This is a genomic window from Mycobacterium sp., from assembly GCF_035499775.1.
Lineage (GTDB): Bacteria > Actinomycetota > Actinomycetes > Mycobacteriales > Mycobacteriaceae > Mycobacterium.
On sequence record NZ_DATJYB010000063.1, the window covers coordinates 1 to 57,309 of the forward strand.

Sequence of the window (57,309 nt, forward strand, 5' to 3'; positions counted from 1 at the left end):
TGGCGGCCCGCGCCGTCCCCGCCGCACAGATGTCCGACCACAACGCCAACTACGTCGGCGGGGACATCAGCGTGGGCGGCAACTCGACCTGGCGCGCGATTGCCGGCCCTACCCCGCGCGTGAACCCTTGGAGCACACCGATTCCCAGGGTGTACCTGTGCTCGGCAGCCACCCCGCCGGGCGCGGGTGTACACGGCATGGCCGGTTACTACGCCGCTCGAGCTTTGTTGCGCCGTGAATTCGGCATCTCCGATATGCCTAAGCTCAGCCCGTGACGAAACTTGCGATCATCTACTACTCCGCCACCGGCCACGGCACCTCGATGGCGAAACGCGTCGCTGCGGCGGCCGAGGCGGCCGGCGCAGAGGTCCGGGTGCGGCACGTCGCCGAGACGCTCGACCCGGAATCGTTCGCTAAGAATCCCGCATGGACGGCGAACTACGAAGCCACCAAGGACCTGCCCACCGCCACCGGCGACGACATCATCTGGGCCGACGCGGTGATCTTCGGATCGCCCACCCGATTCGGCTCTCCCGCAGCGCAATTGCGCGCCTTCCTGGACTCGCTGGGCGGGCTGTGGGCCGAAGGCAAGCTTGCGGACAAGGTGTATGCGGGGTACACATCCTCCAACACCTTGCATGGCGGTCAGGAGACGACGCTGGTCGCGCTCTACCTCACGCTGATGCACTTCGGCGGCATCATCGTGCCGCCGGGATACACCGATCCGTGCAAGTTCGTCGACGGCAACCCGTACGGGGTGAGCCTGGTGTCCACCCACGACAACATCACCGAGTTCGACGACGTGACCGGCACGGCGCTGGACCACCTGGCCCGCCGCGTGGTCGAGGTGGCCGGCCGGCTGGCGTCTTAGCTGCTCCGCCGAACGTGCTCTGAGGGCGAAAAAATCGCGAAAATCCCGCCCTCAGAGCACGTTCGGCGCACGCCGACGAGGCTAGGCCGTCTCGGTGATCGGGCGGTCCACCCAGCTCATCAGGTCGCGCAGCTTCTTGCCGGTGACCTCGATGGGATGCTCGGCGTTCTCCTTGCGCAGATCCTCGAGCTGCTTGTTGCCGCCCTCGATGTTGGCGACCAGCTTCTGGACGAAGGTGCCGTCCTGGATCTCCCGAAGGATGTCGCGCATCCGCTGCTTGGTGTCGGCGTCGATGACCCGCGGACCCGACAGGTACCCGCCGAATTCCGCGGTGTCGGAGACCGAGTAGTTCATCCGCGCGATGCCGCCCTCGTACATCAGGTCGACGATCAGCTTGAGCTCGTGCAGCACCTCGAAGTAAGCCATCTCCGGCGGGTAGCCCGCCTCGACCATCACGTCGAAACCGGTCTTGACCAATTCCTCTGTGCCACCACACAACACGGCCTGCTCACCGAACAGGTCGGTCTCGGTCTCGTCCTTGAACGTGGTCTTGATGACGCCGGCGCGGGTGCCGCCGATGGCCTTGGCGTAGGACAGCGCAAGCGCCTCACCGCTGCCGGTCGGGTCCTGGTCGACCGCGATGAGACACGGCACGCCCTTGCCGTCGACGAATTGCCGGCGCACCAGGTGACCGGGGCCCTTCGGGGCCACCATCGCGACGGTGACATCGGAGGGGGGCTTGATCAAGTCGAAGTGGATGTTCAGGCCGTGGCCGAAAAACAGTGCGTCACCGGCGTTCAGATTGGGCTCGATGTCGTTCTTGAAGATGTCGGCCTGCGCGGTATCGGGGGCCAGCAGCATGATCACGTCGGCCCACTTGGCGACCTCGGCGGGGGTGTCGACATCCAGGCCCTGCTCCTCGACCTTGGGCCGGGACTTCGAACCGTCTTTGAGGCCGACCTTCACCTGCACGCCAGAGTCGCGCAGGCTCAACGAGTGTGCGTGCCCTTGGCTGCCGTATCCGATCACCCCGACCTTGCGCCCCTGGATGATCGACAGGTCTGCATCGTCGTCGTAGAACATCTCTAGTGCCACTGCTGCATTTCTCCTTGTATCTGTTACTTTGCTGTGCCGATACCGCGGGGACCGCGGGACAACGACACCATTCCGGATTGGGCGATTTCGCGGATACCGAACGGTTCCAGCAGTCGCAGCAGCGCTTCGATCTTGCCGCGGTTGCCAGTTGCCTCGACGGTCAGCGATTCGGGCGATACATCAATGATGTTGGCGCGGAACAAATTAGCCGCCTCTACCACCTGACTGCGGGTACCGGCGTCGGCACGCACCTTGATCAGGGCCAACTCTCGGGACACCGAGCTCTCATCGTCCTGCTCGATGATCTTGATGACATTGATCAGCTTGTTGAGCTGTTTGGTGATCTGCTCGAGCGGAGTCTCCTCCGCGGAGACCACGATGGTCATCCGCGACATGTCCTTCTGCTCGGTGGCCCCCACCGCCAACGACTCGATGTTGAAACCGCGCCGCGAGAACAGCGCCGCGACCCGCGCGAGAACACCGGGCTTGTCTTCGACCAGCACCGACAGTGTGTGCGTTTTAGGCGCGTGATCGTGGCTCATCAGGCGTGGCCTTCGCTTTCGTCGTCGAACAGCGGGCGGATACCCCGGGCGGCCTGGATTTCGTCGTTGCTGGTTCCGGCGGCCACCATCGGCCACACTTGCGCGTCGGCGCCGACGATGAAGTCGATCACCACCGGCCGGTCGTTGATCGCGCGTGCCTGGTTGATGACGTCGACGACGTCTTCCTCACGCTCGCAACGCAATCCGACGCAACCCAGCGCCTCGGCCAGCTTCACGAAGTCCGGGATGCGGTGGGAGTGCGTGGCAAGGTCGGTCTGCGAGTAGCGCTCCTGATAGAACAGACTCTGCCACTGGCGCACCATGCCCAGGTTGCCGTTGTTGATCAGTGCCACCTTGATCGGCGCGCCCTCGATGGCGCAGGTGGCCAGCTCCTGGTTGGTCATCTGGAAGCAGCCGTCGCCGTCGATCGCCCAGACCTCGGCGTCCGGGCGGGCGATCTTGGCGCCCATGGCCGCCGGGATGGCGAACCCCATGGTGCCCAGCCCGCCGGAATTCAGCCAGGTGCGCGGCTTTTCGTACTTGATGAACTGCGCCGCCCACATCTGGTGCTGGCCGACGCCGGCGACATAGACGGCGTCCGGCCCGGCGATCTCACCCAGCTTCTCGATCACGTACTCCGGGCTCAGGCTGCCGTCGCTCTGCGGGCCGTAGCTCAGCGGATAGGTGGATCGAGTGTTATTCAGATACGCCCACCAATCGGTCATCTCGATCTTGCCCGGTGTCTCGTAGTGCTGCAGCATCGCAATGAGTTCGGTGATGACGGCCTTGACGTCGCCGACGATCGGCACGTCGGCATGCCGGTTCTTGCCGATCTCGGCCGGGTCGATATCGGCGTGGATGATCTTGGCCTCCGGCGCGAACGAGTCGAGCTTTCCGGTGACCCGGTCGTCGAAGCGGGTGCCCAGCGCGATCAGCAGGTCGCTGCGCTGCAGCGCCGCCACCGCGGCCACGGTGCCGTGCATGCCGGGCATGCCCAGGTTCTGCTGGTGGCTGTCCGGAAACGCACCGCGCGCCATCAGCGTGGTGACCACCGGGATGCCGGTCAGCTCGGCCAGTTCGCGCAGCTCCTCGGTCGCCTCGCCGCGGATCACGCCGCCGCCGACGTAGAGCACCGGTTTGCGGGCGGCCGCGATCAGCTTGGCGGCCTCCCGGACCTGCCGGCTGTGCGGTTTGGTGTTCGGCTTGTAGCCGGGCAGATCCATCCGCGGCGGCCAACTGAACGTGCACTGGCCCTGCAGCACGTCCTTGGGGATGTCGACGAGCACCGCGCCCGGGCGTCCGGAGGCCGCGATGTGGAAGGCCTCCGCCATGACCCGGGGAATCTCGTCGCCGGAGCGGACCAGGAAGTTGTGCTTGGTGATCGGCATGGTGATGCCCGAGATGTCGGCCTCCTGGAACGCATCCGTCCCGATCAGCCCACGCCCGACCTGGCCGGTGATCGCGACCACCGGTACCGAGTCCATCTGCGCGTCGGCCAGCGGGGTTACCAGATTGGTGGCGCCGGGCCCGGAGGTCGCCATGCAGACCCCGACCCTGCCGGTGGCGTGTGCGTAGCCGCTGGCGGCGTGGCCGGCGCCCTGCTCGTGGCGGACCAGCACGTGGCGGAGCTTCTGCGAGTCGAACAGCGGGTCGTATACGGGCAGTACCGCTCCGCCCGGAATGCCGAAGATGATGTCGACGTCCAGTTCCTCCAGCGACCGGATCACCGACTGCGCGCCGGTAACCTGCTCGGGCGCAACGTGTTTCGGCTTGGCGGCGGGCCGCGTGGCACCGTTGGCCGGGTTCTGGCGCTCAATGTGGGGCCTGGTGGGTGCGCTCACTGTTTCCTCTTAAGTCCGTTCATGCTGGGCAACAAAAAACCCCCGACAGCTCAGCTGCTGCACGAGGGTCGCGTTGGTGCTCGATTGGGCTAGTCAGGCACCAACGCGCCGACTAATTACTACGAGCATTCCGGGCTTTCCGGCGGTTTCCATAGCGTCCGACGGTAGTCTTCGCACTGCTCAGCAGTCAAATCCGCTGCCTGCAGCCGGCACCGGGGCGCCCGGAAATCCCCGCGATGGAATGATGCGAACGTGGTCACTGAATCGCGGGTGGTGCTGCGGGTGTCGCCGATGGCGCACATCGCCGTCGGATTCTTCACCCTCGGGCTGCTGATCCCGATGCTGGCCTGGCCGCCGAGCGCGCCTCTGCTCGTCATCCCGGTGCTGTTGTCGGCGTTGATCATCCGGCTGCGCACCGTCGCCGACGAGCGGGGCGTGACCGTGCGAAACCTGCTGGGGAGCCAGACGGTGAGCTGGGATGACATCGAAGGGCTGCGCTTCAGCCGGGGTTCCTGGGCGCGCGCCCGGCTCAAGAGCGGTGCGGACCTGCGATTGCCCGCGGTCACCTTCTCGACCCTGCCGCAGCTGACCGAAATCAGCGCGGGCAGGGTTCCCAACCCGTACGGCTGACGGTGCTCGTTACGTGATCCGTTTGAAGCACTCGTCGATGTTGCCGAGCACGCCGCCGCGGAAAGCGGTAACCCGCGTGAAGCCGGCGGGCATGTTCGCGCCGTTGACGTCACTGGCGGCCACGCCGTTCATCAGCAGTCCGATGACGGCCTTGTCGAGGTCACCGGCAGTCAGCACCAGCGTCTTGCCGGAGGGGATGCTGACCGGCTCGGCCATGTTGCGCTGAGAGGCGCCCGTCAGACACGCCGTCCGCACCGCGGTGTCCGCTGTGTCCAGCGGTAATCCCTTCTCATGCTGAACCGCCAAGGCATATCTGGACGAGATGATCGACATCGCGGTGTTGTCGCCCTGAAGCATCTGCGGGTCGGTCATCCCTCCTTTGCCACCGGGCTTGCCGATCTGCTGCAAGGTCGGCAAATCGGCGGTGAGGGTATTGGTCGCCGGGCAATACGAAGCGCCCTTGGTGGGCTTGGCGTCCGGACAAGCCTTGGAGGCGTCGAAGGACAACGTAGGAGGCGATTTGGGAGAAAAGACCTTGTTGAGAATGTCGACCCAGGTCCTCACGTTGTCTTCGTCGACGGTCACTTCGCCCGTGTCTGTTTCGCCGGAGGAGTCCTGTTGCAACGCCAACGGTTCATTACCGCGCCGGTTTTTGATTTCGTTCATGTCGATTTTGGCGCATGTTCCAGACCCGCTGTCGAAGCCCATCTGGAACGCGCTTATTCGGTCGAGCCCGGTGCCGTGGGCCTGGCTCGACCCTTCCTCGAATTCTTCCTCCGACATGATCGGATCCGAAATCTTGAGCATCCCGGCCATCACATGGCTGAGCGCGTCGCCGGTGGTCAGGTTGAAGCGTGACGAGTGTCCTTCGGCGACCCACCGCAGATAGACCCCGGCGAAACAATCCGCCTGCTGCTCCTTGACCAGGGTCGGCGTTGTGCGGGCGTCGACCAATCCCCCATTGAACTGCAACGCGTGCCCGAACTCGTGGGCAAGGATTCCGACAACCGACATATCGCCGAAAAACTTCTTTGCGTTGGCGAACAACTGTCCCCGATCCCACAAGACGAGGTTGCAATTGAACACAAACGCGGCATTGACAAGTTTATAGGTCTGAATACGACACACTATTGGGCTTTTCGGATCGTGCGAATCGTAAGACACAAAGGTGCTGACGGCCTTGAAGGGTTTCTTGGCCGCATCCGGCCAATTCTGTTTCCAGAAATCTTCGATGTCGTTCATCGCCAGCATGGACAGGTGGTCGATTTCGCCGTTATCGGTGTTCTTTACCGTGCCCGTCGGCTGCGGCGCATTGGGTTTGGGCCCGCTGGGGCCCTCGCTCACCGGCAACCCGCCCACTTCACCCGGGTCGTACAGCCCTGTCACGGCCCGTCCGTTCACCATGCTGGTCGTGCCGCCGCACCCGGCCAATGTCAGTGCCACACACGCGGCCAGAACGGTCACCTTGACCGAGTTCGTCCACCCGCTCCGACGGCGATTCATTTGCCACCGCTCAGTTGGGGCAGACCGACCGAGTAGGTCCCGTTGTCGTCCTGAAACGTCACCGTCAACTTGTGCTGTTTGCCCCGGACGGTGACGTCGCAGGAAAAGGTGCCGCCTTTCTTCACCGTCGGGTCTTGGCCGTTGTTGCACTTGACGTCCTTGATGTCGTCGGAGGTGTAGCCGGTGATCCGGTCCACCAGGACTTGTTGGACTTCGGTTTGCACGCCCGCGACGGCGATTTTCTTGGTGTCTTGGTTCAAGACCCCGGTCACCAGCAGGACGGCGACTACTCCGATGATCAGAACCGCGGCTATCAGCGACCCGATCAGAAAGCGTTTGCCCCCGGAGCCGCTGGCCTTCGACGGCTCGGCCGCAGGCGTCGGACTTGGCTGGCTCCACTGTGCCGGCGGCTGCCCGTATTGCGGCTGCTGGTACTGACCAGCACCTGGGTAAGCACCTGGATAGGGTCGCGGCGGCGGCTGCGGACTTTGCGGTGGCGGCGGACGGTCTTCCCGGCGCGGCTGCGCATACCAGGGAATCCCGCCCTGCTGGGTCTGTTGCTCCCAAGAACGCTGGTTGGAGTCGCCCGGTGTGCTCAAAGGACCCCCCTTGGAGATCGGCAAGGAACGCGTATGGACGACTCTCAGGCTAAGTCATTTGAGCCTGGTCGTTGCGGAAAGTTCGGCAACACCTATCAGTGAATCAGCCGACCGGGTTCACGCCGTTGAGCAGCATCCACACGGCGACGCCGGCTCCGATACCGCTCAGCAGCGCGACAGAGGACCCGATGAAGGGTCGATACGCCCAGCCCCGGCCGGCGTCGAGGCCGTATCTGCCGGGACCGCACAGGATCACGGCGACGGCGACGACGATCAGGGTGATCTGATATTCATGCCCGTCGGGCAGGAAGTACGAGAAGTTGTGCGAATGCGGCTTGGCGGAGATCGAGGCGAGCAGACCGTTGATCAGGAACGCCAGCGCGCCCGCTGCGGCCACCGGAGTAAACAGGCCCAGCACCAGCAGCGCGGCCGAGACGATCTCGCCGCCGGCGCTCACATAGGCCAGGATGTCGGCGTGATGGTAGCCGGCGTCGGACAGTGAACTCTTGAATCCGGACATGCCCTGGCCGCCCCACCAGCCGAAGAGCTTCTGCAGCCCGTGGGCGCCCAGCACCACGCCCAAGCCGAGGCGCAGGATCAGCAAGCCAAGGTGCTGGGTGCCGCGGCGGCCGACGGCGGATTGGCGGTCGTCGTCCGCGTCCGAATCGATCGTGGCGGGTTCGGCCGTCTGCTTGGCCGCCGGTTGCGGGGGGTTGAACGCGTACGGCAGCGGCTCCTGCGAGTCCATCAGGTTGTGCAGGGAACCGCCCGAAGTGCCGGGGTTGTACGGCGGGATGCCGGTGGTGGTTCCAAAATCGCCTGGGTATCCGACTGGCGTCAGGTCGTCTTCGGGATCGACCAGGCTTGCCGAGGCGGGGCGCCCCGGGATCGGCTCCAGGGAATCACTCGGCCGCCGCCAACCCGAGTCGTGCGTTTGACTGGTCACCCGTGTCAGGGTAAGGGCATTTAGCCCTGAATTGGGGATTTGAAGCGGCGCTTTGACCAGACAAATCCGCAGTTCGCCCGCCGGGCGGGTGCAGATCGGCCGCAAGGCGATCGCGCCACGCGTCAAGACACAGAATCGCCGGGCCGACGGCTTCGAATGTGGGCATGTGGCGGCACCGCCCGCAATGTCCGTAGCCTGTCGAGCATGCGGATACGGCGGTCGGTTCGGTGCGCACTCGCCGCGCTGTGTGCAGCAGTGCTGCTACTGAGCGGGTGCGCGCGGTTCAACGACGCCCAGTCGCAGCCGTTCACGACCAATCCGGAGCTCAAGCCGCAGCCCCCCACCTCGCCTCCCCCGCCACCGCCGCTGCCCGCGACACCTTTCCCGAAGGTGTGTCCGGCGCCAGGGGTGATGCAGGGCTGCTTGGAAAGCACCAGCGGCTTGATCATGGGCGTCGACAGCAAGACCGCGTTGGTCGCCGAGCGCACCACCGGTGCGATCAAGGCGATCTCTGTCAACGCCGAGCCGAAGGTGAAGATGGTCATCCCGGTCGACCCGTCCGGGGATGGCGGATTGATGGACATCGTGCTGTCGCCCACCTACAAGCAGGACCGGCTGATGTACGCCTACATCAGTACGCCCACCGATAACCGGGTCATCCGCATAGCTGACGGCGACATCCCCAAGGACATCCTGACCGGGATCCCCAAAGGCGCCATCGGGAACATGGGGGCGTTGCTCTTCACCAGCCCCACCACGCTGGTCGTGATGACCGGCGATGCGGGCAACCCGGCGATGGCCGCGGACCCCAAATCGCTGGCGGGCAAGGTGCTGCGCATCGAGCAGCCGACCACCGTCGGCCAGGCCCCGCCGACGACGGCGCTATCCGGAGTCGGCTCGGCCGGCGGCCTGTGCACCGACCCGGTCGACGGCTCGCTGTATGTCGTCGACCGCACGCCGACCGCGGACCGGTTGCAGCGCATCACCAAGAAATCCGAGGTTTCCACGGTGTGGACCTGGCCGGATAAGCCGGGCGTGGCCGGGTGCGCGGCCATGGACGGGGTGGTGCTGGTGAACCTGGTCAACACCAAGCAGACCGTGGCGGTCCGCCTCGCCAAGGGGACGGGCGCGGTCACCGGTGAGCCCGAGGCGGTCCGCAAGGACACGCACGGACACGCGTGGGCGTTGCGCATGTCGCCTGACGGGAACGTCTGGGGCGCGACCGTCAACAAGACCGCCGGTGATGCCGAAAAGCTCGACGACGTGGTGTTCCCGCTGTTCCCGTCGGGCGGCGGCTTCCCGCGCAGCAGCGACGACAAGACGTAATCAGAACCTGTCCAGGGTGAATCTCGGCACGCCGTAGCGGCGCGGTTGTTCGACCGGTTCACGGTCGAGGAAGCGCTGTGGCTCTTCGTCGCCTCTGGAGTCTTCGTCGTCGAGGTCGGAGAGGTAGAGGAAGTCTTCGGGGTTTTCGGGGGCCCAGACGCCGGCGGGTTCCAATAGGTAGCCCATGTGGTCCCCGAAGTCAGCCCGATCCAGCGTCCTACCGACGAACCAGGCGGCGGCGTCGTCGAGAACCGGCATGCCCTGCGGTCCGCCCCGCCACGAGCAGCGCGCGAATTTGGTGGTCTCATCACCCGTTTGGTCGTCGAAAAGTTCGGCCAGGCCATGTTGACCTTGCGACAGCATGTGCACCGCCAGGTGAGTGGCGCGGTTCGCCACGGCGCAGGCGCGGCTGGTCTTGGCGATGGCGATTATGAACCTCGAGGGTCGCACGCCGACTTGAGTCGCGAAGTTGACCAGACAACCCGATGGCTGGCCGTCGACCTGGGTCGTGACCACGAACACCGGGGAGTCCAGCATCGACATCAGCTCGTCGAACGGTTCACCCATCACCACATCATGATGGATCGGGACGACATCTTGCGGCGGTCGTTCCGTCGGATTGGTCAGTTTTGACCGCAGGCGGCCAGGACCAGTTCGCGTACCCGCGCCGCGTCGGCCTGCCCGCGGGTGGCTTTCATCACCGCGCCGACGATCGCGCCCGCCGCGGCCACCTTCCCGCCGCGAATCTTTTCTGCCACATCGGGATTGGCGGCCAGGGCCTCGTCGACCGCGGCCTGCGTCACCGAATCGTCGCGCACCAGCTCCAACCCGCGGGCAGTCATCACCTGCGCCGGTTCACCCTCCCCGGCCAGCACACCCTCCACCACTTGGCGGGCCAGTTTGTTGGACAGCTTGCCCTGGTCGACCAGCGCGACCACCTTTGCGACCTGCGCCGGGGTGATGGGCAGCTCGTCCAGTCCGGTGCCGGCCTCGTTGGCCTTCTGCACCAGGAAGTTCCCCCACCAGGCGCGCGCGGATTCGCTGGACGCGCCGTGCTTGACGGTTTCGGTGACCAATTCGATCGCACCCGCGTTGACGAGATCTCGCATCACCTCGTCGGAAATGCCCCACTCGTCCTGAATCCGCTTGCGGCTCAACCACGGTAGCTCGGGAATGGTCTGGCGTAGCTGCTCGACCAGCTCGCGGCTGGGCGCGACGGGTTCCAGGTCCGGCTCGGGGAAATACCGGTAGTCCTGGGCGGTCTCCTTGGCCCGGCCGGGGCTGGTGTAGCCGGACTCGTGGAAGTGTCTGGTCTCCTGGGTGATCTGGCCGCCGGACAACAGGACGGCGGCTTGCCGCTGCATTTCGTAACGCACCGCGACCTCAACACTTTTCAGCGAGTTGACGTTCTTGGTCTCGGTGCGGGTGCCGAATTCGGCTGTCCCTTTGGGCATGAGCGATACGTTGGCGTCACAGCGCATCGAGCCCTGATCCATCCGTACATCGGATACGTCCAACGCGCGCAACAGGTCTCGCAACGCCGTCACATACGCGCGGGCAATCTGTGGCGCCCGTTCTCCGGCCCCGACGATGGGCTTGGTGACGATCTCGATCAGCGGGACCCCGGCGCGGTTGTAGTCGATCAGCGAATTGGTCGCGCCATGGATGCGGCCGGTCTCGCTGCCGATGTGGGTCAGCTTGCCGGTGTCTTCCTCCATGTGCGCGCGCTCGATCTCGACTCGCCAGGTGGTGCCGTCCTCCAGCGGCGCTTCGAGGTAGCCGTTGACGGCGATCGGCTCGTCGTACTGCGAGATCTGGTAGTTCTTCGGCATGTCCGGATAGAAGTAGTTCTTCCGGGCGAAGCGGCACCAGGGCACGATCTCGCAGTTCAGCGCCAGTCCGATGCGGATCGCCGACTCGACGGCGGCCCGGTTGAGCACCGGCAGCGAACCGGGCAGGCCCAGGCACACCGGGCACACCTGGGTGTTGGGTTCGGCGCCGAATGCAGTGGCGCAGCCGCAGAACATTTTGGTCAGGGTGGACAGCTCGACGTGCACCTCGAGCCCGAGCACCGGGTCGAAACGCGCGACGACCTCGTCGTAATCCAGCAGTTCCGCGCTAGTAGCTGTCATGCGGTCGATCCTAGTGCCGGGCGCGGCGGCATCGAGACTGCGCTGGTGGCATCGAGACTGCGGTGAGAGCCGGCAAAGTCGCCTGCGGGTAGCCTTGGATGCGGCCTCGACGCTCCGCGCGGGGTGCTCAGCGGGCTCGCGCGTACCCGTCCCGGCCGGGGAACATATCGGCCAGCACGGCCGCCATCTTCAAGTAGCTCCGCCTGCTGCGCTTGCTCATTCGATCGAGCCCGATCTCTCTACCTTCGCGCACATGCCGATCGAACGGCAGCACCACCGTAGCGGCGACGTGAGCGGACAACAGCTCAAGTTCCCTGGTGGCCAGGGCATCCAGATTGCCCGGCTCGATGTGGTTTACGGCAAGCACCGTCGACTGCATCAGTCGCTGATATCCGTTGTTGCACAACCACTCCAGTGTTGTCCTGGTTTGCCGTATCGCGTCGATGGCCGGGCTGGTGACCACCACGAGCGCGCGTGACTCCGGCAGAACCGCCTGCATCACACTGGAATTGAGCTCCTTGACGCAGTCCACCAGAACCACCGAATAGTGAGTTCGCAGAATCGAGAACGCCTTGACGACGTCATGTCGCTCCGGTCGCCAGTCGGTGCGCGCATAGTCCGGCAGACCCAGGACTTCCAGTCCGAAACTGTTCATATAGGTGTGTGCTCGCACATCGCTGTACCGCGTCGGGGGGGCATCCAAGAGCAGGTCGGCCATGGTCCGCGGGCTGCGGCGACCGTGCCGCGCGGCCAGGTCGCCGGCATCGATGTCGACGGCGATTACCCGGTCGTCGCGCACGTGGGCGAAGGTCGAGCCGAGCGCCTCAACCACCGCCGTCTTGCCGACACCACCTTTGAGGCCCAGAACAGCGATCGGAATCGCGGTTCCCACACCTGTGCGGATGCGATCCCGCAGGCCACGCTCGTACACGGCGCCCTTGCCCGGACCGAGATCGATTCGGGTGATGCGGTAGATCAGGTCGCGCCAGCTCGAGCCGTCGGCGTCCTCGTCGCCCGGGAGTTCCAGGCCGTCCAGTGCCGTCGGGGCGGACATCAGTTCCGGGCCAGGCCGTCCCGGGCCGATCCGAATCCGGCCGGGCGGGGTCCGTGCCGGAGCGCGCTGAGTACCCGCAGGCCGCCTAATCTTTGGCATCTTTGGCGGCTGCCCCCGCAGCGGTTGCCGCGGTACCCACGGCTGAGGCACCGTGGCGACTTCCGAGTAGGCATCGGTCCGCCACCTGGGCGACGATGATGTGTTTTTGGGCGGGCTGGGAACACCCGCCTTTGGAGCCGGTCGTTGAACGACTCCACGAGAATCGCTCATGCTCGAAGGAATAACCAATTCAGGCAAGCAAAAAACGCCTATTTTCCCCGGATACGGGCAAATTGTTAGCGACGAAGCGGTAAACACCCCAGCGATCGCCGAATCATAGTTAACCGAAGAAAGCAGCGGCGTCGTCGTAGCGGCTTTGGGGCACCAATTTGAGCTGTCGCACCGCATCGGCCAGCGGCACCCGGCCGATGTCCTGTCCGCGGAGCGAGACCATCTGGCCGTACTCGCCGGCATGGGCGGCATCGGCCGCGTTCACCCCGAACCGGGTGGCCAGCACCCGGTCGTAGGCGGTCGGCGTACCACCGCGCTGCACGTGGCCCAGCACGGTCACCCGAACCTCCTTGTTGATCCGCCTCTCCACCTCGAAGCCCAGCTGCGCCGCGACACCGGTGAACTTTTCGTGGCCGAATTCGTCGATTCCGCCTTCGCGCAATTGGATCGAGCCGGCAATGGGCTTGGCCCCCTCAGCTACCACGCAGATAAAGTGCGAGTCGCCGCGCTGAAAACGCCGTTTGACAAGCCGGCACACCTCCTCGATGTCGAAGGGCTGCTCGGGAATCAGCGTCATATGTGCGCCGGAGGCCAGCCCCGAGTTCAGCGCGATCCACCCGGCGTGCCTGCCCATCACCTCCACCAGCATCACCCGCTGGTGGGATTCGGCGGTGCTGTGCAGCCTGTCGATCGCGTCGGTGGCCACCGTCAGTGCGGTGTCATGCCCGAAAGTCACGTCGGTGCAGTCGATGTCGTTGTCGATCGTCTTCGGCACGCCGACGACCGGGACATTCTCTTCGGATAGCCAGTGCGCGGCCGTCAGCGTGCCTTCGCCGCCGATCGGGATCAGCACGTCGATGCCGTTGTCGTCCAGAGTCTGCATGATCTGGGTCAGCCCGGCCCGCAGCTTGTCGGGATGCACGCGGGCGGTGCCCAGCATGGTCCCGCCCTTGGCCAGCAGCCGGTCGTTGCGGTCGTCGTTTGCCAGCTGCGTGCGACGGTTTTCCAGCAAACCCCGCCAGCCATCCTGGAAGCCAACCACCGACGAGCCGTACCGGGAACCGCAGGTGCGCACCACCGCTCGGATGACGGCGTTGAGCCCAGGGCAGTCGCCGCCTCCGGTGAGAATTCCGATCCGCATGTGCTCATCTTGCCCTGCGGCCTGGTAGATGGCGCGAGCAGACGCAAAATCACCCGACACCGGGCATGCGGGTGCTGGTGCGTCTGCTCGCGGTACTAAATCGCGGTCGGCAGCGCGCCGCGGGCGGCTTCGTAGGCCGCCCCCACCTGGTAGAGCCGGTCGTCGGCCAACGCGGGGGCCATGATCTGCAATCCCACCGGCAGCCGGTCGTCCGGCGACAACCCCGAGGGCACCGACATGCCGCAATGGCCGGCCAGGTTCAGCGGCAGCGTGCACAGGTCGAACAGGTACATCGCCAGCGGATCGTCGACCTTCTCGCCCAGCGGAAAAGCCGTGGTAGGCGTCGCCGGCGACACCAGCACGTCGACGGACCGGTAGGCCTCGTCGAGGTCGCGCGCGATCAGGGTACGCACCTTCTGCGCCTGGTTGTAGTAGGCGTCGTAATACCCCGCCGACAACGCGTATGCGCCAATCATGATGCGGCGCTTGACCTCCGGCCCGAATCCGGCCGCCCGGGTCAGCGCCATCACTTCCTCGGCGCTGTGGGTGCCGTCATCGCCGACGCGCAGCCCGTAACGCATCGCGTCGAAGCGGGCCAGGTTGCTCGACACCTCCGACGGCAGGATCAGGTAGTAGGCCGCCAGCGCGTGATCGAAATGCGGGCAGTCGACTTCGCTGACCTCGGCCCCCAACGCGGTCAACTGCTCGACGGCGGCGGAGAACGACGCCAGCACCCCCGGCTGGTAGCCCTCGCCGGTGTGGAGCTGGCGCACGACTCCCACGCGCACGCCGCGCAGATCACCTGCCGCGCCGGTCTTTGCCGCGGCGACGACGTCGGGCACCGCGGTATCGATGGACGTGGAGTCGCGGGGGTCGTGCCCGGCGATCACCTGGTGCAGCAGCGCGGTGTCCAGCACGGTGCGGGCACACGGGCCACCCTGGTCCAGCGACGACGCGCAGGCCACCAGCCCGTAGCGCGACACCGTGCCGTAGGTGGGTTTGACGCCAACGGTCGCGGTCAGCGCGGCCGGCTGGCGGATCGATCCCCCGGTGTCGGACCCGATGGCCAGCGGCGCCTGGAAGGCGGCCAGCGCCGCCGCGCTGCCGCCGCCGGAGCCGCCGGGCACCCGGTCGACGTCCCACGGGTTGCGGGTCGGGCCGTAGGCGGAGTTCTCCGTCGACGAGCCCATCGCGAACTCGTCCATGTTGGTCTTGCCCAGGATCGGGATGCCGGCCGCCCGCAGCCGCGCCGTCAAAGTGGCGTCGTAGGGCGACCGCCACCCCTCGAGGATCTTGGAACCGCAGGTCGTGGGCATGTCGAGGGTGGTGAACACGTCTTTGAGCGCCAGCGGCACCCCGGCCAGCGACGACGGTAGCGGCTCCCCGGCGGCCACCATCTTGTCGACGGCCGCCGCCGCGCTCAACGCCTCGTCGGCCGCCACGTGCAGGAAGGCGTGGTAGCGGTCGTCGGTTGCCGCGATCTGGTCCAGGCAGGCCCGGGTGACCTCGACCGACGACAGCTCCTTGGCGGTGATCTTGGCGGCCAGCGTCGACGCGTCCAACCTGGTGATGTCCGTCACTGGCTCTCCCCGAGGATCTGGGGGACGACGAAGCGGCCGTCGGCGGCTTCGGGCGCCTGCGACAGCGCTTCGGCCTGCGTCAGGCACGGCGCTGTCTCGTCCGGGCGGGTGACGTTGACGTCCTTCAACGGGTTGTCGGTGGCTTCGACGCCGGTGACGTCGACGGCCTGGATCTGGCTGACGTGGGTCAGGATGGCGTCGAGTTGGCCGGCGAAGCTGTCCAGCTCGGCATCGGTCAACGCCAGCCGGGCCAGCCGGGCCAGGTGCGCCACCTCATCACGGGAGATCTGGGACACGAGCGAAAAGCCTAGCCGGGCGACGATTCGTGCCGCGGCCCCGGGCGAGCGTCACGCAGCGCGGTGCGGCCCGGGTCGCCGTGCAGGCAGGCTCGCCCAGCGTGCGGCGCCGGGCACGCAGGCTCGCCCAGCGTGCGGCTGGCTGCACATTCGGCGCCGAGCGTGCAGCTGGCCGCACACTCAGCGCTACCCAGGGCGCCGCCCAGGACAGCGGGAAAGGCCGAAATGCCGTCGCAACGTCGCTGTGCAACAGTGTTGGCCGTGCCCTCCTATCTGCTGCGCATCGAGTTAGTCGACCGCCCAGGCAGCCTGGGCTCGCTGGCTGTGGCGCTCGGCTCGGTGGGCGGTGACATCCTGTCGCTCGACGTGGTGGAGCGGACATCCGGTTATGCGATCGATGATCTGGTGATCGAACTTCCTCCCGGGGCAATGCCGGACACGCTGATCACCGCGGCCGAGTCACTGCCCGGCGTCCGGGTGGACAGCGTCCGCCCGCACACCGGACTGCTCGAAGCCCACCGCGAGCTGGAACTTCTCGACCACGTCGCCGCTGCGGCCGACAACGCGTCCAAGCTGCAGGTGCTGGCCGACGAGGCCCCGCGGGTGCTGCGAGTGGCGTGGTGCACGGTATTGGCCGCCGCCGGCGCGGGGGTAGAGCGTCTTGCCGGCAGCCCGGGTGCGCCCGAGACCCGGGCCGTTTCGGCGCCGTGGCTGCCGATCGAGCAGGCCGTGGCGCTCGACGGCGGCGCCGACTGGGTGCCGCAGGCCTGGCGCGACATGGACACCACGATGGTGGCGGCGCCGTTGGGCGACCCGCGCACGGCGGTAATGCTGGGCCGTCCGGGCCCGGAGTTCCGGCCCTCCGAGGTGGCCCGGCTGGGGTATCTGGCCGGCATCGTCGCGACGATGCTGCGCTGACAACGACGGTTTTGGCGAAGCCGCCGGTTAAGCTGCCGTCAAACGCGTGACCTGTGAGAAATTCGGGGTGCTACCCGGTGGCAGTCTTTATCAGCGATCCGCGCCGCGACGACCTCGCGGCGCGACTCAGCACGGTCGTCGTCCTTCTCGCGGTGATGTTCATCGGCATCACCGGATGCTGGCGAATACAGACACAGACCTGCAAACCCAAGTCCGGGTCCTCGTTGCCGAATGGACCCCGGCAGAGCGTGCTGCCGCTGTCCGTCCACGAGGTCGGCGGTGTCACGGTGGATACCGCGGGCAACGTCTACGTCCTCGACTGGGGCTGCGACGCCCCCGGGAGACCCGGCTTCTTGGAAGGCGTCCAGGTGGTGGAGTTGGCGTCGGGTTCGGGCACCCAGGCCGTGCTGCCGTTCACCGGCCTCAATGGGTACGGCGACGTGGCGGTAAGTACCGCCGGCGACGTATACGTGACCAATGCTGCCGACAACCAGGTCCGCAAGTTGGCAGCCGGGTCGCGCAGTCAGACCGTAATGCCCTTCACCGGCCTGCACCACCCTGGCGGGGTGGCGGCGGACGGCGCCGGCAATGTGTACGTGAGCGACGAAATCAACAACCGGGTCGTGGCATTGGCACCAGGGCCGGGCACTCAGCGCGTACTGCCGTTCACCGGCCTGGACGGACCCACCGCGCTGGCAGTGGATGGCGCCGGCAACGTCTACGTCGTCGAAAATAATCGCGTCCTTGAATTGGCGCCGGGCTCAAGCACCCAGACCGTGCTGCCGTTCACCGGCCTGGACCATCCCCGGGGGGTGGCGGTGGATGGCGCCGGCGACGTCTACGTCGCCGACTCGCGGAACAATCGGGTGCTGAAGTTGCCGACCGGGTCGAGCACCCAAACCCTGCTGCCGTTCACCGGACTCAACGAACCGTGGAGTGTGGCGGTGGACACCGCCGGCAACGTCTACACCGAAACCCGCGACATGGACTTCGACAGCTATCACGTCCTGAAACTGGCGGCCGGGTAATGCGCGGCCACGTCACCATCGCCGCCGTCGTCCTGGTTGCCGGCCTGACCGCTGGCGGGAGCCCGGCGCAGGCGGATCCGACGTCGCCGTCCCCGGCGCCCTCTTCGCAGCCCGCGGTGCCGTGGTCTGGCCTCAGCGAATCTAACGGCGTGGCGGTGGACAGTGCGGGCAACGTGTACGTCACCGACTTTGGCCACCCTGATTGGGGCCCCCGCCGGCCCCCGATCGTCGGGATCCGAGTGGTGAAGTACGCGCCGAGGTCGAGCCCCTCGACCACGCTGTCGTTCCCCCACCTTTTCACCCCAGTCGGGGTGGCGGTGGATGGCGCCGGCAACGTGTACGTCACCGACCTGGACAGCAACCGCGTCCGGAAATTGGCGGCCGGATCGAGCGCGCCGACGTCGCTGCCGTTCGCCGGCGTCAGCAAGCCCCTCGGGGTGGCGGCGGATAGCGCCGGCAACGTATACGTCACCGACGAAATCAATACCCAGGTGGTGAAGTTGCCGGCCGGATCGGACACTTCGACGGTCCTGCCGTTCACCGGCCTGCACGACCCCTGCGGTATCGCGGTGGATACTGGCGGCAACGTCTACGTCGCCGACCACACCGCCAAACAAGTGGTGAAGCTGGCGGTCGGGTCGAACACCCAGACCGTGCTGCCGTTCACCGGCCTCGAGACCCCCGGTGGGGTGGCGGTGGACAACGCGGGCGACGTGTACGTCTCCGACAACGATCGCGTCCTCAAATTAGCGGCCGGGACGAGCACCCAGACGGTGCTGCCCGGCTCCGGCAGACCCAGGTGGCTGGCGGTGGATAAGGACCGCAACGTCTACATAAGCGGCGGGGGCGGCGGGTTTCAGAAATTTCCGTAGGGGCGAATCAGCCTGTGCGCGAGGGCTTTTCGGAAGCAACCACCGGGTCGCCGTCTTCCCACAGCAGCAGCTGACGAACCGCCGGACGGGGCCCGTATGGCCGCAGCATGGTGCTGGCCGGCCGCGGCCGCACCCGCAGCGGCCACCAGAACCAGCGCCCGAGCAGCGTCGCGATGGACGGCGTCATGAAGGAACGCACGATCAGCGTGTCGAACATCAGGCCGAGGCCGATGGTGGTCCCGATCTGACCGAGCACCTGGAAACCGCTGAACACGAACGCGCACATGGTGACCGCGAAAACCAGTCCGGCGGAGGTGACCACCGATCCGGAGCCCGCCATCGCACGGATGATGCCGGTCTTGAGTCCGGCGTCGATCTCCTCCTTGAAGCGGGATATCAACAGCAGGTTGTAGTCGGATCCGACCGCCAACAGCAGCATCACGGCCAGCGCGAGCACGACCCAGTACAGCTTGATGCCGAGCAGGTACTGCCAGACCAGCAGCGACAGGCCGAACGAGGCGCCCAGCGAGAGAGCGACCGTGCCGACGATGACAAGGGCGGCAACCAGGCTGCGGGTGATGATCATCATGATCAGCAAAATCAGGCTGATTGCGGCGATCCCGGCGATCATCAGGTCCCACTTGGCGCCGTCTTGGATGTCCTTGTACGTGGCCGCGGTGCCGCCGAGATAGACCTTCGCGTCGGCCATCGGGGTGCCCTTCACGGCTTCGTGCGCGGCGTTGCGGATCGGGTCGATGTGTGAGATGCCCTGCGGGGTCGCGGGATCGCCCTCATGCGTGACGATCATCCGGGCGGCCTTGCCGTCGGGCGAGAGGAACAGCTTCAGGCCGCGGTTGAAATCGGGGTTGTGGAAAACCTCGGGCGGCAGGTAGAACGTGTCGTCGTTTTTCGAGACGTCATAGGCTCGCCCCAGCTCCGTCGCGTTCTCGATCGCGGCCGCCGTCTGGGAGTAGATGCCCGACAGAGTGGCGTAGTTCGACATCACCAGGTCGCGGTTGGTCTGCTGGCTGTTGATCTGCGGCGGTATCAGCCCCACCAGTTTCGGCTGCAGCGCGTCGAGTTGATCCAAAGTGGCAGTGAGATCTTCGAATTTCGCACTGAGCTGGTCGATCCCGTCGAGCGCGTCGAGGACCGACCTGATCGCCCAGCAGGCGGGGATGTCGAAGCAATGCTTTTCCCAGTAGAAATAGTTACGAATCGGCCTGAAGAAGTCGTCGAAATTCGCGATCTTGTTACGCAAGTCGTTGATGGTGGCGATGGTGTCGTGAAAGCTCTGGGCTTCACTGTGGGTGGTGGCCGCGAGCTGCTGCTGCAGCGTGTACTGCTGCTTCAGAATCTCGATCGTCTTGCCCAGCTCGCCGGCCTGCTTGAGCAAGTCGTCCGCGCGATCCCGTTGGTAGGTAAGGTTTTCCTGTTGGGTGGCGCTTTGCGTGCTGATCTGGAACGCCAGCGAGCTATGCACGAGCGGGGTTCCCAACGGCCGGGTGATCGACTGCACCTGCGCAATGCCGGGGATGTGGAACACCGCCTTGGCCACCCTGTCCAGAATCATCATGCTGGCGGGGTTGCGCATGTCGTGATCGGTTTCGATCATCAGCAATTCGGGCTCCAGCCGAGCCCGGGAGAAATGCTTCTCGGCGGCGGCGTAACCGACGTTGGCCGGCGCGCTGGCGGGCATGTAGGGGCGCGTGTCGTAACTCGTCTTGTATCCGGGCAGTGCCAGGACACCAATGAACGCCAGCGCGAGGGCCACCACGAGGACCGGACCGGGCCAGCGGACGATGCCGGTACCGATACGCCGCCATCCGCGGGTTCGCATGGCGCGCTTGGGTTCGAAGGCGCCCAAGGCCGCGCCCAGGGTCAATATGGCCGGGGAAAGGGTCAGCGCGGCGGCAAGCGCAACCAGGATGCCCAGTGCGGCAGGCACGCCCAGGCTTTGGAAATACGGCAGCCGGGTGAAACTCAGGCAGGCTACGGCGCCGGCAACTGTCAGGCCCGAACCCAGGACGATGTGGGCAGTGCCGCGAAACATGGTGTAGAAGGCGGCTTCTCGATCCTCGCCGGCACTGCGTGCTTCTTGATAGCGGCCGACGACGAATATCGCGTAGTCGGTACCGGCGGCGATGACCAGCAGCGTGAGCAGATTGGTCGAGTACGTCGACAAGCCGATGACCCCGGCGTTGCCGAGAAAGGCGACGATTCCGCGGGCGGCGGCCATCTCGATCAGAACCGTGATGAGCACCAGCAGCATCGTGACGAAGGACCGGTAGACGAAAAGCAGCATCAACGCGATCACCCCGATGGTGATCGAGGTGACCTTCGCGGTCCCCTTGCTGCCCACGTCGAACTGATCCGAGATCAGTGGCGCCGCGCCGGTGACGTAGACGTTGACCCCTGGCGGCGGTTTCGTGTGGTCGATGATGTCGCGCACGGCGCCGACGGACTCGTTGGCTTGCGCGGAGCCTTGATTGCCCGTGAGGTTCAGCTGCACGTAGGCGGCCTTGCCGTCGGTGCTCTGCGATCCCGCCGCGGTCAGGGTGTCGCCCCAGAAGTCCTGGACGTGCTCGACGTGCTTGCGGTCCGCCTGCAGCCTGCGGACCAGATCGTCGTAGTAGGTGTGGGCGGCAGCGTCGAGGGGTTTCTTCTCGTCTTCCAGCACGACCATCGCCGTGCTGTCGGTGTCGAACTCGTGGAACGCCTGACCGATGCGCTTGGTGGCGATCAGCGACGGCGCGTCGGGCGAGATCAGCGCCACGTTATGGGTCTTGCCAACCTCTTCCAGTTGTGGCACCAGGGCATTCGAGACCGCGGCCAGTGCTATCCAGAGCACCAGGATGGGCACCGACAGCCGGCGGATGGTGTGCGGTAGGCGAGGTGGCTTGGGTTCTTGTTCGCTCATCCGGACTTGTCCAGGCAGTAGATGTACGCATTTGGCGTGTTGACGGTGCGTTCGTCTTTGACGTCACCGTTGACGATGATGCGGCAGCTAAGGGTGGGGCCGTCGCCCTGCGCCACCACGTTGCCGAGCACCGCGGGCTCGGTGCTGGTGATGGTGAACGACCAGGGCAGGGCCGCGTTTTTGACTTGCTTCGGCTGTGCGTTCTCATCCAGGTAGTTGATCGTTGCCACCGCCCCCGGCGCACCGGAGACTTCCAGCACCACCTTTTTGGGGTTGAACGGGACGATCTCGTTGGCCAGATCACTGTTGGCCGACACGTTGTTGTTAGAGCCGAAGATTCCGTGCAAGCGGTAGATGGCTAAACCCGCGGCCGCGACGACGAGCACCGCGACTAACACCATCCACCCGCGCTTGACGAGGGCCGCAATTGAAAACCCCTTCACCGGTTGGCCTTTCGATGATCGGGCGATACGATCACCCGCGTGCTGGAACAGCTTCGGTCATGATCGCTGGGTACGACAGTACGGTACTGGACCGTACTAGACAAGAGACGCCACCGTACACTTTTTATCCGCGGTGCCGGGTGAGGCCGGGGATGATGAAGTCGTCCACAAGGACCTGCACCGTATGACGGGTCGGCGGCCGGTTGGGGATTATGGACCGGAAGATGAGGTAGCCGGGCAACAGGTCCCACAGCTCGTCGGTGATGGCGGCCTCGTCGATCTCACCGCGGTCGACGGCGTGTCGAAGTACGTGCTGGATCACGGCTTTGCGCTGATTGAGGAATTGGTGCTGCATGGCATCGCTGAGCGCAGGGTGGCGCGACACTTCGACCAGGACCGCGCGAATGGTGCTGGCCTGTTGGCGGGTTTGTAGGCAGCAGACCTCGCCCAGCTTGATCAAGTCGCCCCGCAAAGTGCCGGTGTTCGGCGCGACCGCGATCTGACGGACGCCCTCGGTGAACGCGGCCAGCACCAATTCGGCTTTCGAGGGCCAGCGCCGGTACACGGTGGCCTTGCTGGCACGGGCGGCGCTGGCCACCGCGTCGACCGTCAGTCCGTCATAGCCGTGCTCCTGCAGCAGCTGCAGCGTCACCGCCAGCAACTCGGCCTCGCGGGGCGACCACGGCGACAGATCCGCGGACCGGTCGGCAGTTTGGGTCATAGCGCCCACCATAAGTCCATCACTGCGGCCGTTGCGCCCTATTGGGTTGCGAGCAGCTCCCCGAGCACCTCTTGATTCCGCTGTAGCCACTCCGCCTCCTCGCCGGGGGCAGGCATGATCAGCCCGGCTTCCATGATCGAGGTGGGGTCCATCTCGTTCAGGCCGATCAACAGCTCTCGGGCGTCCTGGCCGGTGATTGACACCCATGCCTGCGACAGCTCGCTGAGCAGGCGTGCCCGCGTCTCGCGGTCTCGGCCGGCGCGAATCGTGGCGTTGATCGCCGAACAGGCGCGGGGTCTGCCCGCGGTGAAGTAGGTGCCGGGGGCGTACTCGAGGAACAGAACGTTGACGAATCCACGCGGTGCACCCGTGACATTGCAATGAACTTCGGTAATGGCTTCCGCCAGCGCGACGCGGGTATCAGCGTTGAGCGATCCCGCCGGAACGACGCATTGATAGAACGGCATCACCCACTATGGCACTGCGTCGGCCCCGCTGTCAGCAGGCCCGTCGGCCAACAACTTTCGGAACCCGTCCTCGTCGAGGATCGGCACGCCAAGCTCGACGGCTTTGTCGTACTTGGATCCGGGTGAGTCGCCCGCGACGACGTAGGAGGTCTTCTTCGACACCGAGCCGGCGGCCTTGCCGCCGCGGGTCACGATCGCCTCTTTGGCGTCGTCGCGGGAGAAGCCCGCCAGCGAACCGGTGACCACGACGGTCAGCCCGGCCAGCGTGCGCGGAACGCTGTCGTCGCGCTCGTCGGCCATCCGCACTCCGGCCCTACGCCACTTGTCGACGATCTCGCGGTGCCAGTCCACGGTGAACCACTCAGTGACCGCCGCGGCGATGGTCGGTCCGACGCCCTCGACCGCGGCCAGCTGCTCGGTGGACGCTCGCTCGATCTTCTGAATGTCGCCGAACTCGGTGGCCAGCGCGCGGGCAGCGGTCGGCCCGACGTGGCGGATCGACAGTGCGACCAGCACCCGCCACAGCGGTGCCGCCTTGGCTTTGTCGAGGTTGGCCAGCAGCCGCTTGCCGTTGGCCGACAAGTCTCCGGCCTTGGTCCGGAACAGCTCGGTGCGCAACAAGTCGTCTTCGGTGAGGTTGAACAAGTCGCCTTCGCTGGTGATCACCCCTGCCTGTAACAGCGCGACACCCGCCTCATAGCCGAGCACCTCGATGTCCAGCGCGTTTCGGCTGGCCACGTGAAATACCCGCTCCCGCAATTGCGCCGGGCAGTGCTGGGCGTTGGGGCAGCGGATGTCGGCGTCGCCTTCCTTCTCCGGTGCCAACGTGGTGCCGCACTCGGGACATGTTGTGGGCATGACGAATTCGCGTTCGGATCCATCGCGCAGGTCGACCACCGGGCCCAGCACCTCGGGGATCACGTCGCCGGCCTTGCGGATCACCACGGTGTCGCCGATCAGCACGCCTTTGCGTTTGACCTCCGAGGCGTTGTGCAGCGTGGCCTGCCCCACCGTCGACCCGGCAATCTTGACCGGGGTCATGAACGCGAACGGCGTGACCCGCCCGGTGCGGCCGACGTTGACCCGGATGTCGAGCAGCTTGGTCTGTGCCTCCTCGGGCGGGTACTTGTAGGCGATGGCCCAGCGCGGGGCCCGCGAGGTGGAACCCAGCCTGCGCTGCACGGCCACCTCGTCGATTTTCACCACCACGCCGTCGATTTCGTGGTCCACCTCGTGGCGATGCTCGCCCCAGTAGTCGATGCGCCGCTGCACGCCGGCCATGTCGTTCACCAGGGTGGTGTGCACGGAAACCGGTAGCCCCCAAGCCTTTAGGGCCAGGTATGCATCGTGCTGGGTGACCGGGCGAAAACCCTCGGTGTGTCCCAGCCCGTGGCAGATCATCCGCAGCCTGCGACGGGCGGTGACCGCCGGATCCTTCTGCCGGAGCGAACCCGCCGCGCTGTTGCGGGGGTTGGCGAACGGCGCCTTGCCGGCCTCGACCAGGCTCGCGTTGAGTGTCTGGAAATCCTCCACCCGGAAGAACACCTCGCCGCGGACCTCGAGAACCTCGGGCACCGGGTACTCGTCGTTGGCCACGAGCCGTTCGGGGATGTCGTCGATGGTGCGCGCGTTCAGGGTGACGTCCTCGCCGGTGCGGCCGTCGCCGCGGGTCGCGGCGCGGGTCAGGCGTCCGCCTCGGTAGACCAGCGACAGCGCGACACCGTCGATCTTGAGCTCGCACAGGAAGTGGGCCGCGTCACCGACCTCGGCGTGGATGCGCCCGGCCCAGGCGGCCATTTCGTCGCTGCTGAATGCGTTGTCCAGGCTGAGCATCCGTTCCAGGTGCTCGGCCGCCTCGAAATCGGTGGCGAACCCGGCGCCGCCGACCAGTTGGGTGGGTGAGTCGGGGGTGCGCAGCTCGGGATACTCGGCTTCCAGCGCCTCCAGCCTGCGCAGGAGTTTGTCGAACTCCGCGTCGGTGATGATGGGCGCATCCCGCACGTAGTACCGGAACTGGTGTTCGCGTACCTCCTCGGCCAGGTCCTGCCACGCGCGCATCACGTCGGGGGAACTCACTCTGGCAGGTTAACGGAGGCATCCGACGGGCCCGGGCCGCCTCGCCCCCGCCGAACGTGCTCCCCGGGCGGTTTCCGGCGGGGGAAGCCCCGCCCTCAGTGCAGTCTCGGTGAGCGTGCCATGGAGGTGAGCCTGGTGGGCGCCGAGACTGGACTCGCGGCGTCGTCGAGACTGCACTGGTGGCGTCGAGACTGCACTGGTGGCGCCGAAACTGAACTGGGGGCGTCGAGACTGAATACAGGACGCTGTTGAGTGCCCAAACGACGCCCTCAATTCAGTCTCGGTGAGCGCGCCATGCGGGATGAGCCTGCGTCGTCGAGACTGCACTGGGGCCGAGACTGATATGGTGGCGCCGAGACTGCATACACGTCGTGGTTTCCGGCGCGATTTCCCACCCTGAGAGCACGCTCGGCGGGTCAGTCCTCCACAAAGGCGCGCAACCGATCCACCGCGGCGTCCCACCGGCGCGACAGCTGGGTCAGGTAGTCGCTGGCCTGGGCCAACGGCTCGGTCCGCACGGTCCACACCCGCTCGCGGCCGCGCCGGCTGCTGGTGACCAGTCCCACCGCCTGAAGCAGCTCCAGATGCTTACTGGCCGCCTGCCTGGTCACCGGAATCACCTGGGTGACCTGCGACGTCGAGCTCGGGCCAAAATCGCAGAGCCGCACGATGATACGCAGCCGATTGGGGTCGCCCAGCGCGTCGAACAGCGGCGCCCCGACAGTGCTCATACCCGCGCGTCCTCCAGGTACCGGCGCACGATGTCGCTCTGGATGGTCCAGCCTTCGGAGTTGGCCTCGAAGGACGCCGACCGGCGCGACAGCGGGATGGCGTCGAAACCGGATTCGACGATGGTGAGCAGCACGCCGCCGGAGGTCTCCGACAGGGTGAACTCGACCAGCGTGGTCGGCTCGGCGTCGTAGTCGACATCCGGGTCGATCGCGAACGGGTGCCACCGATAGGCGAACCGCCGCTGCGGCTCGATCGCGACGATCTGCCAGATGCTCTGCTGCCCGGCGTGCGCTTCCTGACGTTTGGCGACGCCTTCGTCGACGACGGTCGGGGCGATCGCCGCGGTGATGGATGTTCCCGCGACAAACGGGCCGTCGAAGCGGACGCCGAACCAGCGCCCGAACTCCTCGGCGTCGCTGATGGCGCGCCATACCCGCGCCAACGGCGCCCGCAGCACGACCTGCTTTTCAATGCGATCGGTGTTCATATGCAACCTCCTGGTTGCTTTTCAGTCCACCACGCCCGGCCCTGAAACGCAACCTTTTGGTTGCCTATTGGATCGCGCCGGGGTCTTGGCGCCAGGCTTCGGCGGCCTTGCGGACGAGCCCGATCGCGGTCCGCGCCCACTGCGGCGTGGCCGGCGCCAGGCCACACGCCGGGGTGACCCCGATCCGGTCCCGCAACGCCGAGCGGCCGAATCCCAGCCGATCGGTAACCGCGACCACCGCGCCGGCCACCTCTTCGGCCGAGGGCCGCCGGCGCGGCGCACTGGTGGGCACGACGCCCAGCATGACGGTGCGTCCCGATTCGACGAACGCCGCGACGCCGTCGAGATCCGCGGCCCGCAGCGCGCCGCCGTCCACCGATATCGCACCAATATTGCTGCGCTGCAACAGGTCCCACGGCAGATCGGGCGCGCAGCTGTGCAGCACCACGTCGGCGCCGACACCCGCGATGCACGTGTCCAGCAGCGCGCCGGCCACCGCTTCGTCAAGCGCGGCAACCGGACTCAGCGCGGTCACCCCGGTCAGCGATCCACCCAGTGCCGCCGGCAGCGACGGCTCGTCGAACTGCACCACCACCGGCGTGTCGAGCCGACGGGCCAGCGCTGCCCGGTGCGCGGCGACGCCTTCGGTCAATGACGCAGCCAGATCACGCACCGCACCCGGGTCGGTGATCGCCCGGTGGCCGTTGGCCAGCTCCAGCCCGGCGACCAGCGTGATCGGTCCCGGCGCCTGCACCTTGACCACCCGCCCGCCGCCGCGCAGGCCGGCCGCCTCCCAAGCCTCTTCGAGGGCGTCCATGTCCTCGTCGAGCAGGCTCACGGCCCGGCGCGTGACCGCGCCGGGCCGCGCGGCGATGCGGTAACCGCGCGGCATCGTGTCGATGGCCACGTCGATCAGCAGCGCGCCGGCCCGCCCCAGCATGTCGGCACCCACTCCGCGGGCGGGCAACTCGACGATGTGGGCCAGCGCATGCGCCAACTCGCCGACGACGACCTCCGCGGCCTGCCGCGCGCCGACGCCGGGCCACGATCCGACGCCGCTGGCCGTCGCGAAAGCACTCACCCGGCAACCGTATTCGACCTCACATCGAACGTCGCTCGCCAGGGGTGTTTACCGCCCTCCGGCACAGGTAGGTTCGATTGGCAAGAAGGGTCTGAAATGGCAGGGTTGACGCGGTCGCTGGTGTTGTGCGGCGCGCTGTTGCTGACGGCCGCATGCACGCGGGTGGTGGGCGGCAGCGCGCTGCCGGGATTCGGTCCTGCCGCCAGGGGCGTGCAGGGTGTGAACGTCGACAAGATCCTGCTGGAACAGTCCCGGATGGGCGCGATCACCGGTGCCGGTGAGCACCTGACGATCATCCCCACCATGGACGGCAGGTCCCCGGTGGACATCGAGGAACTCGCCCAGCATCTGCCCAAGCAGTGCCGGTTCATCTACGCCGAGACGGCGACCTTCGGGCCCGACGTCGAAGAGTTCCACAAAACCACCTTCCAGGACCCCCCGGATGGCGCCCTGATCTCCGAGGGCGCCGCCGCTTACCCGGATGCGGGCACCGCCCGGCGCGCCTTCGACGCCCTGGTCGGCACCGTGCGGGACTGCGCGAGCAGCCCGGACGGCCGGTCGTACATCGGCAACTGGAAGTCCGAGGGCGATTCGCTGCGCTTCCGGCCCGGCGACTGTGGCCGCGACTATCGGGTGCTGTCGGTGGCATTGCTCGAGGTCACCTTCTGCGGCTTCCCGCCGTCGGTATCCGACATCGTGATGACCAACATCGCCGCCAACATCCCGGGTTAGCGCCCGCCCAGTAGGGCGCCGAACTAGCCTCCGGTGCCGGCGATGGTGGCGCTGCCCAGCACCTCGTCGCCGTCAGGATCCGCGCGATACAGCACCAGCGTCTGGCCGCGCGCCACACCGCGCAGCGGGGAGCGCAACCGCACAACAAGCTCGTCGTCGACCAATTCGCTTATCGCACCGGCGGTTTCGCCGTGCGCACGGACCTGGACCAGGCACTCGACGGGACCCGACGGCGCCACTCCCCCGGTGAAGACCGGCGCCCGTCCGGTCAGCTCCCGCACGTCGAGGTCGGCCACGTCACCGACGTGAACCGTCGCGCTGTCGGCGTCGATCGCCGTGACGTAGCGCGGGCGGCCGTCCGGCCCCGGCCCGGCGATGCCGAGGCCTTTGCGCTGGCCGACCGTGAAACCGTGCACGCCGTCATGAGTGGCCAGCACCGCGCCGTCGGCGCCGACGACGGTGCCGCGCCGCACCCCGATGCGCTCACCCAGAAAGGCACGGGTGTTCCCGGACGGAATGAAGCAGATGTCGTGGCTGTCCGGCTTGTCGGCGACCGCCAGCCCGAGCCGGGCGGCCTCGGCACGGATCTGCGGCTTGGGGGTGTCGCCGATCGGGAATGCGGCGTGCCGCAACTGCTCGGCGGTCAGCACCGCCAGCACGTAGGACTGGTCCTTGTCCCGGTCGACGGCGCGGCGCAACCGCCCCTCCGACAACCGGGCGTAGTGGCCGGTGGCCACCGTGTCGAAACCCAGCGCCAGGGCCCGCGCGGACAGCGCGGCGAACTTGATCCGCTGATTGCACCGCACACAGGGGTTCGGCGTTTCCCCGCGGGCGTAGGAATCGACGAAGTCGTCGATCACGTCCGCGTTGAACTTCTCCGCGAAATCCCATACGTAGAAGGGGATTCCGAGCACATCGGCGACACGGCGCGCGTCTGAGGCGTCTTCCTTCGAGCAGCAACCGCGCGACCCGGTGCGCAGCGTGCCGGGTGCGGTCGACAATGCCAGGTGCACACCGACCACGTCGTGGCCGGCATCGACCATACGTGCGGCGGCAACCGACGAGTCGACGCCACCGCTCATGGCGGCGAGTACTTTCACCGGGACGCCCCCGCGGCGGCCAGGGCGGCCCGACGGGCGCGCTCCACCGCCCCGGGCAGCACCCGCAGCGCTTCGTCGACGTCTGCGTCAACACTGCTGTGCCCCAACGACAGTCGCAGCGATCCGCGCGCGCTGGCCGCATCGGCGCCCATCGCGACCAGCACATGCGACGGCTGCGCGACGCCGGCGGTACAGGCCGATCCGGTCGAGCACTCGATTCCGTTGGCGTCCAACAACATCAGCAGAGCGTCACCTTCGCAGCCGCGGAAGGTGAAGTGCGCGTTGCCCGGCAGCCGCAACGGATCGCGGGCTCCGTTGAGCCGGACGTCGTCGATCGTGCTCAGCACGCCCTGCACCAGGCGGTCACGCAGTGCCCGCAGCCGAACCCCGTTGGCCTCCAGTCCGTCCACCGCGATCTGTGCCGCCGTGGCCATCCCGACGGCGCCGGCGACATCCGGTGTGCCGGAGCGGATGTCGCGCTCCTGCCCGCCGCCGTGCGACAGCGGCACACAGCTGACGTCGCGGCGCAACAACAATGCGCCCACTCCGGGCGGGCCGCCGAACTTGTGCGCGGCCACACTCATCGCCGACAGCCCGCTGGCGGGGAAGTCGACCGGCAGCTGCCCCACCGCCTGAACGGCGTCGCTGTGCAATGGGACGCCGAATTCGGTTGCGATGGAAGCGAGTTCAGCAATCGGCAGAATGGTTCCGACCTCATTGTTGGCCCACATCACCGACACCAGCGCGACGTCGTCGTTACTCTGCAGCACCTCGCGCAGCGCCGCCGCAGACACCGAGCCGTCGGATTCGGTGGGCAGCCAAGTCACTTGGGCGCCTTCGTGTTCGACAAGCCAATTCACCGAGTCCAGCACCGCGTGGTGCTCCACCTCGGTGGTGATGATGCGGCGCTGGCGCGGCTGTGCATCACGGCGCGCCCAATAGATGCCCTTGACGGCCAGGTTGTCGCTCTCGGTGCCGCCGGCGGTGAAGATCACCTCGGACGGACGGGCGCCGAGCTTGTCCGCGATCAGCTCACGGGATTCCTCGACTCGCCGCCGCGCCGTCCGGCCGCTGGTGTGCAGCGACGAGGCGTTGCCGACCGTGCCGAACACAGCCGTCATCGCCTCGACGGCGGCGGGGTGCATCGGGGTGGTGGCTGCGTGATCCAGGTAGACCATGACGCGCCCCAGAATACCGGTCCGGCTCAGCGACCCCGAATTTCGAGCGGCCTAACTGGCGGAAGTACCATTCGCCGACAAGTTCACGCCAGAAGGGTCGGGTTGCAGTGTTCGATTTCGCCAAGTCCGCCAAGTTGATCGCTGGTGCCATGCTGGGCGGCGCCGCCGTTTTCTGCTCGGCCGTCGACGGTCCACCGGCCACGGGCGACCCGGGCACGCTTATGTCCATGCTGCCGCAGGGCTTTACCTCGAGTAATTGCCATCAGGAAGCGCCCAAGCCGCCTGCGCTGGAAAGGGTCAGCTGCGACCAGAGCAGCGAGTCGGACGGCCCGTCGGGAGCCAAATTCGCGTCGTACGGAAACGTCGACGACCTGGCCACCGGGTTCCAGAACGTCAAGATCAACCTGGCGTCGACGTGCCCGGGCGACCAGGTGTCGCCTGGCCCGTGGGGTTATGGCTCCGGTGAAAAGAACGGTGGCCTGGTCGAATGCGGAACCATCGACGGTGACTCCAATACGACGGTTCCCGTGGTGCTCTGGACGGACAAATCCAAACTCAGGCTGGCCCAGATCAAGGGTTCAGACATTTCCAACCTGTATCAGTGGTGGCGAACCAAGTCCGGCTGACGGTTGCGTATTTGCCCAGAACCGCTTCCCGGGCGTACCAGGCGGAAGTACCATTCGCCGATAACGTGCCACACGCCAGAAGGGTCGGGTTGCAATGTTCGATTTCACCAAATCCGCCAGGTTGATCGCCACAACCGCGTTGGGCGGCGCTGCCGTGCTCGGCGCTTTCAGCGGCGCGGTGGCCTCGGGTGACCCCAGCCAGCTGATGTCGATGCTGCCGTCGGGCTTTTCCTCGAGTAATTGCAAGCAGGAGAGTCCCAAGCCGCCGGCGGTGGAAAAGGTGTCCTGCGACCAAAGCACCGAGTCGGGCGGACCCACGGCGGCCTCGTTTGCGTTGTACCAAAACGTCGACGACCTCAACGCCGCGTTCCAGGGCGTGAAGATGACGGTGTCGCCGCAGTGCCCGCTCGACCAGCAGTCGCCCGGCCCGTGGGGGTACGGCTCCGGCGAAAAGAACGGTGGCCAGGTCGAGTGCGGAACGATCGATGACTCCGGCTCGACGGTCGCCGTGGTGGTGTGGACGGACAAAGCGAAGATGAGGGCGGCCGCGGTCCAGGGTTCAGACATTTCCAGCCTGTACCAGTGGTGGCGAACCAAGTCGGGTTAAGCCACCTGCAGGCCTGGGACGGGTTCCGGTCCCGGGGTCCCCACTTGCACCGCGGAGTGGCAGCGCCTGGCCAGCGCCCGCCGGTCAGTACCTGGTAGCTGCAGCGATTCCACCCGCACGCGTGCGACCGTGCGGCGCACCGACAGCAGCCGGCCGACGGACCGCCGCAACGTATCCTCGCCGACGTAGGCCGGCGCGGTCGAGATGGATCCGTCGACGTGGTGATAGGTCAGCCGCAGTGGCTGCACGGGCCGTCCGGCGTCGATCGCGGCCTGGAACATTGCCGGATAAAAACGCCCGGCCCCGCGATGCGGTTGCCGGGCGTCTCCTCGCGCCGCTGCGGGGCCTCCACCGTCGCCGGGTGACCCGCACCAGGTAGTGCCCTCCGGGAAGACCACCACCGTCTGACCAGCACGCAATCGGCGCGCGACGGCGTCTACCACCTCGGGCAGCCGGCGCAGACTGGCGCGCTCGATCGGGATGATCTTCAGCACGCGGGCCACGATCCCGGTCGCGGGTCCGGTGAACAGGTCGGCACGGGCGACGAACGAGCCTGGCAATACCGCCCCGATCGCGAAGGCGTCCAGCCAGGAGATGTGGTCGCTGACCACCAGGACGCCGCTCAGGTTGCGGATCGGGCTGCCGGTCACCGTGATCCGGACGCCGAAGCAGCGCAACACCAACCGGCAATAGGCGCGTTGCACCCGCGCCCGGCCCGGCACCGGCACCGCCAACAGCGGCAGTCCTGGTGCCAGCAGTAGCGCCAGCGTGATGCGGCGCGCTAACCGCAGATACACCAACCAACGCCGCGATCCGGCCGCGTCGCCGACGCCGACACAGCTGACGTCGCACGAGGCGTGCGGCAACCAGGCATGTCCGGTGACCGCGGGGCTGTTCACTGGGCTGATCGCTGGTTAGAGCCGCCAGCCAGGTCGGCGGCCATTTCCGAGGCCGCAGACACCGACCGCAGCCGGTTCAGATATCGGGTGTCGGCGTTCTGCTTGCTGAGCAGCACGCAGAAGTCGCCCACTCCGAAGTCCGGGTCGTGTGCGGGCTCACCGCAGACCTGGGCGCCCAGCCGCAGGTAACCCCGCATCAGCGGCGGAACCGTCGGCCGTGGCGGCGGGGGGATGTCATCGAGGACTCTGCCGTTCACCTGCACCGGTCGGTAGGGACGCACCCGGTACTCGCTGGGAGCGGCATGGCGCTTCTGCACGAAGTCGCGCACACCCCGAAGCTCACTGCCCGGCGCTTGGCCGTCGGTCTCGATCGGCACGGACACGCAGCCGGTCACGTACTCGTAGCCGCAGCGGTCCAGGTAGGCCAGGATGCCGGCCCACATCAGCAGCACCACACCACCGTTGCGGTGGCCTTCCCGCACCGCGGCGCGGCCCATCTCGACCAGCGACGGACGCAGCGGGTCGAAGGCGCGAACATCGAATTCCGTTGCGGTATAGAGGCCCCCGGCTGCGACGGCACCCGTCGGCGGCAGCATCCGGTAGCAACCCACCAGCTCGCCAGTGCTGTCATCGCGCACCAGCAGGTGGTCGCAGAACTCGTCGAATCGGTCTTCGTCCAGCTGGGTGTCGTCCGCCGCCGGCAGTGAGAAGCCGGGTGTGGTGGTGAACACGTCGTAACGGAGCCGCTGCGCCGCCTCGATCAGGCTGGAGTCGGTCGATAGCAACAGGGAATAGCGTGGCCCGGGCGACGACGGTGTCGCCGAGGCACATGGTTTGTCGGCAGCTATCAGGACAGAAGCGATGCTCATGGTCACCAACGTGTCTCAATCGATGTGCTAATCGGCATCGAGGCGCTGACATGTCGGTGCACGTCAGATGACGAAATATCGCGGAAAAAGTGACCGAGCAGACACAGAAGCACCCGACGCCGGGCGTGCGGGTGCTTCTGTGTCTGCTCGCGAGCGGGAGGCTCGCGCAGAGAAACCTAGCCCTTGCGGGCCTTGACCGCGTCGGTCAGCTGCGGGGCCACCTTGAACAGGTCGCCGATCACGCCGTAGTCGGCGATCTCGAAGATGGGCGCCTCCTCGTCTTTGTTGACCGCGACGATGGTCTTGGAGGTCTGCATGCCGGCCCGGTGCTGGATCGCCCCGGAGATGCCCAGCGCGATGTAGAGCTGCGGCGACACCGTCTTACCGGTCTGGCCCACCTGGAACTGGCCCGGGTAGTAGCCGGAGTCCACCGCGGCGCGGGACGCCCCGACGGCGGCACCCAGCGAGTCGGCCAGCGCCTCGACCACGGAGAAGTTCTCCGCGCTGCCCACGCCGCGACCACCGGACACCACGACGGAGGCCTCGGTCAGCTCCGGCCGGTCACCGGCGACCGCGGGCTCGCGGGCGGTGATCTTGGTGGCGTTCTCGGCGGGTGCCGGCACGTCCACGCTGACCTGCTCGCCCGCGCCGTCGCTCGGCTCGGCGTCGATGGCGCCGGCCCGCACGGTGATCACCGGGGTGTCGCCGTTGGCCTGCGCCTCGACGGTGAACGCGCCGCCGAAGATGGAGTGGACGCCCACTGCCCCCTCTTTGACCTCGACGACGTCGACCAACAGGCCGGATCCGATCCGGGCGGCGAGCCGGCCCGCGATCTCCTTGCCGTCGGCGGTGGCGGCGAGCAGGACCGCGGCCGGAGCCGACGACTCGGCCAGCCCGGCCAGCACGTCGACCACCGGGGTGATCAGGTACTTGTCGACGTCGTCGGACTCGGCGACGTAGATCTTGGCGGCACCTGCCGCCTTGAGCCCGTCGATCAGCGGTGCGGCGGTTCCGGGCGCACCGACGACGACGGCGGCCGGCTCGCCCAGTACTCGGGCGGCGGTGATCAATTCGGCGCTGACCTTCTTCAGCGCACCATCAGCGTGCTCGGCGAGCACCAATACTTCAGCCATGGGTTATCTGCCTCTTCAGTCGGGGGGAGTCAGTCGGGAGCGCTACTAGATGATCTTCTGGGAGACCAGGTACTGGGCGATCTGGTTGCCGCCTTCGCCCTCGTCGGCGACCTTCTCACCGGCCGTTTTCGGCGGCTTCGGGGTCGAGGACAACACGGTCGACCCGGCGTTGGCCGCCCCGACCTCGTCGGCCTCGACCCCGATCTCGGCCAGGGTCAGCACCGTGACCTCTTTCTTCTTGGCGGCCATGATGCCCTTGAAGGACGGGAAGCGCGGTTCGTTGATCTTCTCGTTCACGCTGACCACCGCGGGCAGCGCGGCCTCCAGGGTGAAGACGCCGTCGTCGGTCTCGCGCTCGCCCGTGACCTTGCCGTCGGCGACCGACAGTTTGCGCAGGTGGGTGAGCTGAGGCAGGCCCAGGTACTCGGCGATGATGGCCGGTACCGCGCCGCCGACGCCGTCGGTGGCCTCGTTGCCGGCGATGACCAACTCGGTGCCCTCGATGGTGCCCAACGCGCGCGCCAGCGCCCACCCGGTCTGGATGACGTCCGAGCCGGACATGCCGTCGTCCTTGAGGTGGACGGCCTTGTCGGCGCCCATCGAGAGGGCCTTGCGGATCGCCTCGGTGGCGCGCTCGGGGCCCGCGGTCAGCACGGTCACCGACCCCTCGACGCCGTCGCGGGCCTCCCGCTCGCGGATCTGCAGCGCTTCTTCCACCGCGCGCTCGTTGATCTCGTCCAGAACCGCGTCGGCGGCCTCGCGGTCCAGCGTGTAATCGCCGTCGGTCAGCTTGCGCTCCGACCAGGTGTCTGGGACCTGCTTGATCAGGACCACGATGTTCGTCATGAGTGTGATTCGTCCTCCTCGAAGGTGTCCCGCAGCGGTCGACTACGGGACCTCGGTCACGCGTTCCGCAACCGCGCGCAGCGATGTTACTGATAGGTAACTTTGCGCGGACTGCCATCACACCATAGCTGGTCACGATGGCACCACTGCCCGCCCGGTTCGCTATTCGCCCGGCACGGGTTAGCCTGCCTATGCAATGAGCGCATTCGTTCCCGACCAGATCCCCGACGGCACCCCGTCGGCTGCCTCCCCGGCGGTCCCGGCGGTGCTGACGCTGACCGGTGAGCGCACCATTCCCGATCTGGACATCGAGAACTACTGGTTCCGCCGCCACGAGGTCGCATATGAACGGCTGGCGCCGCGCTGCGTCGGTCGCGACGTGCTGGAAGCCGGCTGCGGCGAGGGGTACGGCGCCGACCTGATCGCCGATGTGGCCCGCCGGGTCTTCGCGGTGGACTACGACGAATCGGCGGTCACCCATGTGCGCAGCCGCTATCCCCGGGTGGAGGTGCGGCAGGCCAACCTCGCCGAACTGCCGCTATCCGACGCGTCGGTGGACGTGGTGGTGAACTTCCAGGTCATCGAGCACCTGTGGGACCAGGGCCAGTTCGTCCGGGAATGTCTGCGGGTGCTGCGCCCCTCGGGGCTGCTGATGGTGTCCACGCCGAACCGGATCACCTTCTCACCGGGCCGCGACACCCCGATCAACCCGTTTCACACCCGTGAGCTCAACGCCGACGAGCTGACCGAACTGCTGGTCGACGCCGGTTTCTCCGACGTGTCGATGAGCGGCGTGTTTCACGGCCCGCGGCTGCGCGAGATGGACGCCCGCCACGGCGGGTCGATCATCGACGCGCAGATCGCCCGCGCGGTGGCCGACGCGCCCTGGGCGCCCGAGCTGATCGCCGATGTCGCCGCGGTGACCACAGCCGACTTCGACATCGTCGAGGCCAAGGAGTCCAGCCACGATATAGATGACAGCCTTGATCTGATCGCGATCGCGGTGCGGCCGTGAGCACCTCCGGCGAGCCGGTACCCGGCCTCTTCACCCTGGTGCTGCACACCCACCTACCGTGGCTGGCACACCACGGCCGGTGGCCGGTCGGCGAGGAGTGGCTCTACCAGTCGTGGTCGGCGGCCTATCTGCCGCTGCTGCGGGTGCTGCGCGCCCTGGCCGACGAGGATCGGCACCGGCTGCTCGCGCTCGGCGTCACCCCGGTGGTGAATGCCCAGCTCGACGACGCGTATTGCCTCGACGGCATGCACCACTGGCTGGCCAACTGGCGGCTGCGCGCAGCCGAGGCTGCCAGCGTGAAGGCGATTCCCGAGTCCAAATCGGCCGGCTATTCGGCGTGCACGCCGGAAGCACTGCGGGCCTTCGGGAGGCGCGAATGCGCCGAAGCCGACCAGGCCCTGCAGGACTTCGAAACGCTGTGGCGGCACGGCGGCAGCCCGCTGCTGCGCGGCCTGATCGACGCCGGCACCGTGGAACTGCTCGGCGGGCCGTTGGCCCATCCCTTCCAGCCGCTGCTGGCGCCACGGCTGCGTGAGTTCGCCCTGCGTGAAGGCCTGGCCGACGCGGCGCTGCGGCTGAACCACACTCCGACCGGGATCTGGGCGCCGGAATGCGCTTATGCCCCGGACCTGGAAACCGAGTACACGGCTGCCGGCGTCACGCACTTCATGGTCGACGGCCCGTCGCTGCACGGCGACACCGCACTGGGCCGGCCGGTCGGCAGCAGCAACGTCGTCGCGTTCGGGCGCGACCTGCAGGTCAGCTACCGGGTGTGGTCGCCGAAGTCCGGCTACCCGGGGCACGCCGCGTACCGGGACTTCCACACCTACGACCACCTGACCGGCCTCAAGCCGGCCAGGATCACCGGCCGCAATGTGCCGTCGGAGGCCAAAGCCCCGTACGACCCCGAGCGCGCTGACCGCGCGGTCGACGTCCACGTCGCCGACTTCGTCGACCTGGTGCGCAACCGGCTGCTCGCCGAATCCGAGCGCATCGGACGGCCGGCGCACGTCGTCGCCGCCTTCGACACCGAGTTGTTCGGCCACTGGTGGTACGAAGGGCCGACGTGGCTGCAGCGCGTCCTGCGGGCCCTGCCCGCCGCCGGCGTGCGGGTGGGCACGCTGACCGACGCGATCAACGACGGATTCGTCGGCGCTTCCGTCGAATTGCCGCCCAGCTCTTGGGGTTCCGGTAAGGACTGGCAGGTGTGGGCCGGCGAGAAGGTGGTCGACCTGGTCCAGCTCAACGCCGAAGTGGTCGACACGGCTTTGACCACCGTCGACAAGGCGCTGGCGCAGACGGCGTCGCTGGACGGCCCCATCCCCCGCGATCGGGTCGCCGACCAGATCCTGCGCGAGACGCTGCTCACCGTGTCCAGCGACTGGCCGTTCATGGTCAGTAAGGACTCCGCCGCCGACTACGCCCGCTACCGCGCCCACCTGCACGCCCACGCCACCCGGGAGATCGCCGGGGCGCTGGCGTCGGGCCGGCGCGACAGCGCGCAACGCCTGGCCGACGGCTGGAACCGCGCCGACGGCCTGTTCGGCGCCCTGGATGCCCGTAGGCTGCCCAGGTGAGCCGGCGCCGGCCTTCCCCCTGCGAGCGTGCACAGATGTACGGCGAAACGCCGCTTCGGGCGGCATTCTGCGCACGCTCGCGGGAACAGTGGGCGCGCGCATGAAGATCCTGATGGTGTCGTGGGAGTATCCGCCGGTGGTGATCGGCGGGCTGGGCCGGCATGTGCATCACCTGTCGACGGCGCTGGCTGCGGCCGGTCACGACGTCGTCGTGCTGTCCCGGCGTCCCACCGGTACCGATCCCAGCACCCACCCGTCGTCGGACGAGGTCAGCGAGGGCGTCCGGGTGATCGCCGCCGCGCAGGATCCGCACGAGTTCTCGTTCGGCAAGGACATGATGGCCTGGACGCTCGCGATGGGGCATGCGATGATCCGCGCCGGCGTGTCTTTGAAAACAGATGGGCAGCGGCACCGCTCTGTTCGTACCTGGCGTCCCGACGTCGTACACGCGCACGACTGGCTGGTCGCCCATCCGGCCATTGCGCTGGCCCAGTTCTACGACGTGCCAATGGTTTCCACGATTCACGCAACCGAGGCGGGCCGGCATTCCGGCTGGGTCTCCGGCGCGATCAGCCGTCAGGTGCACTCGCTCGAATCGTGGCTGGTGCGTGAATCCGATTCGCTGATCACGTGTTCGGCGTCGATGCGCGACGAGATCACCGAACTGTTCGGACCCGGGCTGGCCGAGATCAACGTGATACGCAACGGGATTGACGCGCGGCGCTGGCAGTACGCCGCGCGCCGCCCGCACCCCGGGCCGCCTGAACTGCTTTATCTCGGGCGGCTGGAGTACGAGAAGGGCGTGCACGACGTCATCGCCGCGCTGCCGCGGATCAGGCGCCGGCACCCGGGCACCACGCTGACCATCGCCGGGGAAGGCACCCAGCTTGACTGGCTTGTCGAGCAGACGCGTAAACACCGGGTGCTCAAGGCAACTCGGTTCGTCGGGCATCTCGACCACGCCGAACTGCTGGCGGCTCTGCATCGGGCCGACGCCGCCGTGCTGCCCAGCCACTACGAGCCCTTCGGCATTGTCGCGCTGGAGGCCGCCGCGGCCGGCACCCCGCTGGCGACGTCCAACATCGGCGGTCTGGGCGAAGCGGTGATCAACGGCCAGACCGGGGTGTCTTTTGCACCCCGCGATGTCGCGGGACTGGCTGCGGCGGTCTGCAGCGTGCTCGACGATCCGGCCGCGGCGCAGCGGCGCGCCCGTGCGGCCCGGCAACGGCTCACCTCCGACTTCGACTGGCAGACAGTGGCGCGCGAGACCGCACAGGTGTATCTGGCGGCCAAACGCGGTGAACGCCAACCGCAACCGCGGTTGCCGATCGTGGAGCACGCACTGCCGGATCGCTAGTGGCGATCGCAAGCGCGGCGGGTCGCCACCATCGTAGGCTCACCTCGCACGGCGCGCTCACCTCGCACGGCGCGCTCACCTCGTACGGCGCGCTCACCTCGTACGGCGCGCTCACCGAGACTGAAGTGAGAGCGTGGTTTTGACCCACAACCGCGATCTGCATTCAGTCTCGGCGCCCCCCGTTCAGTCTCGGCGCCCCCAGTTCAGTCTCGGCGCCACCCGCGCAGGGTTGGCGATCGCAAGCACGGCGGAGCCACGCGCTGCCGGATCGCCAGATCTAGTCCAGGCCGATCGCGTCGGCGCAGTACTGCCACAGCCTCTCTCGCGCGTCGTCGCTGGAGCGGGTCGACAGCAGATAATGCTCCGGGCGGGGCCGCCGGTCGTGCCAGAAGCGGCCGGTCGGCGGCGCGGGATGGGTGGCGGCCAGCCACACGGCAGTGTCGGCGCCCTCCTCGGGGGTACGCAGCAGCGGGCCGGTCACCGCACGAAAGCCCGGCAGCGACGACGCCACTCCGGGGGTGTCGGCCCAGCCGGGATGCATGGAGTAGACGCGCAATCCGGCCCAGCGGCGGGCCAGGACCGGGGTGAAGGCGACCTGCATACGTTTCGTCCGCGCGTACGCGATGGCGCCGCGGTATCGACCGGTGCGGTATTCGGGATCGCGAACGGGCAGCGGCTGGGTATACATGCCGCCCGAGGACATCAGGATCACCCGCGCGTCGCTGGAGTCGCCCAGGATGGGCAGCAGCAACTCGGTCAGCAGCACCGGCCCCAGGACGTGGGTGGCCAGCGTGACCTCATGTCCGTCCGCCGTCTCGGTACGAGTGGCGGGCAGTACTCCGGCGTTGTGCACGAGCACGTCCAGCGTTGACATCCGGCTCGTCAAGTCGGCGGCGAAGGCCCGGACGCCGTCCAGGTCGGACACGTCGCACACCTCCACGCGCACGTCGCCGTCGATCTCCTCGGCCGCCTGCTCCCCGCTCGCACGGTCACGGACGGTCAGCAGTACGGTCGCGCCGAGTCCCGCCAGGCCCGCTGCGATCGCCTTGCCGATGCCGCGGTTGGCGCCGGTGACCAGTGCGGTCCGGCCGGTGAGTGCGTCCGGCGTCGGGTCGTCCGGCCAGCCCCGTTGCCGCAGCCGATAGCCGACGCTGGTGTAGCCCGGCACAACCGCGCGATCCAGGACCGTGTCCAGCACCGACTGCATTCCGTCGAGAACATTCATACGGATCACTATTCCCGTCCCCGGGCAAAGCCACGCGCACGCCTTCGCCGGTAGTGTCGAGTGATGGGGGTGGTTTATACGAGCGTGGTCGACGCGCCGCGCGACGAGGTTTTCGCCTGGCACACCCGACCGGGCGCGTTTACCCGACTCTCGCCGCCGTGGTCGCCGCTGCGGCTGGTCTCCGAAGCCGAGTCGCTGAAGGACGGACACGCCACCCTGGCGCTGCCCGGCGGGCTGCGCTGGGTGGCCGATCATCAGCCTGATTCCTACGATCCGCCGAGACGTTTCGTCGACACCATCGGCAGCGCCGGGCTGGCCTCGCTGCCGGCACGAATCGCGATCCGGTGGCGGCACACGCACGACTTCGAAGAGGTCACCGCTTCCCGGACCAGGGTTATCGACCGGGTTGACACGCCGTTGCCCGAGTCGGCATTGCGGCCGATGTTCGCCTACCGGCACCGTCAGTTGGCCGACGATCTGGCCGCGCACCGGTTGGCCGCCGAGCAGGGTCTGACTTCGACGACGGTCGCGATCACCGGGTCGTCCGGACTGGTCGGCTCGGCGCTGACCGCGTTTCTGCGCACCGGTGGACACCGCGTCGTCCAGCTGGTCCGCGGGGCCCCGCGCGGCGCGGACGAGCGGCAATGGAACCCCGATGACCCAGATCCGGAACTGTTCGCCGGCGTCGACGCGGTGATCCATCTGGCCGGTGCCTCGATCGCCGGCCGATTCACCGACGAACACCGGAACGCGATCCGCGACAGTCGAATCGGCCCGACACGGCGGCTGGCCGAAGTCGCGGCGCGCGGCGGGCCGAGGGTGCTGATCTCGGCTTCGGCGATCGGATACTACGGATACGACCGCGCAGACGAGATGCTCACCGAAGACAGCGATCGCGGCGACGGTTTTCTCGCCGACGTCGTCGCCGACTGGGAGGACGCGACCGCGCCGGCCGAGCAGGCCGGCTTAAGGGTGGTGCGGGTACGCACCGGCATCGTGCAGTCCCCGCGCGGCGGCACGTTAAAGCTGATGCGCCCGCTGTTCAGCGCCGGGCTGGGCGGCCGGCTGGGCGACGGCCGACAGTGGCTGTCCTGGATCGGGATCGACGATCTGGTCGACGTCTATCACCGCGCGCTGTGGGACGCTGCACTGTCTGGGGCGGTGAATGCTGTTGCCCCGCAACCTGTTCGCAACAGCGAGTACACCCGCACGCTGGCTCAGGTGTTGCGCCGGCCCGCGGTTTTGCCGGTGCCGTCGCTGGGGCCGCGGCTACTGCTCGGCGCGCAGGGCGCCCGGGAACTGGCCGGCGCCAGCCAGCGGGTAACCCCTTGGCGGCTCAACCATTCCGGTCACCGCTTTCGCCAGCCCGACCTCGACCAGGCACTGCGGCACCTGTTGGGCCGCAACACCGATCAACGCTGAGCGATCACGATCATCCGCCTGCTGTCGAGGGTGAGCGGAGCCTGATCCGCGCCGTAGCCGCTGACCTGGGTGAAACCTGCCGCCAGCAACCGCTCGCGCAGTTCGGTGTAGGTGAACAACCGAACGAAGAAGGGGACGCGGCGAGTGCGGCCGTCCCGGACGATGGTTCGTTCGGTGAAAACCCTGCTGGTGAGCAGATCCAGTCGATGCTGGTCGATCATGAAGTCATCGCCGCGCTGGACGACGCTTGACTGACTGAAGTGGCGAAGCAGGTATGCGAAGCTGAGCGTTTCGATCGCCAGTCGTCCGCCGGGTTTCAGCGCAGCCGCTGCCTGAGCCAGGACCCGCTGATTTTCCTCGTCGTCGAAATACCCGAACGCGCTGAACCAGTTGATGATCCGGTCGAACCGGCCGCTCCACGGCAAGTCCCGCATATCGCCGTGGACGTACTCGACCGAGACTTCCCGATCTTGCGCGTCTTGGCGGGCCAACTGCAGGAAGAACTCCGACGAGTCCAAGCCGGTCATCAGACATCCCCGCTGCGCCAGCCGGTTGGTGATGCGCCCGTGGCCACAAGCCAGGTCAAGCACCTCCATCCCGGGTTCCAGCCCGAGCCGCTGCCAGATCAGCTCAATGTCGGAATCAGTTCGTCGGTGCAGTATTTCGACGTAGAAATGCAGGTAATCCTCGTCGAAGGCGCCTTCGTAATCGAATTCGGGCTCAGGCATGTGGGTGATGTGTAAGAAAAGTCGGCAAAATGAGTGGATGTCCCCCGCGGTCCGCGTAGCGCTAGCTGGCCTGGGCCTGGCGGTGTGGGCGCGGCAGCAAAAGCCCGAAGCCATCGGCGCGCAGGCTCAGCTTGAGCTCGGCGGACGCGGTGTTGTGCCGCAGCCATTCGGCGATCGCCGCACGGTGCTGGTTGACAGAGCGGTGCTGAACGCCCAACTGCCGCAATAACCCTGCCGTCGTGGTGGGTTGGACCGGATACAGCATCACTGTCCCTTTCGGATGGCGCCGGCAATGCGCACCGTGCTCAGTGGCGGCTCCTGACCGGGCGTGCGGCCGTCGATGTAGAGCTGCTGCATAACGGCCTGCCAGGACTCCGCCGTCGTCGCCGAACCCGAGGCGCCTTCGAACAGGCCCACGATCACGGCGCGATTGTCAGCGGTCAGGGTGTACACCGGTCCGCCGACATCGCTGGCGTCGGCGTCCCAGCCGGTGATGACGAACCGGCCGTTGTTCACCGAGGCGACGCTGCCACAGCTTTCACCCGTCGATATTCCGAAGTGGCACACCGATTCTCCCGGCTGCGCAACCACTCCGGGCACCGACTGTAATTGGCGGCCAGTGGACAGCACATCCGTGGCTTTCACAGTGTCGTCCAGCTTGATGACTTCGTACTGGACATCGGGAGTGGGACCCTCGAGCGCCGGGGCCGCCGCACTATGCCGGGCACCAATCACCGCGCCGAGTACATTCCCGTGACTGTCCGTCACTACCGATCCGCCGTCGCATTGACCGGTGGCCACCGCAAAGCGCATCATCGGTACCACCATTCCCAGGGTGCATACCGTGGTGCCCTGATGAATTTCCATGCCGGGAAACGCGTTGGCACTCGGCTCGGCGGACGCACTACCCGGTATGACGGCACCCAACAAACTCGCCGCAAACGCCACTGCTAAACGGCAAGATCCCCGGTTACTGGTTGCCATAGAGCCCCGCACCGTCCTCACTTCCGTGAAGGATGAACTCCGAAACTGATTATAGGACCGAACCCGTCCTCGGCTCAGGCCGAATACCCATTACTCTCTGAGCCAAAACACTAGCGAAAACGAATTCAAAATAGGCCGATTTGGGTTTACCCGGCCAAATCGCGGGCCGCGGCAAACGATCGCAAGGGCCACCATGACACAGCACGAGACGACACAGCACGAGCAGGGCCGGCACTTTCCGTTCCGCTACGATCCCCGGCTGGCGCCCATCTGGGGGCCGTTTCGGTGGCCGGGCCGACAAGGCGTCACCTTGACCGGCGACGGCCGTTTCCTCGCCCGCTACGGGCCATTTCGTGTCGACGCGCCGCTGGCGTCGGTGCAGGACGCGCACGTCACCGGCCCATACCGGTGGTGGACCGCCGTGGGCCCGCGGCTTTCGCTCGTCGACGACGGACTCACGTTCGGAACCAACGCAACTGCCGGAGTCTGCATCCACTTCGAGCCACGCATTCGCCGGGTCATCGGGTTGCGCGACCACTCGGCGCTGACCGTCACCGTCGCCGACCCCGACGCGCTGGTCGCGGCACTCAAGAAGGGCAGCTAGGCCCGCCGCGCATCCCGCTCAGGGACTTGCTGGTGAAGGTCCATGACATGCTTGCGTCGTGGTGTGGGATGGTCTCGCCGCGGCCGTAACCGGCCGACGCTCGTGGCTTTTGGGGCTGGGCGTTGTGGTGCTGGCTACCGTTTTCATCGTGCTGGTCGGCGGAAACGCCGCGGCGGGCGAGTCGCCGTCGCAGGTGCCGACCGACTCCGGAGCCGCAAAGGTCGACGCGCTGGTCCGCCAATTCCCCGGCGGTGACCGGGTTCCGCTGATTGTCGTGGTCACCCGCGCCGACGGTGCGGTCCTGGACACCGCCGATGTGACGGCCGCCGAACAGGCCCGCGATCGGATGCAGGCGCTGCTGCAGCGCAATCCCTCCCCGGACCCGCCGATCGTGTCCGAGGACGGCAAGGCCGCGATCGGCGTCGTGACGATCAGCGCCGACCTGACCGGCCTGGCCCTCAACAACCGCGTGGGTGCGCTGCGCAACGCCGCACACACCGGCTTGCCCGCCGCGCTCCGGGCTCACGTCACCGGCGGACCCGCGTTCGGCGCCGACCTCGCCAACGCGTTCACCCACGCCGACGTCACCTTGCTGGCGGTGACGGCCTCGGTGGTCGCGCTGCTGCTGATCGCCACCTACCGTTCACCGGTGTTGTGGCTGGTGCCGCTGCTGGTGATCGGACTCGCCGACCGGACCGCGGCGGCGCTCGGCACCGCGGTGGCCTCGCTGACCGGGCTGAGCTTCGACGGCGCCACCTCCGGGATCACCAGCGTGCTGGTGTTCGGCGCGGGCACCAACTACGCGCTGCTGTTGATTTCGCGCTACCGGCAAGAACTTCGGCGCGTCGCCGACCACCGCGACGCGCTGCGCCGCGCGGTGCGCATGGCCGGACCGGCCATCGTCGCCAGCAACGCCACCGTGGTGCTGGCACTGCTCACCCTGATCCTCTCGGTGAGCCCCAGCACCCGCAGTCTGGGCGTGCTGGCCGCCTGCGCCTTGCTGGTCGCCGCGGTGTCGGTACTGGTGGTGCTGCCGCCGCTGCTTTCCGTGTGCGGCCGGCGACTGTTCTGGCCCCTGATCCCCAAACCCGACGCGGAAGACGCTGCGGAGTCGGGGCCCTGGCATCGCGTAGCCGAATGGGTGGCCCAACATCCCGCCCGGGTCGCGGTGGTCGCGATCGGGCTGCTGGCCACGCTGGCCACCGGCCTGCTGGGCACCGAAATCGGTTTGTCGCGCACCGAGCAATTCCGGGTCGAGGCGGATTCGGTGTCTGGGTTCGACGTCGTGGCAAAGCATTTCCCGGCCGGTCTGACAAACCCGACGGTGGTCATCGCCGCCACCGCGAAAGCGCCGCAGGTACAGCGGGCGATCGGCGCAACCCCGGGGGTGGTCCTGGTCACCGAGACGGGGCGGTCGACCGCCGGGCTGACCAAGTGGTCGGTGGTTATCGACGCCCCACCGTCATCCGCTCAGGCATTCAAAACCATTGAGGCGCTGCGTGATTCGACCACGGCCGTCGCGCCGGACGCCTTGGTGGGCGGACCGGACGCGCTGGGGCTCGACAACCGCGAAGCCGCGCGGCGCGACCGGCTGGTGCTGATCCCGGCGATCCTGGCCGTCATTCTGGTCGTCCTGTATGTATTGCTGCGATCCGCACTAGCGCCACCCACCCTGCTCGCCGCGACGATCCTGGGTGCGTTGGCCGCGCTCGGAATGGGCGGCTGGGCCAGCATGCACGTGTTCGGTTTCGCGGGCCTGGACCAGGGCGCACCGCTGTTCGCATTTCTCTTTCTGGCCGCCCTCGGGGTGGACTACACCATCTTCCTGGTCACCCGTGCCCGTGAAGAAGCCGCGGACGATGCTCTCGGAGGCGCGCGTGACGGCATGATCCGCGCGGTGTCGGCCACCGGCGGCGTCATCACCAGCGCGGGAATCGTTTTGGCCGCGGTCTTCTGCGTGCTGGGGGTGTTGCCGCTGATCGTGCTGGCCCAGTTGGGCATCATCGTCGGCCTGGGAATCCTGCTCGACACCTTCGTAGTGCGTACGCTGGTGATACCCGCGTTGTTCGCCCTGATCGGCGACCGCATCTGGTGGCCCAACAACCCCAGTAACGCTAAACCTGTTCAGCAGCAAGCAGATTCGGCCCCAGCGCAAGCGACCGGAGGCTCCAATAAATAAGTGCCCAGGTATTGCGCTGGCCCGCGGCGTTACCAGTGCCGTCGCTGGGTCCCAGGACTGCTTACCGAACAGGGCGCCCGCGAACACGCATACGTTGCGTCATCTGCTCGGGCGCCCAGCGAAAGTGGCCTGATCGACGCGGCCATCCCGTCCGGGGGTTGCCGCGAGTCGCGCACGCGGGCCGCTCTTGCTCGCATCGGCGACCAGCGCCATGAGCGCTTACTCGACAGACGTCGAGGCATCTGGTGGGTCTCGTCCACCTAGCGCCGAGTTTTGCCGTGAGGTCATGGTCCCCGGTTGCCCGGAAGCAAGACTGGCGCAACGAAGATTAATTCACTAAATTAATGATTAAATATGTGAAGGTAGTGGCTCGGACTGTAGCGGGCCCCCACTCCCAGCCAAGGGTGTGGTTTGTCGTCGAGGGGGTGACAACACGTGAATCCGAGCCGTTCGGGATCAGCGGCCGACCTTCCTTGCGATGGAGTCTTTGGTGGGACCGTGCGTGAATTGCCGCGGGCGCGTTTCATCGCAGCCGCGCGAACGGGTGCGGCCTACATGCCGGCCACTGACCAATTCGACAGTTGGCGAACGGGTTTGCGACGCGCAGTGCTCGCCGGCGTCGCGGAATTCGTCTCCGCCCGCTGCGCCGACACGTTGGGCGAGTGCGGCGTCGACGCGGCCGGCGAAATTTTGATGGAGTTCGTCAAGGGCGGCAAGTGCCTGCGGTCGACGTTCATGTACCTGGGCTGGCTGTGTGGCGCACCGGCCAGCGATGCGGCTTTGTCGGCGAGCGCCAGTCTGGAGTTGCTGCACGCCTTCGCGCTGCTGCAGGACGACGTCATGGATGACTCGCCGTCGCGGCGCGGGCGCCCTGCGGCACACATCCAGTTTGCGAGCTGGCATGCCCAACGCGGACTGTCCGGCTCGTCGTCCCGGTTCGGCGAATCGGCCGCCGTGCTGCTCGGCGACTTGTGCCTGATCTGGGCTGAGCAGATGCTGCGGGACAGCGGTCTCACGCGCCATCAACTGCAACGGGCATGGCCACGCTACGACGTCATGCGCACCGAGCTGGCGGTTGGCCAATTCGCCGATCTGGCATTAGATATACGCAAATTGCCCACGATGCAGTCCGTACTCAACGTGGCCCGGATGAAGTCCGGCAACTACACGGTGCGCCGACCCCTGGAGATTGGCGCCGCAATGGCTGGCTGCGCTGAGCACACCCTGGCCCGGCTCGGCGAATACGGCTCCGCGGTCGGTGAGGCGTTCCAGCTTCGCGACGACATCCTGGGAATCTTCGGATCACCAGCGACCACGGGCAAACCCAATGGCGGGGATCTGCTTGAACGCAAGGCCACCAGCGTTATGGTGGCCGCTCATCACATGGCCGACCCGTCGACCCGACGGCAACTCGATCAACTGATCAACAGCGACCCGCTCGACGAGGCAGACCTCGACCACTGGCGAAGCTTGATTTTCGCGACCGGAGCGGTCCAGCGGATCGAAGAATTAATCACCGACCGTGTCCAGATCGCGCAGAAAGCCGTGGACAGCGCACGGATTGACGGGCTGATCCGGGCCGCACTGGCCGATATGGCCGGGGTGTGCACAAGGCGCGCCGCATGAACACGCGGGCGTCGGGCTGATGCGTAGCGTGCGGGGACGCACCGACCGGGTGGTTGTCGTCGGTGCCGGGTTTGCGGGGCTCTCCGCGGCGCTGCATCTGGCCGGTCGGGGCCGAGAGGTCACGGTGGTGGAGCGTGAACCTTGGCCCGGCGGGCGGGCCGGCAGACGCGACATCAACGGGTACCTGATCGACACCGGGCCCACGGTGCTCACCATGCCCGACATCATCGATGAGTCCTTCGCCGCCGTCGGCGAATCCCTTTCTCAGCGAGTGGATTTGCTACCCGTAGACCCGGCTTATCGGGCCATGTTCGCCGACGGCGCCGACATTGACGTTTACCCTGACGCCGAGCGGATGGCTGCGTCGGTACGGGAGTTCGCCGGCCCGCAGGAAGCCAGCGGTTACCGCGCACTGCGTGACTGGCTTGACCGGCTGTACCGGACCGAGTTCGAGGGCTTTATCGCCGCGAACTTCGACTCCCCGCTGTCCATGCTGACCCCGCAGTTGGCTCGGCTTGCCGGTATCGGCGGGTTCCGCCGATGGGACACGATGGTCAGGCGCTTCATCAGCGACCCCCGGCTGCGGCGAGTCTTCACCTTCCAGGCCCTGTACGCCGGGGTCGCGCCCCAACACGCCCTGGCCGTCTACGCGGTCATCGCCTACATGGACACGGTCTCGGGTGTCTTCTTTCCGCGTGGCGGCGTGCGTGCGCTGCCCGACGCGCTCGCCGCGGCAGCACAAGACGCCGGGGTGCAGTTCCGTTACGGATCCACAGTCACCGCGCTGGAGCGCACCGGCGAGCGGATCAACGCGGTGATCACCGGCGAGGACGACCGCCTCGAGTGCGACGCGGTGGTACTGACCACCGAACTGCCCCTCACCTACCAGCTGCTGGGCCGGCGGCCAAAACGTCTGTTGTCGCTGCGCGCAGCGCCATCGGCGGTCGTCATACACGTAGGTTGCCGGGCTGTCGAGCCACCGTCGCCACACCACGCCATTCTTTTCGGCGACGCCTGGGAGCAGACCTTCACCGACATCATCCGTGACGGCCAACTCATGCGGGATCCGTCCTTACTGGTGACCCGCCCGACCGCCAGCGACCCCAGCCTGGCCCCGGCGGGCCGGGACCTGCTCTACGTGCTGGCACCAGCGCCGAACCTGGACCGTAGTCGCATCGACTGGTCGAGCACCGCCGCGCCCTACGCGCAGACCATGCTGGATGCGGTACAGCAACGGCTGCTGCCCGGTCTGCGCGACGGGGCGGAAGTGCTGCACATCGACACCCCAGCCGACTGGGCCCGCAGGGGCATGTTGGCCGGCACACCGTTTGCATTGGCGCATACGTTCGCGCAGACCGGGCCGTTCCGGCCGGCGAACCTGTTGCGTGGCATCGACAACGCGGTGCTGGCCGGATCGTCGACTACGCCCGGCGTGGGAGTACCGACCACCCTGATCTCCGGGCGCTTGGCCGCCGACCGCATCACCGGCGTCCCCGAACGGTCTCGCACCAGATGGTGGCGACCCGCTGCGCCCAGCTCCGCCGCGCTTGGGATCGCCACCACAGACACCAACCTCGACCTGAAAGCTCACCTGCCGTGATCCGCACCGAACTGGACGCCGCCGGCATCGACGATCCCCAATTACGCACCGCATATCGCCGCTGCCGAAAGATCGCGGCCGAGCACGGCCGCACCTACTTCCTGGCCACCAGGTTGCTGGCTCCAGACCAGCGCCCGGCGGTGCATGCGCTTTATGCCTTCGCCCGCCATGCCGACGACATCCTGGACGAGTTCGATTCGAACCTGGACGCCGCCGCCCGCGCCGATCGACTGCAACAGCTGTCCGACCGGTTCTTCGCCGGCGGCGAGCATCGCGACGAACCGGTGCTGGCGGCGGTCGACCACGCCATCGCCCGCTACGGAATTCCGGCCGATCTGTTCGAGGATTTTCTCGTCTCCATGCGCATGGACCTCACCGTCACCGACTATCCGGACCGGGACGCGCTCGACCGTTACATGCGGGGTTCAGCAGAAGTCATTGGCCTGCAGATGCTTCCGGTGCTGGGAACCGTCGTCGATGCCAGCGAGGCAGCACCGTACGCCGCCGCGCTCGGCCGCGCTTTCCAGCTGACCAACTTCCTGCGCGATGTAAACGAGGATCTGATGCGCAATCGGATCTATCTGCCCGCCGACGAACTCGCCGCGCATGGTGTGGACCGCGAGCTGTTGCTGTGGTGTCACAGTCACCGCCGCACGGATGCCCGGGTGCGGAGCGCCCTGGCGGATCAGCACGAAATCACCCGGGAAATTTATCGGTTCGCCGCCGACGGGATCGCGCTGCTGGCGCCGCGCTCGCGCCGTTGCGTTGCAACTGCGTTGACGCTGTACTCGGAAATCCTGGATTGCATTGAGAACAGCGACTTCTCAGTGTTCAGTCAGCGCGCCACCGTCGGCAAGACTCGCCGACTTCAGGTCGCCGGCGGCGCCCTGTTCCAGTCATGGCGGGCCCGCTTGGCCCAGCCCGAGCGCCGGGAGACCGGTGCGGCGTGAGCGATAACTGGCAATATCTGATCGTGCTCGGCCTGTGCCTGCTCATCACGGCGCCGCTGGAATTGTTCGGCAAGGGTGTGTACCGCCAGCCCCTCCGAATCTTCCGCGCGGTGGCGCCGGTGGCGACGGTGTTTCTGGTGTGGGACGCGCTGGCGATAGCTGCTGGATTTTGGTGGTACAACGGCAAGTACCTCATCGGCATCGAAGTACCGCCTCGCATACCCGTCGAAGAGGTGCTGTTCTTCGTGGTAATTCCCTTGTGCGGGTTGCTGACCTACAACGCGGTGACCACAATCCTCGACTGGAACAAGCGCCGATGAGCGGGCTGGGCTACACCCTGCCGGCGGTGATCGCCGTGCTGGTCGTGTGCGCGCTGGAGTTGACGCTGTTGCATACCGGCCTGTTTCGCCGGCTCGCCTACTGGTTGTCGATGGTGATCGTGGCCGGTTTCCAGGTTCCAGTCGACGGCTGGCTAACGAAGCTGAGCGCACCCATCGTTATCTACAACGAGCGGCAAACCAGCGGCCTGCGATTTCCGTTCGACATTCCGGTCGAGGACTTCTTGTTCGGCTTCGCTCTGGTCACCGGTGTGCTGCTGCTATGGGAGTACCAACGTGCGAATCGATAGCCATGGATAAAGCGGGCCTTGCGCGTAGCGACGTGCCGGATGCGTTCGACGTCGGCGCAGACGCCTACGACAGACTGGTCGGCGCCAATCCCGGCTATCACACCAACCTGCGGCGTTCGGTGCGTCGCATGGACCTGCCCGAACGGGGGCGAGGCCTACGGTTGCTCGATGCCGGCTGCGGCACCGGCGCGTCGACGGCCGCGCTGCTGGCAGCGGCTCCGGAGGCCGAAATCGTCGCCGTCGACGCCGCACGCGGGATGTTGGATGCGGCGCAGGCCAAATCGTGGCCGCTGTCGGTGCGGTTTGTGCACGCGCGCATCGAAGAACTGGCCGAGCACGGCATCACCGGACCATTCGACGGCATCCTGGCGGCTTATCTGGTGCGCAATCTGGCCGACCCCGAAAGCCAACTACGCACCTTCCAGACACTGCTGCGCCCGGGCGGAACGCTGGCGGTGCACGAGTACTCGGTGCGCGATTCCCGCGCCGCCACTCGGATCTGGCACGCGGTCTGTTGGGGCATCATCATTCCGGCCGGGTGGTGGCGAACCCGAAGCAGCACCCTGTACCGGCATCTGTGGCGTAGCGTACTGACCTTTGACGGGGCGGCCCGGTTCCGACAACGGATGTTGGATGCCGGATTCACCGCAGTCGGCAGCGAAACCATGCCCGGCTGGGAACACAACATCGTCCATACCTTCGTCGGAATCGCGCCGCGATGACCGACCGGCGTCGCCAAACCCATCCGGCATCCCCCGGATTGCCCGGTGCCAACGCGCTATCGTCGCGGCCCCGAGTTGTGGTCGTCGGCGCGGGCATTGCCGGCTTGGCTGCCGCCACTGGGCTCGCCGAACGGGGCATCGCCGTCGAGGTCGTGGAGAAGGAGCACTACCTTGGCGGTCGGGTCGGCGGCTGGACCGAACATCACGACGGCACCGACTTTGCGATAAACCGCGGATTCCACGCCTTTTTCCGTCAGTACTACAACCTGCGTGCCCTGCTGCGCCGGGTCGATCGGCAACTCCAAATGCTGACACCGGTCGAGGATTATCCCTTGATCGACGGCGCGGGACGGCGCGACACTTTTTGCGGATTGCCCCGCACACCACCCTGGAACGCGTTGGCATTCGCGTTGCGCAGCCCCACCTTCCGGCTTTCCGATCTGGTGCGCATCGACGCTCGAGCCGCCGCGCCGCTGGCCGCGGTGTCGGTGCCCGACATCTACCACCAGCTGGATCACATCGACGCCGAAACCTTTCTGAAGAGCCTTAATTTCCCCGAATCGGCGCGTCACCTCGCGTTCGAGGTGTTCTCCCGCAGCTTCTTCGCCGAACCATCGCAGCTGTCGGCCGGTGAGCTGGCGACGATGTTTCATATCTATTTCCTGGGCTCCAGCGAGGGACTTATCTTCGACGTCCCCAGGGCGAACTTCGATGTGGCCCTGTGGAACCCGCTGCAAAATTACCTCAGTGAACGCGGTGTCAGGTTTCGGCTCGGCACCCAGGTGCAGCGGGTCGACGCCGCAGGCCCGAAAGGGTGGCGCGTCCAGACTGATTCGGGCGATCCGCTGGATGCGGACGCCGTGGTGCTGGCCGTCGACTTGAACGGTCTGCAGCAAACAGTGGCCGCGTCCACCGGCCTCGACAACGAGCTCTGGCGCGCCCAAATACGACGGTTGCGCACCGCGCCGTTCTTTGTGGTCCGTCGGCTCTGGCTCGACCGGCCCGTCAGCTCACACCGCGCTTCTTTTCTCGGGACCGCGGGTCATCCGCCGCTGGACAACATCAGCGTGCTGGAGCGCTACGAAAGCGAGGCAGCCGCATGGGCACGCCGCAACGGCGGCTCGGTCGTTGAATTGCACTCCTACGCAATGGATGCTGCGACGCGCAGTGATGACGCGATCCGGCAACTGCACAAGCTTTATCCCGAAACCGCTTCTGCGAAGGTGGTTCGCGAACGCGTCCTGCGTCGTAGCGATTGCCCGTTGTTCACCCCGGGAACTTATACTCTGCGCCCAACGGTCACGACGCCGCATCCCGGGCTGGTGCTGGCCGGTGACGGGATTCGCGTCGACTTGCCGGTGGCGCTGATGGAACGCGCAGCCACCACCGGCTGGGTGGCCGCCAATCACCTGCTGTCCCAATGGGGCATAGCCGGTCACGAGCTGTACACCGTCCCCACCCGTGGGCGGTCCACCTTGCTGCGGTCGCTGGCGGCCCGTCAAGGATCTGGCGGCCATGAACGTCCGTGATCGGCTCCGCCATCGGTGGCCCAAAAACTGGCCGCTGCAGGCGATACCACGCGCCTCGTGGACGCAGCAGCCTCCGACCTACGGGGACGCGCAGCCAAGCATCATCAACGCCGCGCTGGAGCGATCCCAACGCCGACCCACCGGAAATTGGTATGTCTTCGCAGCGACCCGCGACGTGCAGCCCGCTCGTCCACTTGGCGCGCGTGTCGCCGGTATCGAACTCGTCGCCTGGCGCGATCGGCTCGGTGGATTGAGGATTGGTCCCGCAAGTTGCCCCCACCTGGGAGCCGATCTTGCGACTGGGACCGTGTCCGACGGTATCTTGTTCTGTCGATGGCATGGGCTGGCACTCGACGGCAACACCTGCAAGTTCGGGTGGGCCCCCTTGCCCGGCTACGACGACGGGGTGCTGGCGTGGGTGCGACTCGATTCCGTTGGCGGCGAAGTGCCGCTGGATAGGCCGGTGCTTGTTGTCCGGCCCACCGGCAACACCTTGCCGGCGGTCACCCGCGTCGTTGGTGTGTGCGAGCCGGAGGACATCATCGCTAACCGCCTCGACCCTTGGCACGGCGCATGGTTCCATCCGCATTCGTTCACCCGACTCGAGGTTCTGACCACGCCGACGGAGGAAGACGACCGCTTTGTCGTCTCGGTCACCGTCCGGGTCGGGCGCTTCGGCTTCCCGACGATCGCGGAATTCACCTGCCCCGAAGCGCGGACCATCGTGATGCGTATCGTCGAGGGCGAGGGCGCCGGCAGCGTTGTCGAAACCCACGCCACCCCAATCAGTCCGGGGCCAGACGGCCGGCCGCGGGTCGCCGTGATCGAAGCCATCGTCGCGACGTCGCAGCGCCCGGGATTCATCGCGGGGCGCAATATGGCTCCGTTGATCGCGCCGCTGATGCGCTATGCCGCTAACCGGCTGTGGCGTGACGATCTGGCCTACGCAGAACGCCGCTATCGACTGCGCAACGGCTTCTGAAGCAGGGTGGGAGGCTGGGTTTCGGTGACGGTGTTTCATGATCCGCCCCCCTCCGCTTCGCCGACGGGAGAGTCTGAATTACCTTTGAGGAAAGCATAATCTGCCGTCGTCGTCGCTACCGTGAGCACGCGCATGCCCGGGCCGAAATGGATTCCTTACCGCAGCGCCGGTTCATCGGGCGTCACGTCGCCGGTGTGCTATGTGGCGACTACCAAGATCGCGCTGCGGTGCCGTGGCCGACGACGCGACGAAACGCACTGTGGCGGCTGACGGGGACGGGCCGGGCGAGCGGGGACCCGCCCGGCGTCGCGACCCGGCTGCGACGGAAAGTCGGCTCGCTGCCATTGCCCATCGGCGACATGTGCACCGACGCGCGACCGGTTTACTTAACTCTCGACCCAGGACGCCGTACCCTGGATAGTCGATGAAAGATGCGGGTAGGTGACCAAACGCCACGCTGATGACCCACCGCCTGGCCGGGGGGAGTTGGAGAAGCTGCTGTCGGCTGATATCCGCGCGATCACTGCGCGATCCGAACGCGTCGGCCGGCACTTTGCGCATATGAACGATGTGAGCAACAACGACTTCCACGCCCTTCTGCACATCATGGTCGCCGAGACTGCGGGCACACCGTTGACCTTGGCGCAGCTGCGGCAACGTATGGACGTTTCGCCCCCGGCAATCACCTATCTCGTCGACCGGATGATCGAGTCGGGCCACATTCGACGCGAACCCGACCCTCAAGACCGCCGCAAGTGGCTGCTGCGCTACGAGAATCACGGCATGGCGACGGCTCAGGCGTTCTTCAGACCCCTCGGGGCTCATCTCAGCGCGGCAATGGCCGATCTGACTGACAAGGATCTCGTCGCCGCTCATCGGGTTTTCACGGCGATGATCGCCGCGATGTCAACGTTCGAGGATGAGCTTGGCACCCCAGGTCCTGATCTTTCAGCAGAACTCGGGCGCCGCGCCGCGGCCCCGCCGCGGCGGCAGCGGATGGCGCGGTCCAAGGCATCGCGTAGTTGACAGCAGGCGTTGCTCGATCAGATCCGCCCCGCGCGTCACTCCGCCGGTCGCGGCGAAACCAGCGGCGACCGCTTGCGCCGCAGGAGCCATCGTCGCCGCCTTCAGCACGGCGACGCGTAGTCCTGCCGGGGTGAGCCGCTTGGGAGGCACCCGGGTGCCGCAGCCGGCGACGCACACCCGGCGCGCGACTTCGGCCTGATCACGGGCAAACGGCACCACGCAGACCGGGACGCCGCGGTCGAGGGCCTTCACGGTGGTTCCCATCCCCCCGTGGGTGACGACACAGATCGTACGGTCAAGCACCGCACCGTGCCGAAGGAACTGACACACCGTCGCGTTGGGCGTCCGCGGCAGTCCGCGGGGTATGCCGGCCGGAAAGGTCGCGACAACATGGACCGGCTCATCAGCCAACGCACGTAAGGCCATATGGCCCAGCATGGCGTCGGCCTGGGCGATCGAGGACGTGCTGACCAGCACGATAGGCCGGTCGATGACGGCCAGCCAGTCCGGGACCGCCGCAGAAGCCGGCTCAAAGACACACGCCCCGATCAAATGCACCGCGTCGCCCCAGTCCGGGTGCGGGTATTCGAACGGTTCACCCCCGACCGCCAGTAGCAGCGGGGCCCGGCGCATCAGTTCGTCCACGGATTGGATCTTGGGGGCGCCCAAACCGGCGCGAAGGGCGTTGATCCGCGGCAACATCGGGCGATCGAAAAGATACCTGACGATCGGCCTTATGGACGCATCGCGAATTCCGCCGACGAACCCGGGCAGTGGCCGCAAACCGGGGCCGAATGGCGGCGCCCCGCGCGAGCGCAGGTATGGCGTGAACGGCGAAAACACCAACCAGGGCGGATCTGCGACGTCGGCCAGCGAGATTGCGCCCCAACAGTTCGCATCGACGATGATCGCGTCGGGCTTTACCTGCATGATCGCGCGTCGGAGATCTTCAACCTCGATCACCGCCCGCCGGCAGAGCACGTCGATCGACCTCTTCAGAACGCCTAAGGCGCCGCGCGCCAACCAATCGTGCCCGACGATGGCCTCGATCCGCGGGTCGACGGCTTCGGTATGCACGCCGGTCGCACGCATGGTGTCGACCTCGCTGGCCATCGTGCGCAAGTGCACCTGGTGGCCGCGCTGAGCCAGCTCGAGCAACAGGGCGGCCATCGGGTACAGATGCCCCAGGGCGGGCGAACCGTAAGCCAGGATTACTGCCATCCGCCCTGCCTAGCTGATAGGTACCGCACCAAGGTTGCGCAGAGCGGGCAGATCGGCGGCACCGCACCCGTGCAAACAAATCCGGAGCTCGTCGACAAAACGCTGCAGCCACGCCACGGCCGCATTTGCGGACTCAATCGCGGCGGAAAGCAGCGGGCGAGCAACCGCCACCACATCGGCACCCAAGGCGAGCGCTTTGGCCGCGTCCATACCGGTTTGGATTCCGCCGGAGGCGACCAGCGGGATGCGTGGCAGCGCCGCGCGCACCTCCAGTAGCGCTTGCGCGGTCGGTATTCCCCAGTCGGCCAGGTCCGGATAGCGCAGTTCGCCATAGCGGACCAGCTGCTCAACGCGCGACCACGATGTGCCACCG

At 66.9% G+C, this 57,309-nt stretch carries 56 protein-coding genes and 1 pseudogene (1 of these 57 only partly in view); 25 read left to right on the plus strand and 32 right to left on the minus strand.

The features are described from left to right. Both VML93_RS03840 and wrbA read left to right on the plus strand, forming a co-directional pair. Positions 1-275: pseudogene (locus VML93_RS03840) on the plus strand (dehydrogenase); the annotation flags it as partial. Beyond that, entirely contained in the window at positions 272-871 is a 600-nt protein-coding gene (wrbA, locus tag VML93_RS03845) for an NAD(P)H:quinone oxidoreductase (RefSeq protein ID WP_325607845.1), read from the plus strand. The pseudogene VML93_RS03840 and the gene wrbA, both read left to right, overlap by 4 nt. A gap of 81 nt (positions 872-952) precedes the next feature. Here wrbA and ilvC read toward each other — a convergent pair whose 3' ends face one another. The 3 genes from ilvC to VML93_RS03860 are packed head-to-tail and all read right to left on the minus strand — an operon-like array spanning position 953 to position 4,349. After that, complete coding sequence (gene ilvC / locus VML93_RS03850; RefSeq protein WP_325607983.1) at positions 953-1,954, minus strand: ketol-acid reductoisomerase; 1,002 nt, start codon at positions 1,952-1,954, stop codon at positions 953-955. Positions 1,955-1,989: 35 nt separating this feature from the next. Next, the gene (gene ilvN, locus VML93_RS03855; protein ID WP_325607847.1) at positions 1,990-2,508 is read right to left on the minus strand and encodes an acetolactate synthase small subunit; all 519 of its coding nucleotides are present in this window, start codon (positions 2,506-2,508) and stop codon (positions 1,990-1,992) included. Continuing rightward, positions 2,508-4,349, minus strand: coding sequence for an acetolactate synthase large subunit (locus tag VML93_RS03860; protein WP_325607849.1), 1,842 nt, complete (start codon positions 4,347-4,349; stop codon positions 2,508-2,510). Before VML93_RS03860 ends, ilvN begins: the two co-directional genes overlap by 1 nt. A gap of 291 nt (positions 4,350-4,640) precedes the next feature. Between VML93_RS03860 and VML93_RS03865 the strand changes: the two genes are divergently transcribed. After that, complete coding sequence (locus VML93_RS03865) at positions 4,641-4,979, plus strand: PH domain-containing protein (RefSeq protein WP_414686274.1); 339 nt, start codon at positions 4,641-4,643, stop codon at positions 4,977-4,979. Positions 4,980-4,988: 9 nt separating this feature from the next. On the opposite strand, the gene VML93_RS03870 is transcribed toward VML93_RS03865, so the two are convergent. The 3 genes from VML93_RS03870 to VML93_RS03880 all read right to left on the minus strand — a co-directional run bounded on the left by VML93_RS03870 (position 4,989) and on the right by VML93_RS03880 (position 8,027). Next, positions 4,989-6,482, minus strand: a complete 1,494-nt coding sequence (locus VML93_RS03870) for a neutral zinc metallopeptidase (protein ID WP_414686275.1) — start codon at positions 6,480-6,482, stop codon at positions 4,989-4,991. Then, positions 6,479-7,081: a DUF4333 domain-containing protein gene (locus VML93_RS03875; RefSeq protein WP_325607855.1), complete on the minus strand. Its 603-nt coding sequence runs from the start codon at positions 7,079-7,081 to the stop codon at positions 6,479-6,481. The genes VML93_RS03870 and VML93_RS03875 overlap by 4 nt, the downstream gene beginning before the upstream one ends. A 103-nt stretch (positions 7,082-7,184) precedes the next feature. Further along, the gene (locus VML93_RS03880) at positions 7,185-8,027 is read right to left on the minus strand and encodes a DoxX family protein (protein ID WP_325607857.1); all 843 of its coding nucleotides are present in this window, start codon (positions 8,025-8,027) and stop codon (positions 7,185-7,187) included. Positions 8,028-8,231: 204 nt separating this feature from the next. Between VML93_RS03880 and VML93_RS03885 the strand changes: the two genes are divergently transcribed. After that, the gene (locus tag VML93_RS03885) at positions 8,232-9,353 is read left to right on the plus strand and encodes a PQQ-dependent sugar dehydrogenase (RefSeq protein WP_325607859.1); all 1,122 of its coding nucleotides are present in this window, start codon (positions 8,232-8,234) and stop codon (positions 9,351-9,353) included. Here VML93_RS03885 and VML93_RS03890 read toward each other — a convergent pair whose 3' ends face one another. The 6 genes from VML93_RS03890 to gatC form a co-directional block, all read right to left on the minus strand. After that, positions 9,354-9,920: a flavin reductase family protein gene (locus tag VML93_RS03890; RefSeq protein WP_325607861.1), complete on the minus strand. Its 567-nt coding sequence runs from the start codon at positions 9,918-9,920 to the stop codon at positions 9,354-9,356. 56 nt (positions 9,921-9,976) lie between these two features. Then, positions 9,977-11,485 carry an Asp-tRNA(Asn)/Glu-tRNA(Gln) amidotransferase subunit GatB gene (gene gatB / locus VML93_RS03895; protein WP_325607863.1) on the minus strand — a complete coding sequence of 503 codons (1,509 nt, stop codon included), beginning with the start codon at positions 11,483-11,485 and terminating at the stop codon, positions 9,977-9,979. A 127-nt stretch (positions 11,486-11,612) separates the two neighbouring features. Next, on the minus strand, positions 11,613-12,539 hold the full coding sequence (locus tag VML93_RS03900; protein WP_325607865.1) for a MinD/ParA family protein: 927 nt from the start codon (positions 12,537-12,539) through the stop codon (positions 11,613-11,615). A 379-nt stretch (positions 12,540-12,918) separates the two neighbouring features. Beyond that, on the minus strand, positions 12,919-13,950 hold the full coding sequence (locus VML93_RS03905; RefSeq protein WP_325607867.1) for an ATP-dependent 6-phosphofructokinase: 1,032 nt from the start codon (positions 13,948-13,950) through the stop codon (positions 12,919-12,921). 95 nt (positions 13,951-14,045) lie between these two features. Next, positions 14,046-15,530, minus strand: coding sequence for an Asp-tRNA(Asn)/Glu-tRNA(Gln) amidotransferase subunit GatA (gatA, locus tag VML93_RS03910; RefSeq protein ID WP_325607869.1), 1,485 nt, complete (start codon positions 15,528-15,530; stop codon positions 14,046-14,048). Continuing rightward, a complete protein-coding gene (gene gatC, locus VML93_RS03915; protein ID WP_325607873.1) occupies positions 15,527-15,826 on the minus strand; it encodes an Asp-tRNA(Asn)/Glu-tRNA(Gln) amidotransferase subunit GatC in 300 nt (99 codons plus the stop codon). Before gatC ends, gatA begins: the two co-directional genes overlap by 4 nt. Before the next feature lie 261 nt (positions 15,827-16,087). On the opposite strand from gatC, the gene VML93_RS03920 reads away from it, so the two are divergent. From VML93_RS03920 to VML93_RS03930, 3 genes are all read left to right on the plus strand, one after another. Next, entirely contained in the window at positions 16,088-16,744 is a 657-nt protein-coding gene (locus VML93_RS03920; RefSeq protein WP_325607875.1) for an amino acid-binding protein, read from the plus strand. Positions 16,745-16,821: 77 nt separating this feature from the next. Beyond that, entirely contained in the window at positions 16,822-17,772 is a 951-nt protein-coding gene (locus tag VML93_RS03925; RefSeq protein WP_325607877.1) for an NHL repeat-containing protein, read from the plus strand. Further along, positions 17,772-18,644, plus strand: a complete 873-nt coding sequence (locus VML93_RS03930) for an NHL repeat-containing protein (RefSeq protein WP_325607879.1) — start codon at positions 17,772-17,774, stop codon at positions 18,642-18,644. Before VML93_RS03925 ends, VML93_RS03930 begins: the two co-directional genes overlap by 1 nt. Before the next feature lie 7 nt (positions 18,645-18,651). Here VML93_RS03930 and VML93_RS03935 read toward each other — a convergent pair whose 3' ends face one another. From VML93_RS03935 to VML93_RS03970, 8 genes are all read right to left on the minus strand, one after another. Beyond that, positions 18,652-21,564: an MMPL family transporter gene (locus VML93_RS03935; protein WP_325607881.1), complete on the minus strand. Its 2,913-nt coding sequence runs from the start codon at positions 21,562-21,564 to the stop codon at positions 18,652-18,654. After that, the gene (locus VML93_RS03940; protein ID WP_325607883.1) at positions 21,561-22,007 is read right to left on the minus strand and encodes an MmpS family transport accessory protein; all 447 of its coding nucleotides are present in this window, start codon (positions 22,005-22,007) and stop codon (positions 21,561-21,563) included. Before VML93_RS03940 ends, VML93_RS03935 begins: the two co-directional genes overlap by 4 nt. A gap of 124 nt (positions 22,008-22,131) precedes the next feature. Beyond that, the gene (locus VML93_RS03945) at positions 22,132-22,740 is read right to left on the minus strand and encodes a TetR/AcrR family transcriptional regulator (protein WP_325607885.1); all 609 of its coding nucleotides are present in this window, start codon (positions 22,738-22,740) and stop codon (positions 22,132-22,134) included. 26 nt (positions 22,741-22,766) lie between these two features. Next, on the minus strand, positions 22,767-23,195 hold the full coding sequence (locus VML93_RS03950; protein ID WP_325607887.1) for a tautomerase family protein: 429 nt from the start codon (positions 23,193-23,195) through the stop codon (positions 22,767-22,769). A 6-nt stretch (positions 23,196-23,201) separates the two neighbouring features. After that, entirely contained in the window at positions 23,202-25,253 is a 2,052-nt protein-coding gene (gene ligA / locus VML93_RS03955) for an NAD-dependent DNA ligase LigA (protein WP_325607985.1), read from the minus strand. A 434-nt stretch (positions 25,254-25,687) separates the two neighbouring features. Next, on the minus strand, positions 25,688-26,002 hold the full coding sequence (locus tag VML93_RS03960) for a metalloregulator ArsR/SmtB family transcription factor (protein ID WP_325607889.1): 315 nt from the start codon (positions 26,000-26,002) through the stop codon (positions 25,688-25,690). Then, the gene (locus VML93_RS03965) at positions 25,999-26,490 is read right to left on the minus strand and encodes an SRPBCC family protein (protein ID WP_325607891.1); all 492 of its coding nucleotides are present in this window, start codon (positions 26,488-26,490) and stop codon (positions 25,999-26,001) included. Before VML93_RS03965 ends, VML93_RS03960 begins: the two co-directional genes overlap by 4 nt. Before the next feature lie 64 nt (positions 26,491-26,554). Then, complete coding sequence (locus VML93_RS03970; protein ID WP_325607893.1) at positions 26,555-27,571, minus strand: methionine synthase; 1,017 nt, start codon at positions 27,569-27,571, stop codon at positions 26,555-26,557. 96 nt (positions 27,572-27,667) lie between these two features. Between VML93_RS03970 and VML93_RS03975 the strand changes: the two genes are divergently transcribed. Next, positions 27,668-28,303: a sensor domain-containing protein gene (locus VML93_RS03975; protein ID WP_325607895.1), complete on the plus strand. Its 636-nt coding sequence runs from the start codon at positions 27,668-27,670 to the stop codon at positions 28,301-28,303. Positions 28,304-28,326: 23 nt separating this feature from the next. Here the strand turns inward: VML93_RS03975 and mnmA are convergent, their stop codons facing one another. Further along, entirely contained in the window at positions 28,327-29,403 is a 1,077-nt protein-coding gene (gene mnmA / locus VML93_RS03980) for a tRNA 2-thiouridine(34) synthase MnmA (protein WP_325607897.1), read from the minus strand. Beyond that, entirely contained in the window at positions 29,400-30,581 is a 1,182-nt protein-coding gene (locus VML93_RS03985; RefSeq protein ID WP_325607899.1) for a cysteine desulfurase family protein, read from the minus strand. Before VML93_RS03985 ends, mnmA begins: the two co-directional genes overlap by 4 nt. Before the next feature lie 107 nt (positions 30,582-30,688). Between VML93_RS03985 and VML93_RS03990 the strand changes: the two genes are divergently transcribed. Together VML93_RS03990 and VML93_RS03995 are read left to right on the plus strand one after the other, a co-directional pair. Beyond that, positions 30,689-31,207: a hypothetical protein gene (locus tag VML93_RS03990; protein WP_325607901.1), complete on the plus strand. Its 519-nt coding sequence runs from the start codon at positions 30,689-30,691 to the stop codon at positions 31,205-31,207. 94 nt (positions 31,208-31,301) lie between these two features. Continuing rightward, positions 31,302-31,814, plus strand: coding sequence for a hypothetical protein (locus VML93_RS03995; RefSeq protein WP_325607906.1), 513 nt, complete (start codon positions 31,302-31,304; stop codon positions 31,812-31,814). On the opposite strand, the gene VML93_RS04000 is transcribed toward VML93_RS03995, so the two are convergent. From VML93_RS04000 to VML93_RS04015, 4 genes are all read right to left on the minus strand, one after another. Next, entirely contained in the window at positions 31,811-32,713 is a 903-nt protein-coding gene (locus VML93_RS04000) for a lysophospholipid acyltransferase family protein (RefSeq protein WP_325607908.1), read from the minus strand. The genes VML93_RS03995 and VML93_RS04000 overlap by 4 nt on opposite strands. Beyond that, positions 32,710-33,582, minus strand: a complete 873-nt coding sequence (locus tag VML93_RS04005) for a GNAT family N-acetyltransferase (RefSeq protein WP_325607910.1) — start codon at positions 33,580-33,582, stop codon at positions 32,710-32,712. The genes VML93_RS04000 and VML93_RS04005 overlap by 4 nt, the downstream gene beginning before the upstream one ends. 176 nt (positions 33,583-33,758) lie before the next feature. Next, positions 33,759-34,715, minus strand: coding sequence for an electron transfer flavoprotein subunit alpha/FixB family protein (locus VML93_RS04010; protein WP_325607912.1), 957 nt, complete (start codon positions 34,713-34,715; stop codon positions 33,759-33,761). A 45-nt stretch (positions 34,716-34,760) separates the two neighbouring features. Beyond that, entirely contained in the window at positions 34,761-35,561 is an 801-nt protein-coding gene (locus tag VML93_RS04015; RefSeq protein WP_325607914.1) for an electron transfer flavoprotein subunit beta/FixA family protein, read from the minus strand. Between the two features lie 196 nt (positions 35,562-35,757). Between VML93_RS04015 and VML93_RS04020 the strand changes: the two genes are divergently transcribed. The 3 genes from VML93_RS04020 (at position 35,758) to VML93_RS04030 (ending at position 39,510) form a co-directional block, all read left to right on the plus strand. Next, positions 35,758-36,576, plus strand: coding sequence for a class I SAM-dependent methyltransferase (locus VML93_RS04020; RefSeq protein WP_325607916.1), 819 nt, complete (start codon positions 35,758-35,760; stop codon positions 36,574-36,576). After that, a complete protein-coding gene (locus VML93_RS04025; protein ID WP_325607918.1) occupies positions 36,573-38,153 on the plus strand; it encodes a glycoside hydrolase family 57 protein in 1,581 nt (526 codons plus the stop codon). Before VML93_RS04020 ends, VML93_RS04025 begins: the two co-directional genes overlap by 4 nt. Before the next feature lie 100 nt (positions 38,154-38,253). Beyond that, positions 38,254-39,510, plus strand: coding sequence for a glycosyltransferase family 4 protein (locus VML93_RS04030; RefSeq protein WP_325607920.1), 1,257 nt, complete (start codon positions 38,254-38,256; stop codon positions 39,508-39,510). A gap of 277 nt (positions 39,511-39,787) precedes the next feature. Here VML93_RS04030 and VML93_RS04035 read toward each other — a convergent pair whose 3' ends face one another. Then, complete coding sequence (locus VML93_RS04035; protein WP_325607922.1) at positions 39,788-40,735, minus strand: SDR family NAD(P)-dependent oxidoreductase; 948 nt, start codon at positions 40,733-40,735, stop codon at positions 39,788-39,790. 63 nt (positions 40,736-40,798) lie between these two features. Here VML93_RS04035 and VML93_RS04040 point away from each other — a divergent pair, with 63 nt between their 5' ends. Then, positions 40,799-42,157, plus strand: a complete 1,359-nt coding sequence (locus tag VML93_RS04040; protein WP_325607924.1) for a TIGR01777 family oxidoreductase — start codon at positions 40,799-40,801, stop codon at positions 42,155-42,157. Here the strand turns inward: VML93_RS04040 and VML93_RS04045 are convergent. From VML93_RS04045 to VML93_RS04055, 3 genes are all read right to left on the minus strand, one after another. Continuing rightward, entirely contained in the window at positions 42,148-42,885 is a 738-nt protein-coding gene (locus VML93_RS04045) for a class I SAM-dependent methyltransferase (RefSeq protein ID WP_325607926.1), read from the minus strand. The genes VML93_RS04040 and VML93_RS04045 overlap by 10 nt on opposite strands. Before the next feature lie 61 nt (positions 42,886-42,946). Continuing rightward, on the minus strand, positions 42,947-43,150 hold the full coding sequence (locus VML93_RS04050) for a hypothetical protein (RefSeq protein ID WP_325607928.1): 204 nt from the start codon (positions 43,148-43,150) through the stop codon (positions 42,947-42,949). Then, positions 43,150-43,833 carry a hypothetical protein gene (locus tag VML93_RS04055; RefSeq protein WP_325607930.1) on the minus strand — a complete coding sequence of 228 codons (684 nt, stop codon included), beginning with the start codon at positions 43,831-43,833 and terminating at the stop codon, positions 43,150-43,152. Before VML93_RS04055 ends, VML93_RS04050 begins: the two co-directional genes overlap by 1 nt. 229 nt (positions 43,834-44,062) lie before the next feature. Here VML93_RS04055 and VML93_RS04060 point away from each other — a divergent pair, with 229 nt between their 5' ends. The 11 genes from VML93_RS04060 (at position 44,063) to VML93_RS04110 (ending at position 55,715) form a co-directional block, all read left to right on the plus strand. Continuing rightward, on the plus strand, positions 44,063-44,473 hold the full coding sequence (locus VML93_RS04060; protein WP_325607932.1) for a hypothetical protein: 411 nt from the start codon (positions 44,063-44,065) through the stop codon (positions 44,471-44,473). 58 nt (positions 44,474-44,531) lie between these two features. Continuing rightward, positions 44,532-46,652 carry an MMPL family transporter gene (locus VML93_RS04065; RefSeq protein ID WP_325607934.1) on the plus strand — a complete coding sequence of 707 codons (2,121 nt, stop codon included), beginning with the start codon at positions 44,532-44,534 and terminating at the stop codon, positions 46,650-46,652. Between the two features lie 555 nt (positions 46,653-47,207). After that, positions 47,208-48,278 (plus strand): polyprenyl synthetase family protein, encoded by a 1,071-nt coding sequence (locus VML93_RS04070; protein ID WP_325607987.1) that lies wholly within the window; start codon positions 47,208-47,210, stop codon positions 48,276-48,278. A 19-nt stretch (positions 48,279-48,297) separates the two neighbouring features. Then, complete coding sequence (gene crtI / locus VML93_RS04075; RefSeq protein ID WP_325607936.1) at positions 48,298-49,878, plus strand: phytoene desaturase family protein; 1,581 nt, start codon at positions 48,298-48,300, stop codon at positions 49,876-49,878. Next, entirely contained in the window at positions 49,875-50,828 is a 954-nt protein-coding gene (locus tag VML93_RS04080) for a phytoene/squalene synthase family protein (RefSeq protein WP_325607938.1), read from the plus strand. Before crtI ends, VML93_RS04080 begins: the two co-directional genes overlap by 4 nt. Next, positions 50,825-51,148 (plus strand): lycopene cyclase domain-containing protein, encoded by a 324-nt coding sequence (locus tag VML93_RS04085; protein WP_325607940.1) that lies wholly within the window; start codon positions 50,825-50,827, stop codon positions 51,146-51,148. The genes VML93_RS04080 and VML93_RS04085 overlap by 4 nt, the downstream gene beginning before the upstream one ends. Further along, positions 51,145-51,456 carry a lycopene cyclase domain-containing protein gene (locus VML93_RS04090; RefSeq protein ID WP_325607942.1) on the plus strand — a complete coding sequence of 104 codons (312 nt, stop codon included), beginning with the start codon at positions 51,145-51,147 and terminating at the stop codon, positions 51,454-51,456. Before VML93_RS04085 ends, VML93_RS04090 begins: the two co-directional genes overlap by 4 nt. Positions 51,457-51,458: 2 nt before the next feature. Next, positions 51,459-52,178 (plus strand): class I SAM-dependent methyltransferase, encoded by a 720-nt coding sequence (locus tag VML93_RS04095; protein WP_325607944.1) that lies wholly within the window; start codon positions 51,459-51,461, stop codon positions 52,176-52,178. After that, positions 52,175-53,707 carry an FAD-dependent oxidoreductase gene (locus VML93_RS04100; protein WP_325607946.1) on the plus strand — a complete coding sequence of 511 codons (1,533 nt, stop codon included), beginning with the start codon at positions 52,175-52,177 and terminating at the stop codon, positions 53,705-53,707. The genes VML93_RS04095 and VML93_RS04100 overlap by 4 nt, the downstream gene beginning before the upstream one ends. Then, entirely contained in the window at positions 53,694-54,689 is a 996-nt protein-coding gene (locus VML93_RS04105; RefSeq protein WP_325607948.1) for a DUF5914 domain-containing protein, read from the plus strand. Before VML93_RS04100 ends, VML93_RS04105 begins: the two co-directional genes overlap by 14 nt. Before the next feature lie 441 nt (positions 54,690-55,130). Then, positions 55,131-55,715: a MarR family winged helix-turn-helix transcriptional regulator gene (locus tag VML93_RS04110; RefSeq protein ID WP_325607950.1), complete on the plus strand. Its 585-nt coding sequence runs from the start codon at positions 55,131-55,133 to the stop codon at positions 55,713-55,715. On the opposite strand, the gene VML93_RS04115 is transcribed toward VML93_RS04110, so the two are convergent. Both VML93_RS04115 and fni read right to left on the minus strand, forming a co-directional pair. Then, complete coding sequence (locus VML93_RS04115; RefSeq protein WP_325607952.1) at positions 55,638-56,936, minus strand: glycosyltransferase; 1,299 nt, start codon at positions 56,934-56,936, stop codon at positions 55,638-55,640. The two genes, VML93_RS04110 and VML93_RS04115, sit on opposite strands and share 78 nt — an antisense overlap. Positions 56,937-56,945: 9 nt before the next feature. Continuing rightward, positions 56,946-57,309, minus strand: partial view of a type 2 isopentenyl-diphosphate Delta-isomerase gene (gene fni / locus VML93_RS04120; protein WP_325607954.1) — the 3' end only. Its footprint extends 662 nt past the window's final position; the window shows 364 of its 1,026 coding nt (coding positions 663-1,026); its start codon lies off the right edge, out of view; its stop codon occupies positions 56,946-56,948.

Coding starts and splice junctions, on each gene's coding strand:
- ilvC (WP_325607983.1), bottom strand. CDS start 1,954: ATGTTCTACGACGACGATGCAGACCTGTCGATCATCCAGGGGCGCAAG.
- ilvN (WP_325607847.1), bottom strand. CDS start 2,508: ATGAGCCACGATCACGCGCCTAAAACGCACACACTGTCGGTGCTGGTC.
- VML93_RS03865 (WP_414686274.1), top strand. CDS start 4,641: ATGGCGCACATCGCCGTCGGATTCTTCACCCTCGGGCTGCTGATCCCG.
- VML93_RS03870 (WP_414686275.1), bottom strand. CDS start 6,482: ATGAATCGCCGTCGGAGCGGGTGGACGAACTCGGTCAAGGTGACCGTT.
- VML93_RS03885 (WP_325607859.1), top strand. CDS start 8,232: ATGCGGATACGGCGGTCGGTTCGGTGCGCACTCGCCGCGCTGTGTGCA.
- VML93_RS03890 (WP_325607861.1), bottom strand. CDS start 9,920: ATGGGTGAACCGTTCGACGAGCTGATGTCGATGCTGGACTCCCCGGTG.
- gatB (WP_325607863.1), bottom strand. CDS start 11,485: ATGACAGCTACTAGCGCGGAACTGCTGGATTACGACGAGGTCGTCGCG.
- VML93_RS03900 (WP_325607865.1), bottom strand. CDS start 12,539: ATGTCCGCCCCGACGGCACTGGACGGCCTGGAACTCCCGGGCGACGAG.
- VML93_RS03905 (WP_325607867.1), bottom strand. CDS start 13,950: ATGCGGATCGGAATTCTCACCGGAGGCGGCGACTGCCCTGGGCTCAAC.
- VML93_RS03930 (WP_325607879.1), top strand. CDS start 17,772: ATGCGCGGCCACGTCACCATCGCCGCCGTCGTCCTGGTTGCCGGCCTG.
- VML93_RS03935 (WP_325607881.1), bottom strand. CDS start 21,564: ATGAGCGAACAAGAACCCAAGCCACCTCGCCTACCGCACACCATCCGC.
- VML93_RS03945 (WP_325607885.1), bottom strand. CDS start 22,740: ATGGTGGGCGCTATGACCCAAACTGCCGACCGGTCCGCGGATCTGTCG.
- VML93_RS03950 (WP_325607887.1), bottom strand. CDS start 23,195: ATGCCGTTCTATCAATGCGTCGTTCCGGCGGGATCGCTCAACGCTGAT.
- ligA (WP_325607985.1), bottom strand. CDS start 25,253: ATGCGCGCGTGGCAGGACCTGGCCGAGGAGGTACGCGAACACCAGTTC.
- VML93_RS03960 (WP_325607889.1), bottom strand. CDS start 26,002: ATGAGCACTGTCGGGGCGCCGCTGTTCGACGCGCTGGGCGACCCCAAT.
- VML93_RS03965 (WP_325607891.1), bottom strand. CDS start 26,490: ATGAACACCGATCGCATTGAAAAGCAGGTCGTGCTGCGGGCGCCGTTG.
- VML93_RS03975 (WP_325607895.1), top strand. CDS start 27,668: ATGGCAGGGTTGACGCGGTCGCTGGTGTTGTGCGGCGCGCTGTTGCTG.
- VML93_RS03985 (WP_325607899.1), bottom strand. CDS start 30,581: ATGGTCTACCTGGATCACGCAGCCACCACCCCGATGCACCCCGCCGCC.
- VML93_RS03995 (WP_325607906.1), top strand. CDS start 31,302: ATGTTCGATTTCACCAAATCCGCCAGGTTGATCGCCACAACCGCGTTG.
- VML93_RS04005 (WP_325607910.1), bottom strand. CDS start 33,582: ATGAGCATCGCTTCTGTCCTGATAGCTGCCGACAAACCATGTGCCTCG.
- VML93_RS04010 (WP_325607912.1), bottom strand. CDS start 34,715: ATGGCTGAAGTATTGGTGCTCGCCGAGCACGCTGATGGTGCGCTGAAG.
- VML93_RS04015 (WP_325607914.1), bottom strand. CDS start 35,561: ATGACGAACATCGTGGTCCTGATCAAGCAGGTCCCAGACACCTGGTCG.
- VML93_RS04020 (WP_325607916.1), top strand. CDS start 35,758: ATGAGCGCATTCGTTCCCGACCAGATCCCCGACGGCACCCCGTCGGCT.
- VML93_RS04030 (WP_325607920.1), top strand. CDS start 38,254: ATGAAGATCCTGATGGTGTCGTGGGAGTATCCGCCGGTGGTGATCGGC.
- VML93_RS04035 (WP_325607922.1), bottom strand. CDS start 40,735: ATGAATGTTCTCGACGGAATGCAGTCGGTGCTGGACACGGTCCTGGAT.
- VML93_RS04040 (WP_325607924.1), top strand. CDS start 40,799: ATGGGGGTGGTTTATACGAGCGTGGTCGACGCGCCGCGCGACGAGGTT.
- VML93_RS04045 (WP_325607926.1), bottom strand. CDS start 42,885: ATGCCTGAGCCCGAATTCGATTACGAAGGCGCCTTCGACGAGGATTAC.
- VML93_RS04050 (WP_325607928.1), bottom strand. CDS start 43,150: ATGCTGTATCCGGTCCAACCCACCACGACGGCAGGGTTATTGCGGCAG.
- VML93_RS04060 (WP_325607932.1), top strand. CDS start 44,063: ATGACACAGCACGAGACGACACAGCACGAGCAGGGCCGGCACTTTCCG.
- VML93_RS04070 (WP_325607987.1), top strand. CDS start 47,208: ATGCCGGCCACTGACCAATTCGACAGTTGGCGAACGGGTTTGCGACGC.
- crtI (WP_325607936.1), top strand. CDS start 48,298: ATGCGTAGCGTGCGGGGACGCACCGACCGGGTGGTTGTCGTCGGTGCC.
- VML93_RS04090 (WP_325607942.1), top strand. CDS start 51,145: ATGAGCGGGCTGGGCTACACCCTGCCGGCGGTGATCGCCGTGCTGGTC.
- VML93_RS04095 (WP_325607944.1), top strand. CDS start 51,459: ATGGATAAAGCGGGCCTTGCGCGTAGCGACGTGCCGGATGCGTTCGAC.
- VML93_RS04100 (WP_325607946.1), top strand. CDS start 52,175: ATGACCGACCGGCGTCGCCAAACCCATCCGGCATCCCCCGGATTGCCC.
- VML93_RS04105 (WP_325607948.1), top strand. CDS start 53,694: ATGAACGTCCGTGATCGGCTCCGCCATCGGTGGCCCAAAAACTGGCCG.
- VML93_RS04115 (WP_325607952.1), bottom strand. CDS start 56,936: ATGGCAGTAATCCTGGCTTACGGTTCGCCCGCCCTGGGGCATCTGTAC.